At 60.9% G+C, this 55534-nt stretch carries 64 protein-coding genes (1 of these 64 cut by a window edge); 26 read left to right on the top strand and 38 right to left on the bottom strand.

The features are described 5' to 3' along the window. The 8 genes in view from M1L53_RS26940 to M1L53_RS26905 are tightly spaced (at most 59 nt apart) and all read right to left on the bottom strand, a layout consistent with a single transcriptional unit that may run on beyond the window. Window positions 1–565, bottom strand: the 5' portion of a protein-coding gene (locus tag M1L53_RS26940; RefSeq protein ID WP_046380365.1) for a hypothetical protein. It extends 44 nt beyond the left edge of the window; only the first 565 of its 609 coding nucleotides appear in the window; it begins with the start codon at window positions 563–565; its stop codon lies beyond the left edge, outside the window. A gap of 16 nt (window positions 566–581) precedes the next feature. Next, on the bottom strand, window positions 582–2225 hold the full coding sequence (locus tag M1L53_RS26935) for a M23 family metallopeptidase (protein ID WP_230793534.1): 1644 nt from the start codon (window positions 2223–2225) through the stop codon (window positions 582–584). A 6-nt stretch (window positions 2226–2231) separates the two neighbouring features. After that, window positions 2232–4475, bottom strand: coding sequence for a hypothetical protein (locus M1L53_RS26930; protein ID WP_230793532.1), 2244 nt, complete (start codon window positions 4473–4475; stop codon window positions 2232–2234). Further along, window positions 4472–7012 (bottom strand): ATP-binding protein, encoded by a 2541-nt coding sequence (locus tag M1L53_RS26925; protein WP_230793531.1) that lies wholly within the window; start codon window positions 7010–7012, stop codon window positions 4472–4474. Before M1L53_RS26925 ends, M1L53_RS26930 begins: the two co-directional genes overlap by 4 nt. Beyond that, complete coding sequence (locus M1L53_RS26920) at window positions 7012–7656, bottom strand: hypothetical protein (protein WP_230793530.1); 645 nt, start codon at window positions 7654–7656, stop codon at window positions 7012–7014. Before M1L53_RS26920 ends, M1L53_RS26925 begins: the two co-directional genes overlap by 1 nt. Before the next feature lie 59 nt (window positions 7657–7715). Further along, a complete protein-coding gene (locus tag M1L53_RS26915) occupies window positions 7716–8072 on the bottom strand; it encodes a hypothetical protein (protein ID WP_261949295.1) in 357 nt (118 codons plus the stop codon). Window positions 8073–8092: 20 nt separating this feature from the next. After that, window positions 8093–9202, bottom strand: coding sequence for a conjugal transfer protein (locus M1L53_RS26910; RefSeq protein ID WP_261949294.1), 1110 nt, complete (start codon window positions 9200–9202; stop codon window positions 8093–8095). After that, window positions 9199–9528, bottom strand: coding sequence for a hypothetical protein (locus tag M1L53_RS26905; protein ID WP_047269942.1), 330 nt, complete (start codon window positions 9526–9528; stop codon window positions 9199–9201). Before M1L53_RS26905 ends, M1L53_RS26910 begins: the two co-directional genes overlap by 4 nt. 331 nt (window positions 9529–9859) lie before the next feature. Between M1L53_RS26905 and M1L53_RS26900 the strand changes: the two genes are divergently transcribed. Both M1L53_RS26900 and M1L53_RS26895 read left to right on the top strand, forming a co-directional pair. Beyond that, window positions 9860–10711 (top strand): RNA polymerase sigma factor, encoded by an 852-nt coding sequence (locus tag M1L53_RS26900; RefSeq protein WP_230793525.1) that lies wholly within the window; start codon window positions 9860–9862, stop codon window positions 10709–10711. A 39-nt stretch (window positions 10712–10750) separates the two neighbouring features. Beyond that, window positions 10751–12181: a cutinase family protein gene (locus M1L53_RS26895; protein WP_080961110.1), complete on the top strand. Its 1431-nt coding sequence runs from the start codon at window positions 10751–10753 to the stop codon at window positions 12179–12181. Window positions 12182–12278: 97 nt separating this feature from the next. Here M1L53_RS26895 and M1L53_RS26890 read toward each other — a convergent pair whose 3' ends face one another. From M1L53_RS26890 to M1L53_RS26855, 8 genes are all read right to left on the bottom strand, one after another. Then, window positions 12279–12503 (bottom strand): hypothetical protein, encoded by a 225-nt coding sequence (locus M1L53_RS26890; RefSeq protein WP_261949293.1) that lies wholly within the window; start codon window positions 12501–12503, stop codon window positions 12279–12281. Next, window positions 12500–13456: a hypothetical protein gene (locus tag M1L53_RS26885; protein WP_261949292.1), complete on the bottom strand. Its 957-nt coding sequence runs from the start codon at window positions 13454–13456 to the stop codon at window positions 12500–12502. Before M1L53_RS26885 ends, M1L53_RS26890 begins: the two co-directional genes overlap by 4 nt. Further along, window positions 13453–13968, bottom strand: a complete 516-nt coding sequence (locus tag M1L53_RS26880; RefSeq protein WP_230793521.1) for a hypothetical protein — start codon at window positions 13966–13968, stop codon at window positions 13453–13455. The genes M1L53_RS26885 and M1L53_RS26880 overlap by 4 nt, the downstream gene beginning before the upstream one ends. Before the next feature lie 22 nt (window positions 13969–13990). Next, window positions 13991–14251 (bottom strand): hypothetical protein, encoded by a 261-nt coding sequence (locus M1L53_RS26875; protein WP_230793520.1) that lies wholly within the window; start codon window positions 14249–14251, stop codon window positions 13991–13993. Beyond that, window positions 14248–14868: a hypothetical protein gene (locus tag M1L53_RS26870; protein WP_230793519.1), complete on the bottom strand. Its 621-nt coding sequence runs from the start codon at window positions 14866–14868 to the stop codon at window positions 14248–14250. Before M1L53_RS26870 ends, M1L53_RS26875 begins: the two co-directional genes overlap by 4 nt. Then, on the bottom strand, window positions 14865–15002 hold the full coding sequence (locus M1L53_RS26865; protein ID WP_155419186.1) for a hypothetical protein: 138 nt from the start codon (window positions 15000–15002) through the stop codon (window positions 14865–14867). The genes M1L53_RS26870 and M1L53_RS26865 overlap by 4 nt, the downstream gene beginning before the upstream one ends. Window positions 15003–15445: 443 nt before the next feature. Beyond that, window positions 15446–15976 (bottom strand): hypothetical protein, encoded by a 531-nt coding sequence (locus tag M1L53_RS26860; RefSeq protein WP_230793518.1) that lies wholly within the window; start codon window positions 15974–15976, stop codon window positions 15446–15448. Between the two features lie 10 nt (window positions 15977–15986). Continuing rightward, a complete protein-coding gene (locus M1L53_RS26855; RefSeq protein ID WP_230793517.1) occupies window positions 15987–16814 on the bottom strand; it encodes a C40 family peptidase in 828 nt (275 codons plus the stop codon). 355 nt (window positions 16815–17169) lie between these two features. Between M1L53_RS26855 and M1L53_RS26850 the strand changes: the two genes are divergently transcribed. The 9 genes from M1L53_RS26850 (at window position 17170) to M1L53_RS26810 (ending at window position 21560) form a co-directional block, all read left to right on the top strand. Beyond that, on the top strand, window positions 17170–17754 hold the full coding sequence (locus M1L53_RS26850; RefSeq protein ID WP_075836554.1) for a hypothetical protein: 585 nt from the start codon (window positions 17170–17172) through the stop codon (window positions 17752–17754). 59 nt (window positions 17755–17813) lie between these two features. After that, window positions 17814–18113, top strand: a complete 300-nt coding sequence (locus M1L53_RS26845) for a hypothetical protein (protein ID WP_075836552.1) — start codon at window positions 17814–17816, stop codon at window positions 18111–18113. Window positions 18114–18496: 383 nt separating this feature from the next. Next, on the top strand, window positions 18497–18760 hold the full coding sequence (locus M1L53_RS26840) for a hypothetical protein (protein ID WP_230793516.1): 264 nt from the start codon (window positions 18497–18499) through the stop codon (window positions 18758–18760). Between the two features lie 4 nt (window positions 18761–18764). Further along, a complete protein-coding gene (locus M1L53_RS26835) occupies window positions 18765–19541 on the top strand; it encodes a hypothetical protein (RefSeq protein ID WP_230793515.1) in 777 nt (258 codons plus the stop codon). Further along, window positions 19541–19933 carry a hypothetical protein gene (locus M1L53_RS26830; protein WP_230793514.1) on the top strand — a complete coding sequence of 131 codons (393 nt, stop codon included), beginning with the start codon at window positions 19541–19543 and terminating at the stop codon, window positions 19931–19933. Before M1L53_RS26835 ends, M1L53_RS26830 begins: the two co-directional genes overlap by 1 nt. Before the next feature lie 53 nt (window positions 19934–19986). Continuing rightward, entirely contained in the window at window positions 19987–20352 is a 366-nt protein-coding gene (locus tag M1L53_RS26825) for a hypothetical protein (protein WP_230793512.1), read from the top strand. Window positions 20353–20446: 94 nt separating this feature from the next. Beyond that, window positions 20447–20944, top strand: a complete 498-nt coding sequence (locus tag M1L53_RS26820; RefSeq protein WP_230793511.1) for a hypothetical protein — start codon at window positions 20447–20449, stop codon at window positions 20942–20944. Then, a complete protein-coding gene (locus tag M1L53_RS26815) occupies window positions 20941–21171 on the top strand; it encodes a hypothetical protein (protein ID WP_230793509.1) in 231 nt (76 codons plus the stop codon). Before M1L53_RS26820 ends, M1L53_RS26815 begins: the two co-directional genes overlap by 4 nt. Beyond that, a complete protein-coding gene (locus M1L53_RS26810) occupies window positions 21168–21560 on the top strand; it encodes a hypothetical protein (RefSeq protein ID WP_230793508.1) in 393 nt (130 codons plus the stop codon). The genes M1L53_RS26815 and M1L53_RS26810 overlap by 4 nt, the downstream gene beginning before the upstream one ends. Before the next feature lie 108 nt (window positions 21561–21668). Here the strand turns inward: M1L53_RS26810 and M1L53_RS26805 are convergent, their stop codons facing one another. Then, complete coding sequence (locus M1L53_RS26805) at window positions 21669–22916, bottom strand: IS256 family transposase (protein ID WP_030538129.1); 1248 nt, start codon at window positions 22914–22916, stop codon at window positions 21669–21671. Window positions 22917–23395: 479 nt separating this feature from the next. Between M1L53_RS26805 and M1L53_RS26800 the strand changes: the two genes are divergently transcribed. The 4 genes from M1L53_RS26800 to M1L53_RS26785 all read left to right on the top strand — a co-directional run bounded on the left by M1L53_RS26800 (window position 23396) and on the right by M1L53_RS26785 (window position 26496). Beyond that, on the top strand, window positions 23396–24295 hold the full coding sequence (locus tag M1L53_RS26800) for a hypothetical protein (RefSeq protein ID WP_230793507.1): 900 nt from the start codon (window positions 23396–23398) through the stop codon (window positions 24293–24295). A 161-nt stretch (window positions 24296–24456) separates the two neighbouring features. Further along, window positions 24457–25251 (top strand): hypothetical protein, encoded by a 795-nt coding sequence (locus M1L53_RS26795; protein ID WP_230793505.1) that lies wholly within the window; start codon window positions 24457–24459, stop codon window positions 25249–25251. Between the two features lie 100 nt (window positions 25252–25351). After that, entirely contained in the window at window positions 25352–26161 is an 810-nt protein-coding gene (locus M1L53_RS26790) for a hypothetical protein (RefSeq protein WP_047269976.1), read from the top strand. Next, a complete protein-coding gene (locus M1L53_RS26785) occupies window positions 26158–26496 on the top strand; it encodes a hypothetical protein (protein WP_230793503.1) in 339 nt (112 codons plus the stop codon). The genes M1L53_RS26790 and M1L53_RS26785 overlap by 4 nt, the downstream gene beginning before the upstream one ends. 474 nt (window positions 26497–26970) lie before the next feature. Here the strand turns inward: M1L53_RS26785 and M1L53_RS26780 are convergent, their stop codons facing one another. From M1L53_RS26780 to M1L53_RS26765, 4 genes are all read right to left on the bottom strand, one after another. Then, window positions 26971–27345, bottom strand: coding sequence for a hypothetical protein (locus tag M1L53_RS26780; protein WP_230793500.1), 375 nt, complete (start codon window positions 27343–27345; stop codon window positions 26971–26973). Window positions 27346–27447: 102 nt separating this feature from the next. Next, window positions 27448–27825 carry a hypothetical protein gene (locus M1L53_RS26775; RefSeq protein ID WP_230793499.1) on the bottom strand — a complete coding sequence of 126 codons (378 nt, stop codon included), beginning with the start codon at window positions 27823–27825 and terminating at the stop codon, window positions 27448–27450. A 301-nt stretch (window positions 27826–28126) separates the two neighbouring features. Continuing rightward, on the bottom strand, window positions 28127–28960 hold the full coding sequence (locus tag M1L53_RS26770) for a DUF4145 domain-containing protein (protein WP_230793498.1): 834 nt from the start codon (window positions 28958–28960) through the stop codon (window positions 28127–28129). Between the two features lie 176 nt (window positions 28961–29136). After that, window positions 29137–29499, bottom strand: a complete 363-nt coding sequence (locus tag M1L53_RS26765; protein ID WP_230793497.1) for a hypothetical protein — start codon at window positions 29497–29499, stop codon at window positions 29137–29139. Between the two features lie 296 nt (window positions 29500–29795). On the opposite strand from M1L53_RS26765, the gene M1L53_RS26760 reads away from it, so the two are divergent. Both M1L53_RS26760 and M1L53_RS26755 read left to right on the top strand, forming a co-directional pair. Next, complete coding sequence (locus M1L53_RS26760) at window positions 29796–30293, top strand: hypothetical protein (RefSeq protein WP_230793496.1); 498 nt, start codon at window positions 29796–29798, stop codon at window positions 30291–30293. A 79-nt stretch (window positions 30294–30372) separates the two neighbouring features. Beyond that, the gene (locus M1L53_RS26755; RefSeq protein ID WP_047270456.1) at window positions 30373–31773 is read left to right on the top strand and encodes an IS1380 family transposase; all 1401 of its coding nucleotides are present in this window, start codon (window positions 30373–30375) and stop codon (window positions 31771–31773) included. A gap of 715 nt (window positions 31774–32488) precedes the next feature. Here M1L53_RS26755 and M1L53_RS26750 read toward each other — a convergent pair. Together M1L53_RS26750 and M1L53_RS26745 are read right to left on the bottom strand one after the other, a co-directional pair. Beyond that, a complete protein-coding gene (locus tag M1L53_RS26750) occupies window positions 32489–32857 on the bottom strand; it encodes a hypothetical protein (protein WP_261949291.1) in 369 nt (122 codons plus the stop codon). Between the two features lie 109 nt (window positions 32858–32966). Next, window positions 32967–33743, bottom strand: a complete 777-nt coding sequence (locus M1L53_RS26745; protein WP_230793494.1) for a DUF6884 domain-containing protein — start codon at window positions 33741–33743, stop codon at window positions 32967–32969. A gap of 184 nt (window positions 33744–33927) precedes the next feature. Between M1L53_RS26745 and M1L53_RS26740 the strand changes: the two genes are divergently transcribed. The 3 genes from M1L53_RS26740 to M1L53_RS26730 all read left to right on the top strand — a co-directional run bounded on the left by M1L53_RS26740 (window position 33928) and on the right by M1L53_RS26730 (window position 36485). Next, on the top strand, window positions 33928–34218 hold the full coding sequence (locus M1L53_RS26740; protein ID WP_230793493.1) for a transcriptional regulator: 291 nt from the start codon (window positions 33928–33930) through the stop codon (window positions 34216–34218). 663 nt (window positions 34219–34881) lie between these two features. Next, window positions 34882–35535 carry a hypothetical protein gene (locus M1L53_RS34915; protein ID WP_372464405.1) on the top strand — a complete coding sequence of 218 codons (654 nt, stop codon included), beginning with the start codon at window positions 34882–34884 and terminating at the stop codon, window positions 35533–35535. A gap of 62 nt (window positions 35536–35597) precedes the next feature. Further along, window positions 35598–36485, top strand: coding sequence for a hypothetical protein (locus tag M1L53_RS26730; RefSeq protein ID WP_230793492.1), 888 nt, complete (start codon window positions 35598–35600; stop codon window positions 36483–36485). 78 nt (window positions 36486–36563) lie between these two features. On the opposite strand, the gene M1L53_RS26725 is transcribed toward M1L53_RS26730, so the two are convergent. The 6 genes from M1L53_RS26725 to M1L53_RS26700 all read right to left on the bottom strand — a co-directional run bounded on the left by M1L53_RS26725 (window position 36564) and on the right by M1L53_RS26700 (window position 42132). Further along, window positions 36564–37226, bottom strand: a complete 663-nt coding sequence (locus M1L53_RS26725; protein ID WP_261949290.1) for a TetR/AcrR family transcriptional regulator — start codon at window positions 37224–37226, stop codon at window positions 36564–36566. A gap of 49 nt (window positions 37227–37275) precedes the next feature. Further along, entirely contained in the window at window positions 37276–38184 is a 909-nt protein-coding gene (locus tag M1L53_RS26720; RefSeq protein WP_230793490.1) for a hypothetical protein, read from the bottom strand. A 469-nt stretch (window positions 38185–38653) separates the two neighbouring features. Next, window positions 38654–39199 carry a hypothetical protein gene (locus M1L53_RS26715; protein WP_230793489.1) on the bottom strand — a complete coding sequence of 182 codons (546 nt, stop codon included), beginning with the start codon at window positions 39197–39199 and terminating at the stop codon, window positions 38654–38656. 46 nt (window positions 39200–39245) lie between these two features. Further along, window positions 39246–40526, bottom strand: a complete 1281-nt coding sequence (locus M1L53_RS26710) for a zinc-ribbon domain-containing protein (RefSeq protein ID WP_261949289.1) — start codon at window positions 40524–40526, stop codon at window positions 39246–39248. A gap of 86 nt (window positions 40527–40612) precedes the next feature. Further along, window positions 40613–41140, bottom strand: a complete 528-nt coding sequence (locus tag M1L53_RS26705) for a hypothetical protein (RefSeq protein ID WP_230793487.1) — start codon at window positions 41138–41140, stop codon at window positions 40613–40615. A gap of 692 nt (window positions 41141–41832) precedes the next feature. After that, window positions 41833–42132, bottom strand: a complete 300-nt coding sequence (locus M1L53_RS26700; RefSeq protein ID WP_230793486.1) for a hypothetical protein — start codon at window positions 42130–42132, stop codon at window positions 41833–41835. 397 nt (window positions 42133–42529) lie between these two features. Here M1L53_RS26700 and M1L53_RS26695 point away from each other — a divergent pair, with 397 nt between their 5' ends. Then, window positions 42530–43423, top strand: coding sequence for a hypothetical protein (locus M1L53_RS26695; protein ID WP_230793485.1), 894 nt, complete (start codon window positions 42530–42532; stop codon window positions 43421–43423). A 228-nt stretch (window positions 43424–43651) separates the two neighbouring features. Beyond that, entirely contained in the window at window positions 43652–44107 is a 456-nt protein-coding gene (locus M1L53_RS26690; RefSeq protein ID WP_230793484.1) for a hypothetical protein, read from the top strand. Window positions 44108–44228: 121 nt separating this feature from the next. Here M1L53_RS26690 and M1L53_RS26685 read toward each other — a convergent pair whose 3' ends face one another. The 5 genes from M1L53_RS26685 to M1L53_RS26665 form a co-directional block, all read right to left on the bottom strand. After that, window positions 44229–44588 carry a hypothetical protein gene (locus tag M1L53_RS26685; protein WP_261949288.1) on the bottom strand — a complete coding sequence of 120 codons (360 nt, stop codon included), beginning with the start codon at window positions 44586–44588 and terminating at the stop codon, window positions 44229–44231. Next, the gene (locus tag M1L53_RS26680; RefSeq protein WP_230793590.1) at window positions 44585–45247 is read right to left on the bottom strand and encodes a hypothetical protein; all 663 of its coding nucleotides are present in this window, start codon (window positions 45245–45247) and stop codon (window positions 44585–44587) included. The genes M1L53_RS26685 and M1L53_RS26680 overlap by 4 nt, the downstream gene beginning before the upstream one ends. 354 nt (window positions 45248–45601) lie before the next feature. Then, window positions 45602–45799, bottom strand: coding sequence for a hypothetical protein (locus M1L53_RS26675; protein WP_230793589.1), 198 nt, complete (start codon window positions 45797–45799; stop codon window positions 45602–45604). A gap of 62 nt (window positions 45800–45861) precedes the next feature. Further along, window positions 45862–46956, bottom strand: coding sequence for a hypothetical protein (locus M1L53_RS26670; RefSeq protein WP_230793588.1), 1095 nt, complete (start codon window positions 46954–46956; stop codon window positions 45862–45864). A gap of 264 nt (window positions 46957–47220) precedes the next feature. Further along, window positions 47221–48756, bottom strand: coding sequence for a hypothetical protein (locus M1L53_RS26665; protein WP_230358848.1), 1536 nt, complete (start codon window positions 48754–48756; stop codon window positions 47221–47223). A gap of 328 nt (window positions 48757–49084) precedes the next feature. Between M1L53_RS26665 and M1L53_RS26660 the strand changes: the two genes are divergently transcribed. Continuing rightward, the gene (locus tag M1L53_RS26660) at window positions 49085–49882 is read left to right on the top strand and encodes a hypothetical protein (protein ID WP_230793587.1); all 798 of its coding nucleotides are present in this window, start codon (window positions 49085–49087) and stop codon (window positions 49880–49882) included. Window positions 49883–50024: 142 nt separating this feature from the next. Here M1L53_RS26660 and M1L53_RS26655 read toward each other — a convergent pair whose 3' ends face one another. Further along, window positions 50025–50927 (bottom strand): nucleotidyl transferase AbiEii/AbiGii toxin family protein, encoded by a 903-nt coding sequence (locus tag M1L53_RS26655; protein WP_230793586.1) that lies wholly within the window; start codon window positions 50925–50927, stop codon window positions 50025–50027. Beyond that, a complete protein-coding gene (locus tag M1L53_RS26650) occupies window positions 50924–51925 on the bottom strand; it encodes a type IV toxin-antitoxin system AbiEi family antitoxin domain-containing protein (protein WP_230793585.1) in 1002 nt (333 codons plus the stop codon). Before M1L53_RS26650 ends, M1L53_RS26655 begins: the two co-directional genes overlap by 4 nt. 391 nt (window positions 51926–52316) lie before the next feature. Here M1L53_RS26650 and M1L53_RS26645 point away from each other — a divergent pair, with 391 nt between their 5' ends. Further along, window positions 52317–53060, top strand: a complete 744-nt coding sequence (locus tag M1L53_RS26645) for a hypothetical protein (protein WP_230793583.1) — start codon at window positions 52317–52319, stop codon at window positions 53058–53060. A 112-nt stretch (window positions 53061–53172) separates the two neighbouring features. Here the strand turns inward: M1L53_RS26645 and M1L53_RS26640 are convergent, their stop codons facing one another. Further along, window positions 53173–53337, bottom strand: coding sequence for a hypothetical protein (locus M1L53_RS26640; RefSeq protein WP_230793582.1), 165 nt, complete (start codon window positions 53335–53337; stop codon window positions 53173–53175). 510 nt (window positions 53338–53847) lie between these two features. Between M1L53_RS26640 and M1L53_RS26635 the strand changes: the two genes are divergently transcribed. After that, the gene (locus tag M1L53_RS26635) at window positions 53848–54186 is read left to right on the top strand and encodes a hypothetical protein (RefSeq protein ID WP_230793579.1); all 339 of its coding nucleotides are present in this window, start codon (window positions 53848–53850) and stop codon (window positions 54184–54186) included. A gap of 157 nt (window positions 54187–54343) precedes the next feature. Here M1L53_RS26635 and M1L53_RS26630 read toward each other — a convergent pair whose 3' ends face one another. Next, the gene (locus M1L53_RS26630) at window positions 54344–54532 is read right to left on the bottom strand and encodes a hypothetical protein (RefSeq protein WP_197940530.1); all 189 of its coding nucleotides are present in this window, start codon (window positions 54530–54532) and stop codon (window positions 54344–54346) included. 156 nt (window positions 54533–54688) lie between these two features. Between M1L53_RS26630 and M1L53_RS26625 the strand changes: the two genes are divergently transcribed. After that, window positions 54689–55360, top strand: a complete 672-nt coding sequence (locus tag M1L53_RS26625; protein WP_261949287.1) for a hypothetical protein — start codon at window positions 54689–54691, stop codon at window positions 55358–55360. Window positions 55361–55534 lie beyond the last annotated feature (174 nt).

Raw genomic sequence — 55534 nt, 5'->3', positions numbered from 1 at the left:
CTGTGGAGCTGTACTCCACTCGGATAGCCAGCTCGAGGCCGGTGTCGTAGGTGGCGATGAAGTCTGAAACAGAAGCTCCGGTGGAGTATTCGGCGAGGTCGACCAGCTGCGCCTGCTGCACCCGGCGAATATCTGTGCTCGTGTAGGCCTCCGCCAGATGTGGGGTCACCCACCTGCTCACACGTTCGAGCCAGTCGGCGCCGGGCGTGGTGAAGTCTTGTGCGAAGCCGCGGGCGACCACCCTGTACTGGCCGGCAACTCCCATCGGGGTGTTGTGGTCGGCGTCCGTGCCGTCGCCATGGTCTGCTTCCGTTTCGGTCGGCGGAGCCACTGCCACGTATGTCGTGGGGGGCGACTCCGAGGGCGGTGAGGAATTGTCCGGTCGATCGAGAACCAGCGTGTAGAGCAGGAATCCGCTGATCAGAGCTATGGCAACGACTGCGAGCTTATGTCGGCGCAGTCCGGCAATGATCGCCCGTGAGCGTGGTGGTTGCTTCTGCTCGGTGGACTCGTTTTCCTCCGAGAACTCCTGGTCATCGGGGTTGTCCTGCGGTGGCAATGACATCGCGTGCTTCTCTCTTTCAGGGGGTCAGGCCCATGTTCTGCAGATACGGCATCGGATCTGTGCTTTTGCCGTCCACCCGAACTTCGAAGTGCAAGTGGTCGCCGGTGGAGTCTCCGGTTGTCCCGACTCCACCGATTTCCGTTCCCGCGCTCACCTGATCTCCGACCTTGACTTTGATCGCGCCGTCGACTTGGTGGGCGTATCGGGTCTCAGTGTTGCCGGTGGTGATGACAACACAGTTCCCGTAGCCATCGCCGACGTTGCTCGCTTGGGTCACGGTGCCTCCTGTCACGGCGAAAATCGGGGTCCCGGAGGCTGCTCCGAAGTCGAGACCGGCATGCATCTGCCCGTCTGTTCCGGTGGGGTTGGAGCGGTAGCCGTAGCCGGAGGTGATCGTGTATTTGCCTGGGTCGACGGGTAGTCGCGCGTTTCCGTCACCGACCGCGCCGGCGCCGGGAGCTGCGATCGCGGCATTGCCGTAGACACTGACGTGGACATGGTCACGGTGGGCAACGGTGTCGGTGCTGTTTCCACCGAGGGGGTAGTCGTAGGGTCCCCAACTTCCGGGTTGTCCTACCGCATCCTGGCTTCGCGTCCAGATTTTCTCGTACCAGATGACGTACTTGACGCCCAATGCATCAGCGTTCTTGACGACGAAATCCGCGATCGCATCGCCCTTGGCTCGGCCGGCGGGGGTGCGGTAGTCGTCGTCGCCTTCGGTCATCATCGCGTCGACGGCGCGGCCTTCTTGATGATCCCGATCGACGCCCGATGGGCGATCGCCGACATTCGCCCAGGGCCGCTCTCCGAAGGTTTCGGTGATGCACCGCATCACTCGGAGGGCGTCGGGTGTGAGTCCCTTTTCGGCAGGATTGTTGGTCGGTGCACAGTCCATTGCCGCGCCGCCACCACACAGGACGTCGGCAACGTCGAGTTCGAAACTGTCGCCTACGTTGATCGGGCTGTCGCCCACGTCCTGCGGTCCGCCCGAGACGGGCTTGTCATATTGCGGGGGCAGCGCGGGCGCATCTTTGCTTGCGCCCTTGTTCTCCGCATACAAGCGGCGAGCAATGATCTCGTCGTCGGCGTAGGCGTCGGGGTACAGCGAAACCTGCACCTTCTGCGCGGCAACGGTGACCGGCAACGCTTCCCATCCGGGCACCTTTTTGAGTGCTTCGTAAAACTTGATCGCGGCGATCTGCGGGTTCATCAGCTCGTCCATCGTTCCCCACCACGGATACTGCTGTTGAAACGGATTCACGCTGCCGTGATCGTTGCCGACCGCGTCGTGCGGGTAGTTCAGGGACTTACCGACATCCATTTGATCCGCTGCCAAGATGCCGGTTCCGTCGTTCGCGTAGTTCTTGAATCCGGATTCTTGGGATGCGGTGGAGAGCGCGACGATGATGCCCTGATCGGAGAAGCCCATCTGTTCGCCGACGGCAATGATCGTGCGGACGATCTCGGTTTGTTTTCCGGCCAGAACGGAGGGGTCGGTCGGCGCCACTTCGGCGCCGGCAGGTGGCATGACTGCCGGGCCGCCGCAACTTGTCGAGGCGTCCGATCCGCTGCGGAGCAGCATCATGATCGGGATGGCAACGATCAGGACAGCGCCCATTACTGGAACGAGAGCGATCGCGATCCAGTGCTTGTAGGTCATCGACGCCTACCCGGCGGAGTGTCTGGAAGGCCGTACCAACTCGGACGGTTGCGGGCGAGCTGTCGACGGCGAAACCCGAGGCAGTGCCGAGGACTGACTGGACGACGCCGGCTTCTCCGACGTACGGCGGGCGGAAGTCTTCTTCGGTTCCGGCAACAAGATCGGCGAACCATTGCTGGTGCGGTACTCGCGGAAAGTTTCCCGTCCGACATTGGTGGTCTTCGGCGTTGCTCCACCTCTGTCTCCGTGAGCGGGCCGAGTGGCAGCCGAGACGGGTGCATTGCTGACCGGCTTCTTGATTCCAGGCTTGGCTACCTGATCGCGGCGCGGCCGCGGCGCACCAGTGGAGACTGGGACACCCGTGACTTTCGATGCCGCCGCGGCGGTTGCTGTGGACACGGCCGATTTCGCGGCGTCCTTGCCCTTCTGCCCTGCCGCGATCGCGGCGGCCGTCGCAGTTGTGTCCTTCCCCTTCGTCTCGGATTTCGCAGGCTGGTCGACGTCCTTGCCTGCTGCTCGCTTGTTCTTGACTGCTTTCACCCCTGCGACTGCTGCCTTACCCACGAAGTAGGCCGCGGCCACTCCACCCGTCGCGGCTGTACCCGTGGCGGCACCGGCGGTTTGAGCTGCAGCGCCTGTGGCTTTCGCAGCAGTCGCGCCATGCCGGGCTGCCGTGGCGCCGTGCTTGGCGAGCGTTTTTCCACCCTGGTAGACCTGGCGTCCGACTTGAGCTGCGGCTGCGGCGTTCTGCATCGGGCTAGCGACCGGAGTCGACTTACTGATCGCGGTCGGTGCTGCGCCAGGCCGGGTGGCCATCTTCTGCGCGAGAGTGTCGGAGAGTTTGCGTAGACGCTTGACCCCTCTGCGGAACATGACGAGGCCGACGAGCAGGACGATGTCGACGAAGACGAATTTCTCCATCAAACCGCCGCTCTCCGTATTGAAGAACGAACGCACGACCAGCAGATACGCCGCTACGAAGACCACGGCGAACACCATGATCACCACGGACATGATGACCGTGGAGGCGGTTTTCAGCAGGGAGCCACGGCCGGCGCCCGGCAAAATCCCGATCACGAGGGCGGGAATCGCTTTGACTGCTGACCCGAGTGCTGCCGCCGCTGCCATCAACATGGCCCCGGCGAACAGGAAGGCGAAAAGCATGATGATCGAGCTGCCGGGTACGAGTATCAGTCCGCCAATGACCTGGGAGGGTCCAGGGTTGTCGGCGTAGTCCTTCATGTCTTTCGCACCGGATCCGTCGCAATCGGCGATGTTGTCCTTGAGGGTGTCTTTGTCGTTGCCCTTCTTGTCTTCGTGCGCCGAGTCCCATGCCTCGATGCAATCGGCGCCGGCCGAGGGATCGGTGTCGATTACTGTTCCGAAGTTCAGTAGTTGGGTGGGTTGGCGAATGAAGCTGTCCGCCAGGCCTGCTCCGATGTCGTTGATCATTTCGTCGGGGCTCGAATTCATGTCACCGTCGTTGGCGAGGCCTGACGCGATCTGCAGTCCAGCGTCGCGGCCCTGCATGATCAGCCCGTCTTGGCCGGCGATCCGCTCGATCGGGTTCGAGAGGACGCCCACTGCCAGCGCCGCGATGGCGCAGGAGATCATGAGTTCGTAGATGCCAGTGGACCAGCGTCCGCGGATAATCCAGATCGCTACAACGCCGGCTGTCACGGTCAGGAAGGTGGTGGTGAGGTTGAACTGTCCGGTGATCGATGTGACCGCGTCTCCGAGGGTTCGCACGGGTGCAACGATTTTCGGAAGCCAGTCGAAGGACATGCTCCAGGTGATGAACCATATTGCCGCGCCAGATATCGCTCGATAGATCTCGAACTGGATCTGGATGATGATGGAGTACGCCATGTAGGTGGGGTGGCGGGCCGAACCTTCGTCGATCGAGAGGTAGTACCGCCATACGGAAATTCCGTGTGAGTCTTTGACCGGCATGAAGTTGAAGTAGCGGTTCTCCGGTGATCGGGATCCGTCTTCGGCATGGGCAGGCAAGGCGGCAATGACCGCGACCGTGCCGATCAAGTGCCAGCCGACGACAGTTCTGACTACTGCTCGTCGAATTCTCGTTGCCCACAACCACACTCGCATCCTCTTGGTACGGCGGTCGAGCGCTGAGCACACAGGTTGGGGAACCCATGACCAGAGAACCCACAGCAAGGCCGCCTTGACGCCGGCGCGAACAGAGAAGACGGTGCGGGACGTGTCGGCAGGCGACGTTGCTGTGGCACTCATGCGTCGATCAGCTCCTTGGGCGCCTTGTCCGGCGTCGTCTGGGTTGCGTGTGCACGGTTCGGCTCCGACGGCATGAGCACCTTGATTCGGCCGATGTTGCCGTAGGCGTCGCGCATGTAGCCCTCCCCGCGGCGATGAGGCTCGACGTATTCCGCACCGGTGTCCGGGTCTTTGCCTGAAACGGGGGACGTCTGTTCGGTGAGTTCTTTGAACATGTCGGGGTCTCTGGGATCCAGACCGACGAATGCCAGCGAGCGACGAGCGAGCGTGGCATCCGTCTGGCGCATCGCGAACCGCGTGGGGATCAAGCCTCGCAAGGTCTCGTTGCCCAAACCCTCATCCGGGTCCTGCGATCCGAGCCCGATGTACGCCTGCTCCTTGCGGCCCTCCCGGAGGAAGTCGATGACAATGTCGACGCCTTCCTCGGCCCGCGTCATGCGGTGGCACTCGTCGGCGAGGAACATCGCAGGCTCAGTCGGATTCGCAAAGCAGATCCCGCGGGCGATCAGACCGATGAGCGCATACATGGCGCGGCCCACGCGCTTCTCCAACCCGAGCTGGCGGAACAGGTGCTCCTGAACGATTTCCTGCTGGCTGGGAAGTTTGACCGTGTGGGTACGGAACACGATTGCCTGCGCTGTGATGTCGAGCGCCGGCAGTCCCTTCTCGAACAAGGCCGCTGCATAGGACTTGCGGGCATAGACGCCGAGTTTGTCGGCCAACTCGATGCGCTGAACCAGGGTGCAATCGTCGCTGCGGAGGTGATCGAGGATGTCCCCGAGGCCGCCGTCGAGCAATCCGTGCTCACCACGGTAGGCAGGCTCGAGGACAGTACCGAGAAGGACGCCCAGCGGCTCGTCGGGCTGAAGCTGCAGGAGCGGCAGCAGAACGGATGTCGCAACCTCTGCGCCCTTGTCGGGCCCGAAGATTCGCAGTGGGTCCAGGCTCCACTTAGGATGAGACAGATCCGCGATGACAGCCTCGGCGATGGTGGCGGCCCATCGGGCGTACTCCCCCACCTCGGTGTGATCGATAACGACGATCTTTCCTCCGCGATCGTGGAAGGCTCCACCGATCCCTTTGAGAAGAACCGACTTACCCGATCCCAGCGCACCGACCGCTGCGAAGGACCCCGAAATGTCTGCCGCCGACTTCTTGGCGACATCGTGATGAACCACGCCGATCCGAGCCGAGCTGATGTTCAACGCGAGCAGTGGACCCGACGAATCACCCAAGTCGTTGTGAACGCAGGGCACGTAGGCGGAGAAATCGGTGGAGGTGGTGATCTGAGCGAATTCTTTGACGATGGAGGGTGTCGATACTCCCGGGTTGAGTGCGCCCCACAGTTCCTCTTGGAATCCGAGAGGGCTGACCAGCTTGTAACTGGATAGCTCGAACAGCTTCGCGAGTTGACGCGCATCCCGGAGAGCGACCTCTTCGGTGTGCGCCCCGATCGCGAAGATAGTCGTCGACTGGACTTCGACTTCCATGTTGTCCGCATCCATTTTTGCCGCGTACTCGGCGAGGTCCTCCGCAGCGGCGTGGAGAACCCCGTGCCCATGGGACACTTCGCCCTCGCGCTGGCTGAACTGCTCGTTCAGGTTGATCAGGGCACGCTTGTTCTTCTTCGACACCTCTGCCGAGCTGCGTATGTGAAGTCTGATGCCCCAATCGACGTCGACGCCGGCAATGGCATCGGCCAGGGCGAGAAACTCGGAGCCGGGGAAGACTGTGTTGCCGGAGGGTGTGTCGGCCAACGCCAATAGGCATTGGTAGTTCGCGGGCCGCTCCTCGAGAGTCCACGGCTGATCGATTTTGAGGGCCTTCGTCAATGTCGGCGCCTTCGATTTCCAACCAGTACTGGGGCGATCGGTCTGGGCGCCTTCGTCGAACCGTGCGGCAGTAAATGCGGCCATCGGCTTCGTACCGATCGAGGAATAGGAAAGTGGAACGTCCGAATCCAAGCCGAGCCCACGCTGCAGGCTGTGTTGATGCAACCAGATCATCTGTGCGGGCGTCGCCGGTGTGGGACGGAAGTAGGCAGGAATGTCGGCGGCGATCATGTTTGCCTGCGTTGTCCGCCTGGCGACTTCTTCCGGGTCCAGTGATGTTCGCGGGAGTCCGAGATAGTCAGTCAAGGTTGTGCGTGCAGCGGACCAGGCCGCGGCCGCCTGGTTCTTCCATCCCTTGTTGGCGAGGGGAATGGACAGCCAGTAAATGCGCTTGCCAGGTTGAAACATTTCCAGTGTTTCAATGGTGGCGTCGCACTCTGCAGCCCACTGTGGGTGTGCGTCGAGATCGATTCCTTCTTCCATCCGCGCCACTACCGCCTCGGGATTGAGGCTGGCGCAGATTCCGAGCAGAAGCGCTTCTCCGTCGAGAGCACGCAGCAGCATCTTGTGCATAGACCGCGCAGTGCTCTTGTCCTCAGCGGGCCTGTAGCCGTATTCGATTCCGGTCAGGATGAAGTCTGCCCAGACAGTGCCTGAGCGCGTCCACCGAAGGTTTCCTCCGACAGCGGTGATTGGTTGAAGCATCAGGCCTTCTCTCGAGTGTTGTGCGATGCGGCGGCCATGGCGACAAGACGCTGGACGCTGGTGGATGCAGCGGGTTGGGTGGCCAGTGGAGGCCGAGGAATCGACGGTGGTGAAACTCGGCGGCGCTCGGGGGTGTGGTCTTGAACAGGTATGGACGCGGGTTCGGGCTCCATGCGGACCGGGCGAGCTTCGGTGATGTGTTCGACGAGGGGGTGCGCCGCGAGCGAGGGCACCGGCACGAGGGTCACCATGCCTGCGAGTGCGTGTACTCGGGGCCTGCGCGGTGAAGGTCCGGAAACTTTCGGTGCTTGTGCCGGCGAGCCGAGCGCTTTGCTCACGCCGGCGACCATGGAGAGTGGATTCCTGCCGCCGATGGGGAGCTTGCCGAGTCCCCACGCAGTGACCCCGACGAGTGCGAGGAAGACGAATACGTTGCGAATCAGTGAGCCTGTCGCCCAGATTCCTGGTGTCTTCCAGAGCACGAGTGCTACCAGTCCGGCGCCGACGAACTGTGTGTAGCTGTACGGACCGCCGGGGAGCTTCTTTCCATCCGGCGTCATGCCGAGCAGCTGCGGGAACTTTCGTGCGCGGGTGTAGTTCTTGACGACCTCTCGGGACGTTGACAGCGGGTCCGATTCGCTCACGGCGTTCGCACCTCCTTCGTGGTGACTCGCTGTTTGGCTGCGTTCAGGGCTGAGGTGAGTTAGATGTCGTGCGGGACTGGCAGGTTCGGAATTCCGAGAAGGTCAGCACGCGGCTCGGGTGCATCGACGACGATCGAGTGACCCATGGAATCGAGTTCGGAGCCCACCTTGTCCTTGACTTCGGTGACGTTCCAGACGATCCACACGAGGAGTCCCGCAACGAGTCCGGACAGCAGGATGGGAGCCATGGAGAAGCGGCTCTTGACTGCGGTGAAGGCGACGCCCCCGCAGGCGCCGGTGGCGGTGAGGATTCGGATCGTGTCTTGCGTTTCGGTGGCTTTGGTGTTGGTCCATTCGAGGATTCCTTCCGCCAAGAGGTGAGTGTTCGGGTCGAGGAGAAGTGCTGCTGTACTCATCGGGATGCCTTTCGTGGATGTCAGTTGACGGGGGTGGCTGAAGTGGGAGCAGTTGCGCTCGCGGGCGTCGTCGAAACGGAAGTAGAGGGCGCACCGCTGGCTGCTGCGTTCTGTTCGGGGGCAGGAAGCAGCGGGCTGGGGTCCATGGCGGAAACCTCCCATCGGCCGCCTCGTGAGGTGAGAGTGAGTGGATACTGGCCGGTTACCGACTCGGTAGCTGTCACCGAAAGTTCGGCAGTGGCGAGCACTCGGATCTTGATTCCGTCGGCCGGCGCTTTGTCAGCTGCCTCACCGGAGAAGTCGCGATCGGAAACGAGATCGACGACCTTGACGCTCTTGTACGGGGCTGGGCTGATCGCCCGAAGGGAGGTCCCTGGCGCGATGTATCGCGAAATTTCTCCCGTTCCTGCGGTCAAAGCTGCGAGGAACTGTTGGACTGCGGCGTTCGACGGATGCCCGGCGACAATGCGGTACTTGTAGCCAAGATTCACGTCGGGCCCGGTTGCAGGCGCCGGAACGGGTGACGGGATTGATGCCGCACGGGCCCGGCCGTCGTTGACGACAACGGGTACTGAATAGAAGCGTCTCTGCGCGGCTTCGGAGGGTTCGGACACCTGTCGCACGGAGGCCGAGACGATGACAGAGTAGACCTCGGACTTGTCGGTAGTTGGCGCACCAGTTCCGGATGCTGCGGCAGACTTCGCGGGTGCTTGTTGCAGTTCGACACTTGCAATTCGCGCATCGCTGGCAACGAAGAGCGCTTCCGCAGGGAGCTTGATTCCTTCCGAGCGAACGTATGGTGTGAGCGACTTTTCGGCACCACGTTTCGCTTGAAGCCACGTCACAACGAACTGTTGCGCGAGGTCTTCCGCCTGTGCCTGTGAAGCGGTGTTCACGGATGTCGTGGACTTCGGTTTCGCCACCGTTGGCGAGGACACGGTGAACCCGGACAACACGAGAACGAGTGCCAGCACTCCAGCTCCGATGGCTCCGAAAAGTCCGAACCGGACCAGTTGCGTCTTCCGATCCTGGGTGCGCGCCCACGTCGCTTGTTCGCTCTGCGATTCGCTGTCTTCGACGGCGACCTTGTCCGTGCGGGGCTTCCGTTTCATCCCCTTGAAGCGACTCATGAGGCGCTGCCTTCGCTCTCGATGAGCGGCGCGACGATCGACAGAGTCGGCGGTTGTGTTGCAGCCTTTCGGCTCGTGTTCATCCGACCGAGCGCTGCACGTGCGCCAGCGGCAGGCTCGCCCAACAGGTAGTGGACCCGCGCGCCGGCCTCTGGACTGAGGGGGTGATCTGCAAGCTCCGACAGTGCGGTCCGCAGTTGTTCCTGTACGGCGAACACCAGACCTGCATCGCGTAGCTGGCCACCGAGATCGTCTGATTCACCACTGAAACGAGTGAACGGGTCTCTCCATGGATCGGTGCTCACCTGCGGGTCCGGCTCGGCCATGTCAGGTCCTTCCTCTCGTCTGGCTCTCGGCAATTTCGAGGGCCTCTACAAGAGAGGAGGTTCGATTTTCGGATTGCTGTGACAGGTCTCGGCGAACTTTCTTCAAAAAGTTTTCGGAAGCAGTTTTCGGTGTCATTGCCAGTCGAAGAACTGCCTGCTCGGGCGACCACCTGCGCAACTCACTGTGACCGCGTTCACGGTGGATTTGAGTCGGTCGGGGTGGCCGTGGCAATAACAGAAGCCCCAATGGCAATGACATACATGCAGGTCACGGCAATAACCCGTTGATCTACTCCTATGCAGACCAATTCCTTCTGCATAGGAGATCGCCGTGGACACGTCCATCCACGCGCACACCAGCGCCGCCATTCCCGTCAACTCGACCGACTTCCTCGCGGTCCTGCATCAGCAGTGGATACGAGAGTCCGCGACGCCTTCTGCTCGTATCGAACTGTCGCAGTGGGTCAACACCCGGCCCGAACTTGTGCAGGCCGAGTCGTTCGCGGAACTGAAGGCACTCACCTTCTGTGAACCCGACGCCGTTCTGTCGGTCCTACTTCACGCACACCAAGCGGGGTCGTCACTGGCGGGCAGCACGCTCATTGAATTCATGCGTCCGAAACTGAGCGGGATGCAGAAGTACGCACGAGTCGCCAACGGCGTTTCCGTCCGGGCCGCGTACGCAGACCGGACGGCTGCGACGCTTCACGCATTCTGGGAAACCATCTCGACGTATCGCGGAACTCACCGCGGAATCGCAGGGCAACTCGCGCTCAACACCCTCCACAAAATCACCGCCACGACTGCGGTTCTCGACGTCGCTGTCGACGACGCCCACTTCCAGATTGCAGATGCCGAACGGGCAGCGGAGGAGTTTCTTCGGGACGACGATCCCACCGAGATCGATGTCATGGATGTGCTGAATTGGGCAGTAGATCAGGGCACCATTTCGGACTCCGATCGCACACTGATCACCCGCTCGTACATGAACGAAGACGGTGCCGATATCGCCGCTTTAGCGCAAGAAATGGGAATCACCCACGCCGCCGCACGGAAGCGGTTGAGTCGCTCGATCGCCCGGGTTCGTGACGCCGTGTGCGATCACCTCAACGTCCCAGAACCCAAAATCAAGCGAATCTCCATGTACCGATCAGCGAAGAACGACCTTCCCCTCGCAAGCTGAGTTTCACTCCACTCACGCCCTCAAGACAAGGACACTCCGATGAGTACATTCATCACCGCACGACGAGTCACGGTGGCCGCTGTTGCCATCGGAGTTCTGGCAGCTGTCGTTGCGGTACCCGCCGCAACAGCCAATCAAAGCGCTCCCAAGCCTGCGTGCCCAGACAACCTTCTTCTCGCTATCGGTGGCACGACCGAAACAACTGCAGATGCCGATCCAAACCAGTCGCGGGGCATGCTCAAAAACGTCACCGATCCTTTGGTGAGCGAGTTCTCTACCGCGCAACTTCAAGTCGAGTACGTGCCGTACATGGCTCTCATCGTCGACGACAAAGCGAACACCTACGGCACAAGCAAGAAACAGGCAATCGACACCGCTTCGAAGATGATTGCCGACAAGGCAGCCGAATGCACCAACACCAAGTTCGGTCTCACCGGATTCTCCCAAGGCGCTGATGCAGCCGGCGACCTGGCGGCAGATATCGGCAGCGGATCGGGACCAGTCGATCGCAATCGCATGTTCGGCGTCGCCCTCCTCGCCGACCCTGGACAATCCAAGAACGCGGGAAAGAGCATCGGCGCTCCCATCACAGGCGTCGGATTCGCCGGCGTTCGTCCGGCAGGGTTCGGCGACCTGAGTGACATCGTCGTCAGCGTCTGCGCTGCCGGAGACCTCTACTGCAACACCCCCGACGATGCTGTCGGGACACAATTCATCGGTGCTCTCGGTTCGCAGATCGATGCGCGCGATCCGGTGAAGTCCGTCGCCGGCGTCGTCACGACACTCCTCGGACTCAATGGCGCTCCGCTGACCAAAACTCTCGATGCACTCAACCAAAATGTCGCGACCGGCAACTTCCTGGCGGTACCGCAACTCGCTCTCGATCTCGCTTCACAGGTCGGCAATCTGAGCGCAGATGTCGCCGCCAAAACGGTCCCCGGCGCGGACATCGCGCCTATCACCGCCTCTGTCACTCAGCTCACCGACACGGTCGCCCGAGGCGACTTCCTCGCGGTCCCAGGACTGCTCGCGCAGCTGGCTCCTCAGGTGATCAATTTCGCTACACAGCTCTCCACCGTCATCGGGCAGGTCGTATCCAAGCTGCCGATCAACGAGTACGCAGCGATCGGCGCTACCGTCTCACGTATCTCGGCGAACGCGGCGATGCAGAACTACATTGCACTGCCACCCGATCTCGGAAAGCTCGTCGGCCAGCTCAACAATGCGGTCCGCAAGACGCTGAAGGCACTTCCTCTCGATGCCTTCCCCATGCTCAACAAGATGGCTGACGAACTCACCCCAGGCAAGGTTCTCGACGAGGTACTGAACTACGCAACATTCATCGCCAACGACGATCACAACTCCTACGCCAGTACTCCGATCAACGATTCCGGACGAACTGGAGCGGAGGAACTGACGAACACTCTTCGCACTCAGATCAACAACGGCGGGGCAGCTGTCACCGCCTAGTTGCATCAACTAGTGCTTGCGAGCATTGAGGGTCACAGAATTCGTTCTGTGGCCCTCAATGCGTCTGCGCTCACTCCACAGCGATGGAGAACGGAGACTACGGCAGCCACGTGATCCCGTCGTTGAGATGAGTCTCAGGTGCGCGGCCGCGTCCTGTGGAGGTAAGTGTCCGCAGGGCCTGGGCAGGATCCTCGTCGGCCAAGTCTGCGGGGAGCAGCCCCGCAGAGTGGAGCACACTGTGAAATTCTTGCGGCAACCATTCGGTGAAATCGGTCGGTTCGAAATCTGTGACCCAGATCTGCAGCGAACCTTGCTCGATCACCAGCGGGTAGACGGTGCCGTAGTCGTCGACGAACCCCGCCGCACCGGCGACGCTACGAGTAGAGAAGATCGTGCCACCGCGCGTACACCGCTGAACCGTGGGTGACGATCGAGTAGTCCGAACAGACGTCCCGCGACACCCGGAAGAACGAGATCGTCGACATCGAAGTACCCCGACGGCGACGAGGGTTCGAACTTCCCTGTCAGCGTGATGAGATGTCGGCGTCCGCCCTCGATTTCTTCCGGGAGGGGCAATCCCAGGTGCCGGGCTTTCGTCGTTCGGAGCTGGTCGTCGTCGAGCACGAGGTGGGTGACTGTGTGTCGAGTGATGTGGTCGATGATGCGCATTTCAACCCCGAGCGCAATGAGCACCACACGGATATTGTCGGCCGCGCTTGCACCGTCGAAACCGGATCGGCTCAGCATGAACCAGTTGTCTGGGTTGTCTCCGCATCGGACCATGAGGTGAGGCACCGAGCCGCGGGACGAGAGGTCGAATCGGTGGAGCGGCTGCCCCGACAAGTAGACGAGGTCGCTGGGGTCTGTGCTCGTAATGATCTCCGCGAGCGGACCCGCGGAGAGAGCGCAGTCGACGAATTCGTGCGCTGGCAACTGCAGGATCCATTCATCCTGCTCGTCTGTGATGGTGTAGCCGGCAGCATTGGCTTGGCGTCTGAACTCCGTGAGCGTCGTGCGTACCATTCCGAGCTGCCTCGCGATTTCCGACACTGTGAGTCCGCCATGCGTCACTGCGCGTTCCGTCCAAGCACCGAGAGCAAGCGTCGCATTCTTGGTAGCTGAAACGGAACGCGAACGTGCGCGAATTCGCGCGTCGATTCTCTCGAACATGACCGTACGGGGATCTTCGGACTTACTCGTCGACTGCAACGGCGCCGGGGATAGCCGCGAGCCGAGGTGCGGTGGACGTTCAGATTCACTGCGGCGGCGCGTCATGATTCTGCCTCGTTCACTTGGTGGTGGGTGCTGGTTCCCCAGCTCTGTTGTCGGACGAAGGAGCACGAAGGGCAGTACTTTTCACCGTGCGACTGTGTCCATCCATCTGAAGGAACCTCGCGATGCGGGGCGTCAGTGCCACACGCATCGCAGCTCGGTACGCACTGTGAGAACATTTCCCGCTGGTTCATGTCCACGCCCGGCGCAACGGCTGTTGAGGTCACGCTCTGCGAGCGGGCTTCGTTCTCGACCGGACTACTGCGGATCTCCTCCACCATGTCTGGCCACGCGTCCCAGTACCTCGAGGGCAGCCCCATCGGTACCTCTGATGCATCTGCGGACAGCAGATCGGCGGCTTTGCGTAGGCCACTGATTTCACACATCAGCCACCGCTCTTGATCAGTTGTCGAGGAGCTGTTGAAATCCGCGTCGGACTTGCCGTGGAGATATTCCTCGCGCAGTGTTGCGTATCGACGGATGATCTTCGCGCATATTGCGGTGGTGTCGGTCATGTACGGACCTTCCTATGGTTCGTCACAGTGACGTTTCATTGCTGGGGTGGCCGTCCGCTCCCCTGGACCGCTGGACGCGCTGCACGATCCACAATCCGGTCATTCCGAATACGACGACGACCAACGGAACGTCCAGGAGCCAGACCGTCCACGACGGCAGGGCGCCATCTCGTCGCCACGACTGGGCCACGTTGACGATGACGACAACGACAAAATATGCGCCGGCGAGGTGCCGACCTGCGACCCGAGAAAGGAAGCGCTCAACAGTCCCCTTCCCGATCATGACTGCGAGCGGATTATCGGGTCGGGGACCGCTGACAGCCTGACCGGATGCGGATCGCTCCCCTGCAGCACTTCGACCGCGTTGTACTGATCGAGAGTGCGAAAGCACCCTGTGGCAGCTGTGGCGGTCGTCATCGCTGACGGCTCGTCCGCGTCGAAGTCGATTCCCCACATTCGACAGCACGCCGTGAACGTCGGAATCGACGTCGCGGCCAGTCCGAATGCGCCAGCCGTCAATGCTCCGATGTCAGCCAGGCGTGGGTGCCATCGTGGCTCGATATCGAAGCTACGGAATAGTCGGGCGAGAAAATCGGCAGAGTCTTCCGGGGACGTCCCACCGAGGGTGTTGCCAGCCAAAGCCCCCGCCAGGTCAGCGATTCGAGCAGAGAGAACAGAGCGAGTGAGGTCGGCACTGTCCGCCAAACCTCGCCGGTAATAGCCATTTCGGCGCAGAACGGAGGGATCCGCATCCGCAAGCTGTTCCTGAGTGAGCGGCACCGTCAAATCCCAGCGCTTCCCACTGCCAAGGCTCACGGCCGCCACTTCCAATGCGACGTGCCTCGCCGGGTCATCGCCTGTCGCATTGACCTGTACGACAACGAGCTCACGAGTTCTCATCGATCCCCGCCGTCTGCATGTGCACCCAGCGCGAAGTCCATTCGCACGGATCCCTCCTGTTGTTCGCCTGTATCGAACTCCGAGAGCATTGCGCTCAGTCGGGATTCGATGCGACTTTCCCCCACGTTGGTCATGAAACTTTCCTTTCGTCTACAGCATCAATGTCGCCATTCCCGTTGATAGATAACCGATCTCCATTTACATGCCCGGAAAGAACCGCGGCACGCAGGAAGGTCGACACGATCTCGTCCGACCCCCGTCCGCCATGGATCCCAGATCCGGGCATCGATGCCTGCGCGGTTGACGGTTCCGGTGAGTTCATCGTCATCGAATCTCCTCGATCGTTAACGGGCCACTGTGGGCTTGTTCCCCAGCAACCTCTCGAAACGGGACGCTACATCCGGTACAGCACATCTCGAACACGTCACATTCAGGAAAGCGAGTCACGCACACGACAAAAAGGCACGTAGATGTACGTTTCATCAGCCCAACTTCGACCCGCTGATCGGAAATCCAACGAGTCGATCCCAGCCCCCTCCACCACCGACATCCAGATCTGCTCTCACAAGAAGCACCATCACCGATGTGAAACGCCGAGTTCAGCCAAATCGCGCCTCACGTAACGGACCCGAGTCCCGATACGAACAGCGATCTGATCAACCGAGAGGCCCAGCCGGTGCATACGGGCAACACGTTCCACTCGTGTTTCGGTGACGACGTCCACCAACACTCGTCGGTAACGGATGCCCCCCTGCGGGTCTTCGACTCGAATCTTCATGTACACCCGAATGCCGGCCGGCTCGGCATCCGGATCGTCGATGATGTCAGGGTCCCACCACATCGGCGACAAGTAACCGAGACCGCGGTATCGTTCGCGGGCCAGATCCGACGGGCCGAGTCGATTTTCGAGCTCTCCGTACAACTGTGTGACACTGTCTCGGATGACCGCAGATACCTTCTCGCTGCGAATGATTCGTTGACAACTGGTGTGCACGCCCAGAGCTGCAACGAGATCCTTCGCGCGGTGCCCGTTGGCGAGCAAGGCCTGCAGTCGTCGACGTGTACCCGTCGCATCGACCATCTCGTGTGCCTCGTCCTCGCTGGACATGGCTGTCGGCTCAGAAGAGCCTGACCGGCACCATGTCCGAGCGGACGGCGCTGATCTGCACGAGCTGCCCTGTTTGCGGTGCTTCGATCATGCGGCCTCCACCGAGGTAGATCGCAACATGATTCGCGCCGTCAGCCTGCCAATTCCCGAAGAGCAGGTCTCCAGGCTGTGCGCTGTCCCAGGCGATTTGAGTGCCGACAGTGAACTGGATTTGCGAAGTACGAGGCAATTCCTTTCCCGTTGCCTGAAATACCGCGAAGCGCACCAACCCGGAGCAGTCGTAACCTGCTGTCGCGCCACCTGTTCCATCGCCCATCGTCGGACCGTCGAGGGCTCCGCCGCCCCACTGGTACGGCAGCCCGAGCGCCGTCAAGGCCGCTTCGATAACTTTGCGGGCGGTCTCCACGTCGCGCGGAATGTTCGGATCGAAGACAAGTTCGGGAACGCTCGACAACCCAGGAATCAGCGAAGTCAACGGTGGGACAGCAGAGGGGGCAGAGGACCCCGGGCCGGCCAGTACGACGGGAGCAACCACGGGAGCAACTGGCGCCGGCACAGTGATGGTCGGTTCGAGACTCTCCACCGGTGCATCAGGCACTGCTGGCTCCGGCGATGTGTCCTGCTGGGGAAGCAATTGTTCTGCGTACGCGGGCATGTCCGCAGGAAGATACTCAAGGTACGGGGCTAGCTGAGCATCCCACTCAGGGGCCGACTGCTCTACTGCTGCAACCACATTCGCAGCAACATCTGCAACGGGCGGGGGCAGAGGGGAACCCTGAACGGCTGCACCCGCAGCAGCAACACCTGCGACAAGAATCGAAATCGGATCGAACGCCATGACAAACTCCTTGGTCCTTGTGCGTTGGTAGGACTCCCAACGCAAACGTCGTGGTGACAATCCGGACGCTAACCGCGGCACATGACACTACGAACATCACGCACATTCCGATCCACGCTCCTCCAGCCTCAAACTCGGGCTGCTCACGATGTAATGACCCTCAGTCACACTGGCGATATGCCCCCACCGACGAGACTCTTCGGCAGCGCCTCGGCGCCACCACGAGAACCCCGCACAGCGCCCCCGCCAAAACTTTTTTCGCAATTCATGTCACAGGAACCCCGACGTCGAACCTCCTCTCTTGTAAGAGGGGACGCACAATCGCCTGTCCTCAATCCGGGAAGGGACTGACCACATGGACGGCATCGAGCTTGAGCGATTTCATCCCCGTGAGAGCAAGAAAATGACGTCACTGCACCGAAGATGGACCTCCGGTGAGGCAGCCCCCGCAGGACTGAACGCGGTGGATTCGATCGGAATCATCGCCACGTCGAACCATCGCCCTATCGGATACGTGCTGGCATCACCACCACACGGTCTGGCACGCGCCGCCCGCAGAGCTGGCTGGTCAGAAACCGGATGCGTGTGGATATCGAGAACCGTCTGGATACTCGAAAACCTGGTGGTCAAACCGGAAACTACCGGATCGGCCGCTGTCGGAGCACAACTCGTCCGAACGCTGGTTGACGACCTTTCCGCCGCCACCGCGAAGCAAGGACACCTGTACGGATCAACCCCTGACCGCCCGGAACTGGTCCAGTTCTGGCGGGAAGCGGGATTCGACGTCGGCAGCCCGAACACACCAACATTCTGGAACTACCCCGAATGCGAAACATTGCGTCACAAGGAGCACTTCCCAGGACACCGGTCGTTCGCACACCCATTGGGCCGCGAATTCTCTCTACACCAAGCCTTCAAAAAGGGAGTCGTCGTCGACTGACGGCATTCCTCTCACCTCGATGAACAACCCTGAGAATCAACCGAAAGGAACCGCGTCTCATGACTGACAACGAAACCGACTCCCCCGCAGGGGAATCAACCACCTGGAACTACCTAGAATCCGCCCTGCGCGATGTCCCCACACCGGGCAACTACACATCCCTTACGCGCCGCGATCACGCCGCGCTCGCCGAGCGCGTGTCCATCCTTGCGTTGCAACCCGACCCGTATGACATCCGCGGATTTGCGTACCCCGAAGGCGTACGCGGCACCCTCCAACGCGCCGCGCAGATCCACGCCACCCTCGCCGCCCTTCCTCCTGAAGTCCTGCCCAGCAATCCTTCTGAGGCGCAGGCGTGAGCAACGAATCGAGTGTTGGCGATCCAATCGGGCCCTCCTCATCACCCGCGCGGTCGCTGCAACTGCGCTCGAAATTGGGCACCGCGTGCAGTTCGCGGAGTCCCGGCGATGGTGGAGGATGCGAGCAACATCCGGCGATGGCAGGTTCGCGATCCTTACCAGCCCGTTCAATGTCGTACGAGGTGGTCCACGCGCCACCGATTGCAACGGTGGCGGCATCCCTTGCGGGACCTGCGTCTCTACGACGCGTCTACGGCAGCGAGAGCGCTGGGGCGGATCCCGGTATCGATCATGTGCGGCAACGAGTTCGGCGTTCGGCAAAATCGCGACCAGCTGCTGTGAACGGGAGCATTCACCTACAACGGATCTGGTCGGAGCGTGACATGAGCGTAGACAGTGCAGCAACCGCAGTGCGGTCCATGATCGTCGACATCGACGTGGACCCGGAGAGCGAAGAATTCTTGTGCGCGATCGACCGGTTGTGGGAGCAGATGTTGAGCGAGCGAGTGGCGGAGATCGTCGGGCTTAGGCGTGAGCAGTCGTGGAGTACTGACGAGCCTGGGTGGGAAGGAAACTCGTCGCTCGACCACTACCCCCGGCGCGATGTGTGGCGCACGACAGTACACCGGTCGAGTAGCAGGCGGTGAGGAGGTGAAGATTCCGCTCGCTCTTCTCGCGCCGGTTCTGGTCGGGCTCATCCCGGTTTTTGCGGGCGTGACTGCGCCGGCGAACCCATTCGTCGCACTACTGGTCTGCTTTTGCCTGGCTGCGGGGATAGAGGCGGTGGGGTTGTGGTGGTGGACCCGCCGCGATCCGCTCCGCCTGAGTGAGGAGGACAAAACCGAGATCGGTGACGCCGTTACTGCTCTGCAGTCGTTGATCTCGGCTGGCGGGGCGCATATCGAGCTGCGGTTGGCGTTGGCGGCATCGACACTTGTCGACGAGATCCGCACGGTCCCTGCGTGGGAAAGTGAGGATCTCGACGTAGGTCACATACGCCTGAATCTCGACGAGCAACTGGCCGGAATTCTTGCGCACGCCGGTGAACTAGCAACAGTGCGAGCAACTTTGGGAACCCCGGCGGCGGGTAGCAGCCCGCAAGCCCTCGCAGCGAGGGAAGCTCACCTGGTGAGCAGCCGATGGCTCGAGCGCGTCGAGCGATCGCTGCTCACACGTGTAGCTGCGCTGTGGAGCTATCGTCGCCATCTGCTCGAACTGCAGGAATCGCTCACTGCCGGCGCATCTCTCGACAGGATTCACGATGGAGACCGGGCCATCGAGAACCTTCTGGCCAACGCGGCCGGCGATGATGTGGCGGCCTCAGCGATAGATCAGTTGGCGATCGACCTCACAGACCTCCGGCGCGCGCGAGAGTCCGCGCTGGCAGAACTACGCGGAGAGCTCTCCGAATTCGAGGAGCGCGGCTGATGAGAGAAGTCACGACAGGATCAGCCCGGACCGCGGTCGATGCAACCGCGCTCGAGATGGGGCACCGCGTCCAATTCGCGGAGTCCCGGCGATGGTGGAGAGTGCGAGCCACATCCGGCGATGGCAGGTTCGCGATCCTTACCAGCCCGTTCAACCTCCGCAGGGTCCCGTACTACACGATCCTCGACACCGAGCGCGGCGTTCGCGGCCCGGACGACAGAATCTTCTGCAGCGGTTACGAAGACGACAGCGACATCGCAGATCGGATGCGCGAGATGATCGCCGGAGACATCCAAGTGAGCCGCCGACCGTCGAAATGCGTAGAGACCCGCATCGTCGCGGTCCTCCCGCCCACCGATCGGCATACCCCGGGGGCCGATTCCGCCGGCTGACACGTACGAACGGTCCTCGAAACGCGACATGACACGACAGGAGTTTCCCGCTCATGACTCAGACATACCGTCCCGCACAAGTTTTCCCCGACTCGGCCGAACGGCGGCTCCGAGCAATGCTCGCGGCCCTCGACGATGCACTGGCCGCGATAGCTGACGCACGCGAAGAACTACGAGGGATCTACACCGGACCGAGAACGTACCCCGAAGAGCTGGAACTGTTCCTCGCTGCCGAAGCCGACAACCAGGACATCACCACCCACCTCGCCGCCGCAGCCCGCGATATCCGTGCCGCGCTCGCGATCCTTCACAACACCCCAAACGCGGCCGCGTCGAACTCCTCGGCGTCACCCCGTCCACATACCCACAAGGTGACAGCTGCCGCGGACGTGCGGCGCACGAACGAGCGATCCGCCTGATTGAGGTGCCACGTGGAGGGAAAAGTCCACTTGCTCAAAGCCCTTCGCCCCGGAAAGCATCACGAACCATCGGCGCAACTTTGGAAGGGAAATCATGAACGCAACTGCAGTACTCGATGCAATCGCCCGCAAGCACTCCGGTTGTGCGCTGGTTCGCGAAATCACTGTGACCGACCGCGATGCATTGAACCCAGTCCGGGATGCATGGAGTGCTTGGAAGCCGGGCGATCCCATGCCCGAATACGACGGGACGCCGGTCTATCGCAGGATCGACGGACTTATGTTCGACGGCGGGGCAACAAGAACCGCGATCGAAGTGAAGATCAGCCGCGCCGACTTCCTCCGCGAGAGCGAGGAAAAGCGACGGCCGTGGCGGAAGATCACCCACCGTTTCGTCTACGCCACACCAGTCGGGTTGTTAAGGCCGGAGGAGATCCCGGACGGGTGCGGACTGTGGGAAATCGACGGCAATGCAGTGCGGATCATCAAGCGCGCCCGATCGAATCCCGAACCGGAGCCCATTCCGCACCAGGTCCTCGTCGCATTCGCATACCGACTGAACCGCAAGCCTTCTGAGAGGAAACAGCGATGAGCACCAAGATGTGGAACTGGGGCGACGTCGACAACGGGCACGACCCGATTGTCGAGTGCATCGGTGAAATCCACCAGCCTGCCATCACCATCGACAACCGCTCCGGTGACGACCTCACCATCCCCTTCGGCCAACTCGACCCACTGATCGAGCACCTCAAGTCATGCAAGCAATTTCTGTACGAACGGGGCCTCGATGAACCAGCGCACAAAGGGGAGTTGAAGTGAGTGAGATCCAATCACAGGCCATACCCGAGAGCGATGAACTAGCCGAGGTGGAGCTGATCGACGCAATCAGAGCGACGCTCGAAGGTTGGCCCTTCCGCAAACAAGCAGCCGCCGCAGCAGTGGAGGTGATGAAGTCGCAGGGCTGGTCGAAACCTCGCACGGTGAACAGCGCGGCCGAGTTGATGGACCTGCCTAAATGCAGCTTGATCCGAGCGCTAGAACGCGAAGGTCAGCGGTCGGGTGAGGTGTACGAGAAGATAGGCCCCGATCACTGGCTTGCGCTTGATCCGGGAGACCGATTCGACGGAGAGGAAACAACTCCATCCCACGCAATCCTCCGCATCTACAAGGCGGGCATCCGTGTCCTGTTCACTCCGGGCGGTGCGTGATGGAGACCTGGACCGAATGGGGCGTTGAAAGAAACACCCTCGATGGCATCCGCACGGTAGCGGGTCAAGTCCCTGGGAGTGGTGTAGCCCTGCGTGACCCTGTCGGGTTCAGGCGGTGAGTGCGGGAATGTCCTCCTTGTCGATGTCGGCGTCGTTGGTTGCGACGATGGTCAGGCGGGACTTGGCGAGGATTTCGAGGCCGAGATAGCGGCGTCCTTCGGCCCATTCGTCGGTCTGCTCGGCAAGGACTGCGCCGACGAGGCGGATGATCGCGTCGCGGTTGGGGAAGATCCCGACGGAGTCTGTGCGGCGGCGGATCTCGCGATTGAGGCGCTCGTTGGGATTGTTCGACCAGATCTGCTGCCAGAGTCCCTCGGGGAAAGTCGTGAACGCGAGGATGTCGTCACGGGCGGCTGTGAGGTGCTCCGCGACGGCTGGCAGTTTGTCGTCGACGTAGTCGACGAGCCGGTCGAACTGGGCGGCCACCGCTGGTGCGTCGGGCTGGTCGTAGACGCTGTGGAGCATCGCCTTGACCGCCGGCCACATCGACTTCGGGGTCACGCTCATGAGGTTCGCCGCGTAGTGGGTGCGGCACCGTTGCCAGGCGGCGCCGGGCAGGTTTGCAGTGATCGCGTCCTTGAGTCCGGCGTGCGCGTCGCTGGTGACGAGTCGGACGCCGGCCAAACCGCGGGCCACGAGGTCGGCGAAGAACGTGTTCCACGCAGCCCCGGTCTCCGACGTGGCGACCTGCACTCCGAGGACTTCACGTCGTCCGTCGGCGTTGACACCGGTCGCGATCAGAACGACCGAGGCGACGACCCGGCCGCCTTCGCGGACCTTCATCGTGAGCGCGTCAGCAGCGACGAAGGTGAACGGGCCGGCGTCGCCGAGAGGCCGGTGACGGAACTCCGCAACCAACTGGTCGAGGTCGGTGGCCATCCGTGAGACCTGCGACTTCGACAGGCTGTTGATGCCCAATGTCTTGACGAGCTTGTCCATCCGGCGGGTGCTCACGCCGGCGAGGTAGCAATCGGCCACGACGGTGATCAGCGCGGTCTCAGCCCGTTTGCGACGCTCGAGCAGCCATTCCGGAAAGTAGGACCCCGCCCTGAGTTTGGGGACGGCGACGTCGATCGTGCCGACTCGGGTATCCAGGGGTCGATGCCGGTATCCGTTGCGCTGGGCCGTCCGATCAGGTGACGGGCGGCCGTACTCGGCACCGACAACAGCATCGGCATCAGCCGACAGAAGCGCGTTGATCATCGTCTGCAACAGGCTGCGCATCAGATCTGGCGAGGCATCGGCCAGAGCGTCGCCAAGCAGAGCTGCAGGGTCGACAATGTGTGGAGCGGTCATCGTTGTGTCCTCTTCAAGGTGGTTGTGAGAGATCTCTTGAAGAATCACGCGGTGGCCGCGTCCACGTCCAGCATCGGGACGATCTCGGCGACCGCGCTACACCACTATCCGGGACTCAACTCGGTAGCGCCGTTGCAAAGCCAAAATGAGGCAGAACATGTCGCCTCAATGTGGGACACATCCACTGGGATTGGACCGCTCAAACCCATTGCCGTATCCCGCACGGTGACAGCAAGCACGTGGGCGCCACTCACTCCGGCGGTGGCGGAATGAGCGACACTCGAAACCCAACTCCGCAACGCACTGCACACCGGCACATTCTCCGGCCCCCCCTTTTTGAAGTTCTTAGCGACAACGCTACTAGTGCGCAAGTCCTGCACGATGGCCCTTTCACCCTGAAAAAGCAGCCACTCATTCCTGAACCACACACCGGGACAAGGCGTTTGAATTCCGCCCGATATCGAACGGAGACACCACAGATGAATACCACCACCGGCGACACCGCCCACCAGCACGGCAACGAATTCCCCACCCCCGCAGCGGAACCGGCAACAGGTTTCGACGCCGATAACCTCACAGCCGCAGACGAACTTGCGATCGACATCGGAAGAGTCGCGATCGAAGCCAGTGAAGGTGTCCCCTACGGCTCAGAGCCCGACGAGTTCTTCCTGGCAGCAGGGAAAGCTGTCTTCTACTGGCTACAACTCAACGGTCACCGGCGCATCACCACTGAAGAGGCGGACGAGATACGACAGGTGTCGAATTGCGCGCTTCAGTACGGCAACATCGCCAGCCGAGAAGCCGCCCGCCGTCTCCTCGCACGGTTCCTGGCAACCGAACCAGCGGAGGCGCGTCTCGATATCAGTACTGCAGCCGAGAATATCGGCGGTTCGGATGGTTCCATCCCTTCCACCCTCTCAGTCGAGGAGACGAAAGCGGTAACACGGTGCCCGATCTGCACCGGGCGAAATGGAACGCACTTTCAGCTTCACGAGCGCTACCCCGCCGGCGGCGGCGGGACCAACAAACCCTGCCCGAACTCCCCGTCTGTTACGACGGAGAAGGCGCCGACACACTGCCGGTGCGTCACGCCGGACTGGTACCACGATGGTCTGGATTCAGAGTTCGACGGACGCCTGTGCCGCCAGTGCCGCCTGCGGCAGGACATCCCGTACCGAGACCTTATCGACTCGCCGAAAGCCCCGGCCACGATCGGTGCCTCCGTGATCGGTGTCGCTGCAGCTGCACTACGAAGCGCCATGAACGTACTGGACCCCCACGAAGGTGGCGATTGGGAGGACGCGTGGCACACAATCGCCGATCTCGAAGACTGCGCAAGCCGCGCCGAAACCATTGCTCAGCAGGAAAACCCGACATGACGATGACACCCTTCGAAACGCCGAAGTCTAGTGCCTGCATTCCGGACGCTTCGTAGTAATCCACCTGTCATCCAAGAATGAATGATGCTGGCCGACAGAGCAATTAGAGATCACGGATCGGCCGCGCCGCATCCTCCCCTTCGCATCGAAAGTAAGCACATATGAGCACTATCGCCTCCACCCGATCGCTGCTGGCGGACCGGATCAACTCTCTCGCCGCGATCTTCACCAGCGACACAGCCACCAAGGTGAAACTCGTCCTTCGCCAGGCATGGTGGCTGCTGCGCCCTGCCGTCCGTTTCGCTCTGCGCGTTGCCGCCTTCATGGTCCCGCTGGGATTCTCCCGATGGGTAGATCTCGACAGCATTCGCGCCGACTTCGTCGCCGCCGCCGGCACCTCACATCCGACACCAGTGGCCGCCTTCGACGCCTCCGATGCCGTGCTGCGGGCAGCGGAAGCGATCGGCTCCAGCGCCGCCGCTGCCACCTACGTGTGGTGGCTGGCCTGGCTCGCTGCCACCTGCGCGATCCTCCTGTCCGCAGTGTCGATCCTGGCATCGCCGCAGTCGAACCCTTCACCGCTGCTGACACGTTCACTGGCCCGGCTACCGCGCTACCTCGTACAGGACATCGCCGCGTTGCTGATCGCATGCGCGATCCTCGCCCACCTCGCCGGGGAAAGCACATACCTCTCCCGTGCGGACATGTGGCTCAACGCGGCACTTCTGGCTGCAGTGTTGTGGGCGACGATCGGCGCAGAAAAACGGTGGATGCGCACATCCCCCTCGTTCCCGCTCCTCCCGGCTTCCCTCGGACGAGCGCAATTCACAGACCGCTCCGACCTCACACGCGACATCCCAGCGGACGAAGCGACAGACAGTCCTGGCGTCCGCACCAAACACATCGAGGGTGCGCCCCGTCCTCGTCGCGACGCAGATGCCTCCCTCGAGAACTAGACGCCGCGCTTACTCGGCCCAGACCTGTTCTTATCGAACTTGTGTTCGAGTATCCTGGGTGTGCGAGAAATACGCGCGAATCCAGGAAAGCGGGGCGACGGTGAGCCAACAGCCCCACTCATCAGCAACAACGGTGCTGACCAAGGCGGAAAAGCTCGAACAGCTACGCCGCAAGATGGCCTCGATCCCCGCCCGCTCGGACGGCACCGAACCAGCGACACCCTCGGTGATGCTCCGCCCAGTCGACGAGCGCGAGCCGACTCCGATCGTGGCCACGGCGCAATCAACCCTCCGAATGCTTCCGGTGCCGCCGCCGATCGGCGAACTACTTCCACGCGGAGGACTCGCACGAGGCACCGTCGTCAGCGTCTCCGGAACGAACTCCGTCCTCATCGGCCTGCTCGCGTCCGTCACCGCAAACGGCGGCCATGCAGCAGTGATCGGCATGCCCACTCTGGGACTACTCGCAGCCACGGAACAAGGTGCAGATTTGTCACGGATTGCACTGATCCCGGAGCCTCGGGACAGTGCAGTCGAGGTGGCAGCCATCCTGCTTGACGGCATTGACCTGGTGATACTCGGACTTTCCGGCGCGGCCGTCACACCGTCGAGGGCGCGAGCAGTCGTCGCCAGAGCGAGGTCCAAAGGCAATGTTCTCGTGGTCACTCACGGGCAATGGGACGGCCCGGATCTGCGCATCGAGTCGAGAGTCGCCGGGTACAGCGGCCTGACTGCGGGGCGCGGGCGGGTGACTTCCGTGCAGCTCGACGTCGCGGCCGTGGGCAAGGGGTTCCAACGGCGCACAGGACGGATGGAGATCCGCGAAGAGGCAGGGGTGTCAGTGTGGCGAGCGATCGCCCCCGCCGTCGACGCAGCACACAAGCCTGCCCCCCTGAAGAAGGCACTGTGATCAACACCGATCATTGGAACGAACGTTGGCCGGACCACCCTGTGATCAGGACATTCGACGAGCCGAGGGCAGTGAAAATCGACATCGGTCGGGCGCTGCCACTCGGACGCGGAGGAGCATCACGCGCCGATCATGTGAGTATGCGGGTGAAAACGTCCGCGCTGTACATGTCCGGATACCTGGACGGGGTTTTGAAATTCTGGGCGAAAATGCATGACGGACAGTGGCTCGGCGGAGTAACAGTGCACGTCACCGACGCCGGCGGAACCAACAGCGTCGAGATCGACATGCTCGTCACTGCCGACGCCATCACCGAAGTGCCATCGGTGAGCTGACCGGAAGGTTCAAGCGTCCAATCCTGCAGAAGCTGAGAATCTTTGCACCAGGCAGGGCCGGCAGATCGGCGGTAGCGTTCACCGTGTGATGGCGATCTACACAACCTTGGCTTTGGTTATCGGTGTTGCTGTGCTGGCACCCCGCCCTGTGGGCGGCAGAAAGAACCTGACCGCGGTGTTCGGCGGGACCGAGAATGAAGCAGTGCGGTCCGGAACACGTTGGGCGGTAGACATATTGGCTGCGGAGGGGATTTCTCCCTCGAAACAACCTCTAGTCGCCATACGCGAGTTACGTCGAGCGAATCGAGGATTGTCGCTCGCCGGGGCCAAGATTCTTCACGACCAGATGAAGCTCGCGCACTAGCTCAGACAGCACCGACGCGCCAGCCACCTAAACGAGGTAGCTGTCCGGCACACGAAAAGGGCCGGTGAACACAACGCTCACCGGCCCTGCACGTACAAACTCGACCTACGTCACCACTGCTGGATGATCGAGATGTTCTTGGACCAGATCGCCGGATCGTTGATCGTGAAGCTGATCATCCCGCCGCGAGCTGCCGCTTCGTCGACCAACTGGTCGATAGTCGCGGACGTGACGTATTCCTCGTTCTCAAAGACAGACCCCTCTTCGAGGGACACGCTCCAGAACTCGTTGGGGATCAGATCGAGCAGTTCGCCGGCATTGGCAGCGGAGATGAAACGAGTCTCGTTCTCATCGAAGCGGACCGCGACATAGCCCTCGCCGGAATACGGTTCGACGGCCGAAGCTGCACCGGCTCCGAGGACTGCGACAGCACCAGCAGCGACCGGAATCATCAACGCGGCGACGGCCATACGTGAACGGGACATGAAACCTCCAAATGGGAGGAGGCTGCATCGTGCGCAGCCCCATACGGATCGGACAGGTGAAAAGGTCACCGCCCGCGCGAGAAGAACCTCGGCGAAGCTAGATCACCACTGCTGAAAACCGGTGAGCACGACGCCATTCCAAATCGCCGGATCGCTGATCGTCAAGGCGACGCGGCCACCGTGTGACGCCGACTCGTCGACCAACTGATCGACGGTCGCGTAAACAACGTTGTCGGACCCCTTGTAAATCGAACCGGGGCCGAGATTGATGTGCAAAGTGTTGTCCGGGATGCCGCGGAGGAGTTCGCCGGCATTGGTATCGGCGATGAACCGAGTCTCGTTCTGATCGAACGTGACACCGACATAACCGTTTCCGGAATATGGCGTGGCGGCCGAGGCGGCACCTGCACCGACAAGAGCAACGGCCCCAGCGGCGACCGGAAGCAACAAAGCAGCTACAGCCATACGTGAACGGGACATGGAAAACCTCCTGCGACGCGCAGGCTGTATCGGGCGCAGCCCCACTTGGATGTGACTGACAGTATCGCATATTTTGGTAACCAAAGATTTGCGTACCGCAGTGCCTTCGGTCACGTTGGAAGATAAGCAGTACTATCCGAAACGCCTAACTAGCGGCAAATGAACCAGTCCGACATGCACTTTCGTCGGGAATACTGCCCGGATACCTGCATGCCAGTTCGAGCACGCTCTGATCTAGTGAATCGTCAGCACCCAACCCGTCCGGTCGGATCGTCGCGGTGCTGGAAACGCCGATCGACTCTTACTTCTCCGGCACGTCGGGACCGAACCGAAGCACCAACACCCCAACCAACCGCACCATCAGCTCAGCGTCCCCCTGATCAGGTGATTGCGTGTCATGAGCATCAGAACGCTGATTACGCACAGACACAATCCACTTCACGAGATCCTCGAGCGCATTCGCCAACGGTGTGTCGACGCCGGCAAGCCATCCCTGCTTCTTCGCGGCTTTGAGTTGGTCGCCCAGCGAGCCGCCCGAATAGCCCAACGCATCGAGCAGCATCTCCAACGCCGTACCAGCGTCCGTGATCGCGTCCGCCGGTTTCCCTGCCGACAACTCGGCAACAGCCTCCCTGTACTTGAGATCAATCTTCTCCAGCGCCGGAACCCCAGCGGACAACAGTCGCAGTGGCTCGTCCACGAGCACCGCCGATGCCAGGTCGGTGCGCAACACCAACTCCCGGCCGCGCACACCGTATTCAGTGGAGGCCAACACATCTTCGACATCCGCCAGGAACGCTTCTTCCGCATCTTTCATCCACGGCACTCCAGGAACCCGCGCATGCGCGTCCGCGTATGCCCCTACCGCATCGAGGACAACTGACACCTCTTCGTTCATGATGAGACCGGCAAAATGCCGAAACAGTGCGTTAGAGGTCGGGGCGGGCCCACCCAAGCGCATATTGCCCTGTACAAACACCAATCGCTCAATCGCAATAGAGACCATCTGGAGCGTCATCGACGGGAACCGAGGATCCCCGGCAGCCTGTGGCTGCTGATGTTTGGACAGCACCATCACCAGCCGCGTGCGAACTGTCTCGTTCACGCCGCCGTACGGGTTCGCAGCGTGGAGCATGCTCAAAACTGTGCCCTCCACGGGCGATGGGCGCCGCGGCTTCTTCTTCATGTACTCGCTGAACAACACCGCTGGTGGCGGCGGAACTATCACCGGGGTTCTTACCGAAGCAGACGGGGCATTGCGCCGAGGCCATCTCATGCCCCAGATCCTGACAGACCGCGGCTCATTGTTTCCTACTGGAACTTGTCTGCGTGATCGTTGAGCAGCCGAGCAATAGCCCGAACCGTTTCCGGGTCGCTCATATCGCCGCCGCGTGCACAACCGAGCCGAGCGCCGGACGCCGCCTCCGCAGCCTGCAACTCCTGGTACGCCGCAACAAGTTCCGCACTGGGATTCGCAATCCGATCCGCCTTCTCCTTTCGTGCCACAGCTGCTGAATCGTGTACCCGCTTCACTTGCTGTTCACGACGCCAGATGGCGAACCGGTTACGTTTCCACGGCGCACGAACCGTCGCCCCGTCCATCCACGCCGCGAACTCCGCCTTGTCCCGCGCCCACTTGTGCGGCTGAAAATCCGGACTCCAGTCACCCGACAACGTACTTCCCCCATCTCGTGACGCCCTCCAGAACAACAAACTAACAGAGAGCGATAAATCCGAAACTCCGAGATGCAGGGCAATCAACGCTCCGAAATCCTTCGCTGGGCGAGCCTTGCCCGGACAGCGCAGGCGCCCCCGGACAACACCTCGCTGCGTTATCCACAACCCTGTCAGCTCGAAGAGACCAGTACGGCGCCCGTACCTCGCGCCACGCGCCGTAGCAGCCGGCGAACGAACCCCAGAAACCGAACTCCTCAATGACTATTCCATCGTCACAACACAATCCACCATTCATGGACTCGCCGACGACGTCCAAAACGCCACTGGCCAGCAGGGAGCGACAACAGTATGCAGTCATCGTCATTCATGCAGAGAAGGTGGCAATCTGGGATCGGGGGCCAGACGAGGAGACAATCGGACACCTGACAACCAGTGGAACAATGATGGGCATGCTCCCGGACACGTACCTCAAAGATTTTCTGCACGGGCTGGAAGCACTGAGCAGTCTGTACGCCGAGCAAGCGAAAGTGATCGCTTCGCACGGCGTCGTTGCCGCGCTCGACGACGACGAGGCATTCGAAGTTCTGCTCCGGCTGGTCGGACCCGACGCGCCTACATTCGCCGACGAATTATGGCAGCTGATCAGCACGTTCCTCAACAGCCGACGCGCAGAGGAGTTGTTCGGTGGTCCTGAGGGCATCGGGCGGACACATCTCAATACGGTGCGAAGACCGCGTTACATTCCGCCTAGCCCGGGTGATTCATGGGAATCTGCGGATCGCTGGGCGTAATAGACCGAAGTGCTTCCTGAGCAGGGGAAACTGGGACTTGTCTAAGGTTCCATGTTCTCCAGCAGAAAGCACTCGGTAGGTGAAGCGTACTTCGTGGTCGGCTGGTCTGTCCGTTACTGCTGATGGTGTCGGGGTGATCTCGCATGCCGGGGCTATCGTGCCTCGACTTCTGGCTGATCAGGTCGGTCTGACCGCCGAGCTGTCAGGGGCCATGGCTCGCCGCCGGTTCATCCCGATCCACGACCGCGGCCGTGTGTTGATCGACGTCGCGGTGATGCTCGCCGATGGCGGCGAGTCCATCTCCGACATCGGCGTCCTGCGCCACCAGTCCGGGGCCCTGGGCCCAGTGGCGTCGGCGCCGACGGTGTGGCGCACGCTCGATGAGGTCACTGCCGGCAAGCGCAAGAAGATCCAGGTGGCGCGGGCTCGGGCACGGCGGCACGTGTGGTCCCAACTGCCCGGCGGAGTACCCGCATCGGCGTGTGCGGGGCGGGATCTGGGATCGACGGTCGTGCTCGATGTGGACGCCACCATCGTGGTCACCCACAGCGAGAAGGAGAACGCCGCGCCGACGTACAAGCGCACTTTCGGCTACCACCCGATCGGCGTGTGGTGCGACAACACAGAAGAGTTCCTCGCCGCGAGCCTGCGCCCGGGCAACGCCGGGTCCAACACCGCCGCCGACCACATCGACGTTCTGGGCCAAGCCATCGCGCAGATCCCCGCCGCCCGCCGGCGTGACCTGCTGATCCGCTCCGACGGTGCCGGCGCCTCCCACGACTTGCTGGATTGGATCACCGAGCAGAACCGCGTTCGTGGTCGACGGGTGGAGTACTCGGTCGGCTTCGCTATCACTGCCCCGATTCGCCGGGCCATCGCGACCTGCCCCGAGGCCGCGTGGGGACCAGCGCTCAACCCCAACGGGGACATTCGTGACGGGGCCGACATCGCGGAGCTGACCGGATTCCTCGCTCCCGGGATGCTCGCAAAGTGGCCAGACGGGATGCGGGTGATCGTGCGCCGCGAGCGGCCCCACCCCGGCGCCCAGTTGTCGATGTTCGAGGAGATCGATGGATGGCGCTACCAGGCTTTTGTCACCAACACCAGCGCCGGGCAGCTGCAGTTTCTTGAAGCCAGGCATCGGGCTCACGCCCGGGTCGAGGACCGGATCCGTCACGCAAAAGACACCGGGCTCGGACGTCTGCCCTCACGCGAGTTCGCGCTCAATCAGGCTTGGCTGGTGGCGGTGATGATCGCCGCAGATCTGGTGGCGTGGACGCGGATGCTGGCCTGCATCGGCGAGGCCGCAGTTCTCGCCTTGTGCGAGCCCAAGGCGCTGCGATACCGCTTCCTTCACGTGGCAGCCCGGCTGACTCGCAGCAGCCGCAGGCGACGCGTGAAGATCCCAGAGACGTGGCCCTGGGCCGTCGCGATCGTCGCCGTGTTCAACAAGATCGCCGCGATCCCCAAACCCGCCTGACCCCACCTGCCCGCCCGACAGCACCACCCGGAGACCCGCCCACCGGCAGCGCCAGCCGGCACCCCCGCACGCCCACACGCGAAAACAAGCCCGCCGTCACCCGATATCAGCAGTTACACCGGCCCGTGAATCAGCGGGGCTAGTACCCGGCCGGTGATCCCTCAGTGATCTATGGGCAGTCAGCCGAGAAGCACGATCACACGAGGTGACCCTGCCTGCGTGACGTCGTATTCCTTGGTCAGGACGCCGCCATCGATGCTCACGCGCGGGGTTCGATGGTAGAATTACTAGGTGAATGGGCAATCCGGCCGCATGAACTACATTCAAGCGAGAATTCGCCCAATTTGTTATAATAGAGCGAAGAGTTTGATTAGTTTTCGGGAACGAGCGGCATTGTTTTCATCGTCTTCTAATCGGTTTCTATTTGCATTATTCAGTTATCAATGATATACTTAATACATCGCGAAAAGCATTAGCTAATCGCAGTCTACGAAAGGAGAAACAAATGGATGGAAGCTTTAATATGTATATTACTAGTCATTCAGATCATTAGCAGAGTAGTATTTACTTTACGTCAAATAGTATTTTTGATCAATAGTTCGCTAGATTTGATTGACAGATTGAAATAAGAGAAGACACCAACCTGTAAGGATGAGCATCTTCAACTGACCTGGTGCTTGTGTGGCTCCCACTTCACAATGGGAGCCACACAAGCTCAGAATGTGGCGATCCAGAAGTCGACCGCTTCGCGCGCGGCTTGATGAGTATTGCGAATGTCTATCACAACCTGCGCGTGATCGTAGGGCACTTCGTCGAACCCACCGTCGTCGCGCTCCACGTAATCCGTGGACCGAAGGTGGGCGATCGTCAAACCTCCAACCTCGGATTCAAGCTGCAAGTACGGGTAGAAACCCGGGCATTTATTGGCCAGGTACAACCTCCTCCCGTCCTCGGACACCTCGAATTCCAGATCTCCAATGACATCATCTCCAAGTTCGACGTCGTTGATGTCGTTGGCGAACGAGATGAATGATTCGACGAACAGTGCTGGAATATCGATCAGGCCGGTTTCCTGTGCACTCATCTGAGGTCACCTCTCCGAAAAAGGGGTTCTGGGTTCTAATGGGGGTTCGGGGTGTCAAACGCCGACCGGTGCGGCGCCGGCCGCGATTTTGAGAAGCCGGTGTTGTTGTTCACCGATCCCGCGGGTTCCCGAAAGCGGGGCACTGGCCTGAGGCCAGACTGCGCGCGATACGCGTGTAGTCGCGGCCAGCCAGAATCACCACCTCACGATGACCGAGCAGGCCCTGTTGCTCCGCTTGAGCAACAAGATCTTCGGCGGTGATCGATCCAGGTTGACCCAGCCGGAGGTCGTACGGTTCCACCACCGTGTCCAGGGCGAGCAAGCCGTGCTTCGCAGAAAGAATGCGGATGAAATCAGGACTGGTCAGAGCCTTCGCGGCACGCAGACAGAGCCGGTGATAGCTTCCGCGATAGAGCTCACCTGCCGGTGCCGCACAAGGCGCTTTGGCCGCGCCACAGGGAACCACTACCAGTGGCGGCTCCCCAACGTAAACCGTTGTTACATCGTGAAAGTGGACTCGATTCGTCGCTTCGACATCAAGGTCATACGCAACGTGCTCGGCGATGGTCCAGTTCAACCAACCCCACCCGGGCCGTGCAGCAAGCAACCCCACATGGCCTTCCCGAAAAGCAGCCGACTCGAAAGGCGCGATCCACATCCGCAACTGGGTGTTCGGCAGGGTCATTTCGACGTCGTCGTGGGGGCGATAGAGGCGAGTATGTATCGGTCCGACGTTGACGGGGACGCCCATGTATCGACCGCCTGTCTTGGGTCCGACACCGGGTACGGAAACGACGAGGCCGACCTCCTTGACCAGCGCCACCCCTGGAGCAGGTGCAGTGAGTATGGAGCCGGCGTAGCGGTAGGTCGGCTTGTAACTCGCCATCGGATGCGCTCCTGATCAGTTCGTTTCACACGGTCTCTGTGCGGCCTCAACCACCCGTCAAAGATTACATACTGAGTATGTATTCTCAAGTCGGCCGGACCTGTCCGCGAAGAACCTGCTGTTCAGAGCTTAAAACCGTCACGCCAACGCCGGCAGAGTTCACAAACTGAGGATGTAATCTTTGATGACGGCTTCGGGCCCGACGACAGACGTGCACACATTCGACGGAGGGACAGCCATGGAAGACCCGATCCTGCTCAGCGCTGAAGAATGCATCACCCTGATCGAGAAGGAATCCGGGACCGTCATCGCGTTGAGGACCTTCCACGCCTACGCACACCGCGGCCAAGCACCGAAACCGGTCGACAAGAAAGGCCGCACTCCCCTGTGGGACAAAGCCGAAATGGTGAACTGGATCCACAACCGGCCCGGGCGTGGAAACCGATCCCGAGCATGGAAGATCGAGAAGCAATAGCCCGCATACAATGACGTAGATCTTCGTCTCCGCACGTACATCACCGTTCTGACGCCCCATACCGTTGCCGCCGCACTACCCCACTCGCCGCACAGGGCAAGAACATCCGTGACTGAGGGCATTTCACACGGTCACCGATCCCGAACTCCACCCGCTCTGCCCTCGTCGAGCGACGCGAAGCCCGGCCCAGCGATCAGTCAGAGTGCACGAACACATCCCCCTCCCGCCAACGCGAGCAATGCTCCCGAACCCCTTCGCGTTGATGTACTTCACAACGCCGTGCATACGTTGCCCCTGAAGTACCCCGGCTTCCCACCCTGATGGCGTTCGCTACGGAATTCCTCCGAAACCCCCATCCCGTCTCCCAGATACGTCCAGCAATCTGCGGCGATGCGGTGAGAGCCGTTCCGGCAAGGCGGCTTCTGTGTGCCGTTCCCGCACAAGGCAATACATGCGCTTCGCCCGCTTGGTGTCGCTCGGTCGTGTTAGTCTGCTTGCCAGAGCCGACGTTGTACGGCTGACCCCGAGGTCTTCCAGATGCCCGCGTCATCGCAGCGGAGACGGTCGAGGGCAAGGTCCACCGGATCAATCAACGAATGCTCGTCACGACTTGTGGCGGTGCACGCGGGACATCGCCCATCCATCGTGATTGGAGCTCGACCGATGACAAAGAACTCCGGCCGGAAAAAAGCCGCACGCAAGTACCAGCAAGAACATCCCGGGACCACGTTCCCCGAAGCCATGCGGGCCGTGGCCAGGCCAACCACCGAACCAGTCTCCCCGCCCGACGGCTACGTTCTGCTCGACCGACTCGACCAAGACGGGGCACCGGTCCACGGCCGCCTCGTCAACACCTCTCCCGAGGCCTTCTTCTTCGGCAGCGCCGGACGGCCCGACTACGCGGAAGCCAAGGCCGGCATCACCGCTCTGACACCCAGCGTTCTGACACCGTCGGACAAAGAAGCGGTGAGTCGGAGCGCAACAATGATCGCGAGCTTGATCGAGAGGCTCGACGCACAAGACCGCGGAATGCTGCAGCGGGCGACCAGCGCTGTACGCGCAAAAGGCCCGCAAGGCAGTGAATACCGTTGGGGGAAGTCTACTCTGAACCTTGACTACCGCGCACCCCTCTTCCGCGACATCAACGACAATGGCCCAGTCAGCTTGCCGGGCGGCACGACGGTGCCAGAAAACATGAAAGGGTCGCCCGCCGTCGCCGCGGCCGCCCTCGAACCGACTCCCGGCGAGGACAGGACAGAGGCACCGAATCTGGAAGAGCCGGCACGGCAATCCAAATCAACGTCCACTCCCGAATGAGGCGAAGGCGAGCCACAAAAACACAGGCGACGACGACGCCGTGATTCGTGCATGATCAGTTGATGCGTTTCTCCCGGCTGTTGCCCGTCTTCGTCGCATCTTCCATCGTTCTTGCAGGTTGCGCCAACGAACCGCCGCCAACTCCAGCACCGGCGATCATCTCTTTTGACGACGGCTGGGGCCAGATATTCGTGGCGAACATCGACGGCAGCGGTGTGCGACAGATCTCCCCAACGGTCGGTGACGACAGCACAGACAGCCGATACGGCAATTTCGCCGCACTATCACCAGACGGAACCCAGCTGGCCTACACCCGCGGAGGAAGAAACATCGAACTCGTGGACCTCGATTCCGGTGAATCGCGCACTATTCGCGAAGGTGGCCACCAACCTGCCTTCTCCCCCGACGGGTCCCACATCGCGTTCAGCACCGGCAGCGGCATCAGCATCATGAACACCGACGGCTCCGACGTGCGCGTTGTCGCCGAGGAAGAGGGCGGATCCGATGCCACGTTCTCACCGGACGGCTCGCGGGTGGTCTTCAGAGTCGGCGGCTACATAGTCGAGACACCGGTGACGGGTGGAGAAACAAAGGTTGTTCTGCGGGACCAATTTTGGAACGCGGACCCCGCCTACTCGCCCGACGGTTCCACTCTGGTCTTCTCGAGCAATCGCGGCGGAAACAACGGATCGGAGATCTACTCGATGCCTGCCGGTGGTGGAGAGATCACGCCACTGACCGACACGTACGCCGTGCATCCGAAGTTCACACCGGACGGTTCACGCATCCTCTACAACAGAGCAACGACGCTGTCGGGGGATGTGGTTGTCGATATTTCCACGGCTGAACGCACCGAGCTTGCATCCATGAACCCTGACGGCACCGACCAGAAGCGGCTGACGCCCCGTTCGATCACAGCCCAGATACCGAGCAGCGGCGGCGGACAGTGACATCACCAAGCGAACAATTTTCGATGGATGATTCCGGCATACGCGTCTGGGTGCGGCCCTAGATTCGTTCGGCCGTGTTCACAGGATCGCTCCTGCGAACATCCGGACGGCCGCCGGATCGGTTCCGCGCCACATCATCAGCAGATCATCGACACGCCTGATGATGGTGCCGTTCTCACCCAAACTCGCCGCAACTTTCACCGCGCCGACAAAACCGGCGCAGAGCGTGTCTGCGAGCCTGGACATGCTTTCGGCGCAGTCGAGGGAGCCTGAACGGATCGCGTCGATGACGATCGGCGTCAGGACTTCTGTCCATGCTTCGTAGGTGGCATACGCGTCGTTGAGTGACTGGTCGACGCTCAGGACGAGGCCGGCGCGGATGATCGCCTCGTTTTGGGTGCGGCGGGCGAGTTCGCGGTAAATCAGCAGTACTTGCCGGTCTGCGGGTTGACCGGTTGCGATCGCTTTCCCGACCGTCTCGGTGACTGCGTCAGACCAACGGCGGAACATCTCTCTTGCGATGGATTCCTTCTTCGAAAAGTGGAAGTACATCGCGCCTTTGGTGACCGGGGCGAGTGTGACGATGTCGTCGATGGAGGTCCCCGCGTACCCCGTTTTGCCGAACAGGGTTGCGGACGCTTCGAGGATCGCTTCGCGGGTGGCTTTCGCGCGCGGTTGCATCGGTGGACGACCAGTTTTGCCGTGGTCGATCTCCGAATCAGACTCGTTATGATCGCGCATGGTCACAGTCGCTTTCTGTCGCATTTGCCATCTCCAATGCCTCTGCCTTTCATATCTTTTCGATCTTCGGTAGCTCTCCGTACGCGTCAAGTTGCCCGGCGGCAATGTCGACAACATTGTCGAGGACCGGTTCGATGTTCTCGACTGCGGTCCGTGCGGCGGAGAGTTTCGCGACCTGCTCACGGGTACGGCGCGTACGGCGTTCGCGTTCCTTCGTCAGCTCGGCTCGACGTGCGGGTTCGGCAAGCTCGCGGTCGAAACTGTCGACGCGGTCAGCGATGTCGACCAGTCGTTGCGTTCCGGCCTTCACACGTTCGGTGCACGAGAGAAGAGCAGCTTCGGCCGCGTCGATCTGCTCCCGGAAGTCGGGTACCGACGCCCCGGCCACCTGCTCGTACACGGCGCGCAGTTCTCCATCGAGGTGCACTCCGGCTTTGAACTGCTGCGCGAGGTTCCACAGGGCCGCGTCGACGTCGATACCGGTGAGCCACCCTTCCCGGACTGCAGCAGAGCGCCTGATCGTCTCCGCGGCGTCGAGTGCCCGCACCAGGGGCCTCGCCAGCCGTGTGGGAGCGTTGACGATCTCGCCGGCGGTCACGATGTCGGGGCCTGCAGTCTTCACCTTGGCCGCGCCGCCGAGTCCGTAACCAGCGAGCGAAAGGCCGAGCCCCCCGAACACCGCCCACCCACCTGCCTGCACCAGCAAGTTGGTGGGTTCGTTGTTCGCCTCCTCCACCGCCGGGAAGAGAAGTTCGAACGGGTTCGTGCCCGCTGCCAGAAAACCGAGAGGGAGCGCCAGAATTCCGAGCGCCACCAGGACCGTCCCGATGACGAGGGCGATAGTCCCGAGGGCAGTGGCCACGTAAATCCATCGGTACCAACTGCCCGGACGAGCTAGCACGACCTGCCCAGCCGGTCGCGCCTTCAGCTCCTCGAGCCTTTTCTCCGGTGATGCCATGACCCCTCCTGTGCGCTCATCCAGCCGATGGCACTACCCACCCGCCGGCCTATGTCGATAACATCGCAATTGCCCGCCGACCCTCATCGGCGAGCCTCGGGCCGCCGGATCGACACTGACCTCTCGATTCGGTGGCCTGAACCATTGAGCAGAATGATCAACATTCCGGCACAACAGCTTTCGTACTTACTGAACTCTCAGCGCCACAAAGCTGCGACTGCCGCCCACGGCGGCTGAGGCACAGTCACCTTGACCTGCTGCTGAATATCAGCGCACTCCACAGAATCCATAGGTCCGTTCTACCCCGCACCCATTACATCTCCGCACACCCAAACCCCCGCGGGCCGCGGCACCCCGACACAATCGGGCCCCAAAACGGAAAAGATGCGCCCCTCGACGGCATAGACGCAGAACGGAGCATGAATGTGGCGAAATACCGTGGTTCAGCCGTCGCCCGCCGCTTCGTGTGTCAGAGCAGAAACCCACGTTCTGCATCCGCAGCAACTCTCGCCACTACACGCGGCGCCCATCGATCATGGCCGAGCAGACTCCAGGTGGGGTCACCGTTGTCGAGCGGCGTCGCAGCCAACTGCACACGACGCAAAAACCCGCCAATAGCCGGACATGACAACGCAATCCATCTCCACGAGCCATCGTCGGAGTCGATACCGAGACGGCCCATGACGCCACTCGAGATCACCGACACGTCACCGTTCACTCCCGCGAGAGCCTCCGCACCCACGTTGAGAACAGCCGTCCACGACTGCACCGGAGACTTCGGTCCACGCGGTGACGACTTCAGGCCGGATCTCGCGCGCTGCGGTTTCTCCATCACCGCTGCCACCGACTGCGCCCACACCGCCCCGCCGGTACCGGCCACCGGCAACGGATCCGATCGCACATGCCGGCGCATCTCCCGGCAACCGTCAACGACCTGCACCTCACCGACAGGCTGGGTCGCGAGCAGAAACTGCAACATCGACCCCACATCGCTGGTCTTACGTGCCTCCGACATCACAGCGCCGACCCGACCTCGTACAGATGACGCGGAGTATCGCTCCTCATCGCGCTACCTCCCCTTGATCGAAAGATCCGTGGGCCAACGGATTCGGCGTATGCAACGGATCGGGTCGGCCAATCAACGGGTGACCAACCAGCGGTGTTCCGACAATCGCCAGCCCGTCACGATGAACGGACAGACCCGAGATCGACGCGACCAACACCACCCGCCGGTCGAAAACAACCAGGACAATCGACGACGCCACAACGTGATCAGCACGCACCTTCCACACCCCACGCGCCCGCTCCCACAACTCCTCCGGCGCCAGGTCCGGCGCATACCCGACATGTACTCGCCCGAGCGGGTCGTCGATGTCCGCAGACGCCGATTCCGCGAGCGTCACCCGCACAGCCGTAATACGTTGCGGAAACTCCATCGGCCGAAAATTGTGCAGCACCGCTGCAGATGCCTTCTCACGATCGAACGACGCAGCATCGAACGCCGGATAATGCCGATCCGAGTAATCCACCGGCGACTGCTCCCCCGTCGACGAAAAACGTTGCTGCTCGAGAAAAAGCACACGCAGATCAACATCGACGTCCAACGCCTCGTCGCGGATATCGAACCCCGCATTCTTCAACGCCCACCCGAGTTCGAAACGCTGGTGCACTTCAGGCAGGGTCGTACGACCCGCACGCCCGAAATGCCCCGATTCCGCTGGCACGACCGACTGCATTTCGGTCTGACAACTCGTCGGCAACACCTCCAGAATGCGAAGCATGCACCCGCCAAGCACAGCGGGCTGCGGCCAACTCAAGGCACGACGACCCTGCACCGAATCCACAGCGATGTACAAGCTGACCATCCGAACGAAATAGGCTTCGAACAGCGGAAACAACTGCTCCCACCACTGCACCACCTCTGATCCCCGACTGCAGAACAACGCATACAACGGACTGTCCTCGAGAACTCTCACCGCGGCAGGCCCAGCCTCAGCCTGCGCATCGAGAATCAGACGTGCGTGCTCGGTGATCTCACACTTCTCACAAGGATGCGCAAGCACACGGAAGATCGCGTTCTTACCACCCCGAAACTTCCGATGACCACAACTGTTCACCACACACCCAGGAGCAACGCAATACAGACAGGCATAGCGGTCACCGTTCTTCCACCCCATGTGCGAGGTCCGCTGAAACGCTGACTCCAACCATTCATGGCCGGCCGGGCACAACCACCACAACATCCGGTGCGACGAATTCGTCACCGATCCAGGATCAAGCCCCACGTTCCGTGTCGGATGCAACTGCCGAAACAGCTCCGGATGATCATCTTTGATGCGCATACTCCCCCTTCGACGCCTTTCTCTCTGCCATCGTGTGTCAACGCACCCGCGCACGCATACCGACTACGCGATTCGCCTGAACTGACTCACGGACCTTCCCACTGGATTCGCACCAGCACTGGAAAGTCTGGGTCACTCTTCTGAACCATCGACCGTAGGTAGCTCAGGCGGTGGCGACCGTCCTGGATCGTAAGGTGCCCGTCCTTGAAAAACAGCCTTGGGGGGTGCCGAGCCCACTTGTGTTCTTGCCACTCAGACTTGTTGCTGGAGTAACCAGGTTGGGGCGGCAGGTTCGCCGCGAAAATCCCAATATGTGTCTCGCCGCCTGGTATTGCCACACCGAATGCCGGGTTGGCCTCTGCAATTTCCAGTCCTCGGCGTGCGATGTCCACGAGGTCTCCGTCTTTGGCAAAGTACGGAGCGAGGTGCTCCGCTACGGCAGCCTGATACGGCCCGGCCCAGAAGTGAGCCTCGTGAACCTCGGGATCTAGTGCGTCTGCCCCCAAAAGGTTCTTCACCGCAGCCTGGATCCCCTTGTGCTCCTCCTTTCCCAACCCCTCGGGATATGGCAGATCCTCCACTCGAAGACTCGCGTACTTGGTGTATATCTGCATTCAGTTGCCCCCTCATCCTGGTACGAAATCTGTCCGCACTCATCGGTTTTCGCATCAACACACGCCATTCGGTGACTATCGCCGGATCTCTACGCGCCCCATGGTGCTGTGTCAGCTCAGATCATCACATGTCGCGGGCCGCCGTGGTCAGACCCTTGTTGTTCAATGGGGAAAGCGAGGCGCCGACCCCACTACAGCGTCGACTATCGGAATGAGGGCTGCCATGGCTGGGACGATCTTCTTCCCGTCGGGAGCACGTTGGACCGCCCGTTCGTCAGTCTGTGCCCTCGCTTTGGAGGCGCTGATTCCGATGATCTCGGACCTCGAAACTCACGAGCTTGTCGTTACTCTCAACGAGGGCAACGTCGGCATGCTCGACGTCGAGGATATGCCGCCCCGAGGAAGAACCGAAGAACCGAGGTGTTGCAGATTCTTGCGGACGGGAGGCATTGGGAATCCGCGCAGACGATGATCACCGGTGGCCAAGAGTGGATTGATGCCCTCGAGAAACCGATGGCGAACCTGTCAGCCCTCGCAGCCGCAGCTATCGCGATGCAAGAGGCGAGTGACAGCTCACCGGATAACGAAATTCGCCCCTACGATCGCTGACGAAGGTCAAGACCGGAAGACCCGTGCGGGTTGTCGGGTCTGCGTTGTTCAATAGAGGCTGTAGTCGAACGACGACGAACGCCTCAGCTACCCGCTCCGCCCAGTTCGCCGCCCGCATTGGACAAACGCGAGTCGCGGCGACCGCGCACGTACCTCGCAAGAAACCACACCCCACCCAGAACAAGGGACACGAAAACAGCCGTGGAAACAAAAATGCCGAATGCGGCTGCAAACGAGGTGGTCTCGTCGATCCAGAGTGTCGGCACCGCAGCCAGCAGAATCACCACGACGGTGGCAACTGTTTGAGTTCGGGGAACACCGGCGAAGTGGCCGAACACCACGAAGAAACCCGCCACAACGACTGCAGTCACCATAATGGACATCGGACCGTCACTTTCCTGTACCTACTCAACACACTCGGCCAGCAAGTTTGTCGCAGGGAAGATGCAGACCTGCGGAATGAGAGCAAGACGTCGACGGTGGACCGACAGGATTGTTCTACGCCCACCCCACAGGCTGCGAGCGGAACCATACCCGGTGCGCGCTCGTTCCAATCCTGGCCACGACGGCTAATCTTCGTCGGCACTGCCGATCTGACGATTCCTCAACAGTCCCGCCGCTCGAACCGTGATCTCTTTCCACCGCGGTATCGGGCGGTGACCATTGCCTGGCCTGCGGGGTCAAGTTGCCGCGATATACAGCGTCCCACTTGACGTCCCACCCGGACGCTGTAAAGTTCATCTCTTCGCCTCTGGACGGAGTCATCAGGAGCGTACGCACATGCGTGAGCCCGAACCAGTGCCCCTCGGCGCCGACGGCATCGACATCCAAGCAATTCTGCGCGGAAGCAGAATCCCCCAGCCCGGGTATCGGGCAGAAATCGGCGGCACCCCGGTCCGGATCACCGTCAACCGACACTGCGTCGACGATGACGGAACATTCATCCCTGACACCGGAAACAAAATGCTCAGCTTCGCCGTCACGGATTCCGTTCTGCAACCCTCGACCGCTATCGACGTCGTGCGGCACGCCGCACCGATAAACCTGGGACCTGTCTACATCTACGTACCGGATCTCGAAAAGACATCGTCGAGATACCGTGTCGCCGCATTCTTCTCAGGTTCTGGAACGATGACCGAAGCCCCACCGGATTTCGATTGGCGCAAGTACTCCAACATGTTTCGGGACTTCACTGCGTACCGTGCGGATAAGATTCTCGGCCCTCTGACACCGGTGTATCACTCCCTGAACCGCGATTTCTATCAGCCGTACATGGACCGGCGAGGAAGATACTGGACTCTTCGTGTCACCGCGCCACCCGAAAGTTCGGGTCTCGGCGAGGCATTCGCTGCCACCCTCGGTGCCTTGTCTCGCAGGTCCGCGATCAGAAGCGACATTCGGCCCCTCGCCCTCGAATGGCTCCGCGGCGGAATCGTCCGGTTCACCTTTCAGCGGATCCTCAAAAAGCGATGCTTCCAACTGGAGTTCGAGATCCCCAGCCTCAATCAGATGACGTTCGGCCGCTTCCTTCCACCCGGCTGTAGTCCGATTATTCGCAAACCCGCCCAGTTTGCTGCGGGATTCGTCTATCGGCTCTACGAAGCATCAGCCGCATCGTATTCACTGTTCGGGACGGAAGTTGTATGCGACGAGAGAGGAAACCCGCCGCGTTGACAGGTGTCGAAACCGCTCGGCCCAAGGCTAGGAAGCGAATCACACCCAAACGCGCTCAGCGCCTTCCTGCGGGTTTGGGTGTGCGTTTTGACCATCGAACGAAACGGACAATTTTTTTCCGTGTCCGCCGGCGCTCAACAGCGCATGCGCGATAGCTAGGCTTTGGCCGCGGGAGAATGTGGTCACTCACAGGCGAAATAGGAACGGCTGTCGAATAGCATTCGGAGAATGTATGTGTTCGGTTCCGACTTCGGTGCCAGGTGGGATGTCAGATTCACATTCGAGCCGTCACCGGAACTCCAAGAGGTACTCCTGACCGTGATCGCCCGGATCTCGCGCGACACCCTCCGCTTCGATGGAATGCGGGAGTTCGATCCGGGGGTGTGGCGCGTCGACATTCGACGAGACGTGTTCCCAGTTCCTGGGCTCGTTCTCAGTTTGGGAGTGAACAATCAGGACGGTAGCGGGTTCGGGATCTCCAGTGGCCTCGATACTTTGGCCGCAACCATCGAGATCGCGCACAACTTCCAGGACTACAATGAATGGCTGCAATGGCCGACTCTGCCCAGCGGCGGACACCTGGATCCCGGAATAGTCAACGGTGAGGCAACGTGGATGCTGCACGGCGAGGTTGTCGCCCCGATCGGAAAGCTCACCGAGTATCTCGAACTGCTGGACCATTGAGCCACACACTCAAATTGGTCTCGTACCAACTTAGGAAGTAGGTGAGAACACTCAAACCAATCAACAGTGTCGTAAAGAGTCCGGCGCACAACACGAAGCGTTCAAAATCCATCACTGCACCTCAACTGTCTCCAAGCTGGATCACGCTAGACGGATCCGATACAGTCTCGGCTCGTGCGAACAACGTCGCCAACGAAATCACCGCAGCCGTCCATGCTTGTTCCGGCGGATCGGGCGTGGTATTTGCCGACGTCCATTGACTCCACCATTCGGCGCTCATCTGTTCGTTCAGCGTGATCACGCTGTCGCAGAGCCTGTCGATTTGATCTCCGTTCGCCCGCCTCCACTCGCCGTTACCTTGTGAAGTGTCGAAGCTGGAAAGTGCTGCAATCAAAGCGAATCCCGGTTCGCGGGAGATCGACTCCCTCTCCCCGAATGTGCGATTGTTGAATCTTGCCTTCCGGTCGAACGCTGCTCTCACGCGTGGGACCCACGCATCCTTGCCTGGATGATCACGGAGCCAATCCTCGAACCCGGCCGCCTTCTCCCAGTGATAGTCGGGCGCCGGAACGCCCCACAGAATCTCCACATCGTCGACGTACCGTGCCCATTTCCAATCAGGAAATCCTGCATCGCGCCGCAGATCAGAATAGCGCCCCAGAGAATGCCATCGTTGCCGACCGAGTCTGCATTGCACCGTATCTGCGCCTGCCGAATCAACGCGACACCGGCCGCGAACAGGTTCGCTTCATCACCAGAAAGCCCGGCAGCCTCCAATTGCCCAGCTGGCACAAAATCCTGGATCCATGTCACAGCCAGCCCAGATTCCCGCTCAAGTCTGAACCTTTGCATAGCAACAACATCGTCGAAAAGTCCAAGCCACGCACGGTCTTCCGAACACCTCGGCTCCCTATCACCAGCCAGGTACCGCCGCCCTGGTTTCGTCCCCACGTCGGCGGCGTCCGCTGCCACCAAAATAGCTCCCGCCAACCAGGATCCGTGAAACTCTGGAGTCACCAGCTGCGCACGCAATTGGTCGGCGTCGTTCTTCCACCACAGGACACCGTGATGTTGCTCGACTGCGATGCGCGCCAGCTCGAAAGTTGGGTCGTAGTAGCCGAAGCGTTCTTGCAGCAACATGATTCGTCGTCCTTGATCCGACGCCGGGTACTTGGACCAACTTCGCCTGAGCAACTTGCCCCAATTCGATGGCTTCCTCGGCATCGGACATGCCCGATCCACCGACCATGAAAGCTGCTGTCGCCAGTCCTCCCTGAGAGGAGGAAGTGACGACGAGGTGAACGCCAACCGCTCGCAGATAATTTGTGACGCTATATCCAGAGTTTCCGTCATTGCACCCGATCCCCGTGTGTTGATTGAACTAGCTCTCCCAAGTCGACGACATATCCCATACATAGTCTCACCGGCACATGACATCCCTGACTCGAAGAAAACCACTCACCCGCCTCAACACGACACCAGCACCCCGCCCGGTCATTTGTCTTGCCGCCGCGGTGTTCGGTCGACGAACTCCCAGAACCCAGTTATCGCGAACGCTGCCGCGACACCCCCTCCGACGATGATCGGAACACTCATCCACCAAGACAGCTCAAAGAAGCCTGAGAGGACGGTCAACCCGCCGATCACCAACGCAATGAACCCTGCACTCAACACAACGCGTTCGAAAACCATCACAAACACCTCCTGTTTCCACCCGGCCGGATCAAGGCGACGGCGGCAGCAGCATCCCCCGCTCAAAGCAGAGTCACCTTGTCCGACGTTTTGATCGGCGCACCGTCCGGCCCCGCGATGTACGTCGAAATCCAAATCGGGTGATGCCGCTGCTCACTCGGATACCACTGCCGCTTCCAATGACCTCGAACCGTCCACCTGTGCGAGTACACCCGCGACGGAGACCCGTCCTCGCCCACTGCCGGACGAGATCCACCACGAGAACGGTACGACAAATACGTCACCACCCCCGGCTTGCGACGTCTCCCACTCAACGACGACTTCGCAGTCCGAATTGTCGACGACTCCACCAACGCGCTCTGCCGAAGCATGTGCGTGAACGAAAGGAAAACCGCCAAGATCTGCTCGGACGTCCACCCCTGATAAATACCCTTGCGGGACCAATCCGGCGCATCGTCAGGCATCCCCGGGGTGTACCCGCCGACATTCTGAAGTGTTGGCGGGGAATCACTCTCCGGCGCACTCAATTCCGCCTCGGCAAACGGCATCGGCAAGTACTTGTGCTCGCCAAACCTGTACCCCCACCCAACCTTCTTCTCCCCCTGGTTGACGATGAAATCCCGAGCGCCCGTGGTCGGCACCAATTGAACCGAAAGCAGATCATCGATGGTGTTCCACAGCAACACCAACCCGCCCTCATCTTGCGTCAGATAGGCGACGCCAGATGGCGAGGGCAGATCAGCGAGTGTCACACCGACATCCGCCGAACCTTCGCTTCCCGCCAAAATCAGTGCCGTCATTTCCTCGGACGCGAAATAGGCGTGCCGATCCAAGGTCGCTCGGCTGGTGCACCGATATCCGCAGTACATGACAAGCATGTCTTCCTCATCGGCCGCTCCGTAGTACGACTTCTGAGTTCCACCCAACATGAAGTACCGCTCGGGATCCGCGGCCAACACCGCGGCTGGTTGACCGTGTAGATCGGTCCACCACTTCAACGTCGGCCCGACAACTCCCGATGCGTGGAAACTCCGCAACTCCCACACCACGAGACCCCACGGCTCCAGATACTGCACGACAGGTGTCGAAGCCTCGTCGAACGCATCCAACAACAACGGCATCTGCGACGGCTTCAACTCACCAGTCGACAACGCCATATCCGCTCGCTGCCGAACTGCAAGTCCATGCCGGAGATCATCGCCAGGCGAATGCCTCGCAGGGGCCTGCCGCACAACAGCTTTCCGTTTGCTCTTCGCCTTACCCATCACAACCCCCGTCGTTGATTCTTCCCGAAAATCCAGATCCGCCCACGCCGCCAGAAGAATCAAACGCCGCGAACCAGCCTTTCCTGCCCCAAAGACCTCCCCCACATCATGCCCGCACTACACAGATGGTGAGAGACCACGGCGCCATGAGCACGGTCACTCGTCAGACGTCGCGCTTTCCCGGTTCTTCCACAACCGCCTACCGGCACTCGCTTCCTGTAAGTCGTTGTCGGTCATCCCCTCCGGACGATCACCGACCACTCCCTCGATCACCGACCACCCAACCTCGAGATGATCCGCAGTCTCCAGCGCCCACACCAGCCGCTCCAATTCGACAGGCGCCCCACGCAACTTCGGTGAGTTCCCCAAATGCACAGGCTCTTCAATCGACAGTGCCAGCGCTGCAAGGCATTGCGCAGCTCGATCCAAACCCGTCTGAGCCACCGGCAACGGCAGCACCATCCCTCGACGGTCGATGCCGAACGCCACAACCAATCGGCTCAGCTCACCACCCGCAATCAGATGAACCGTGTCGGGAACAAACCCTGCGGGCATCCTTCGCGGGATATGGAATCGAACCCAGTCGCCATCGACGACAACCGGACGGCGACGATGATCCCCATCAGCGATCCACCCGACATCCTGCGCTGCCCCGGAGGGTTCGAGCGCACGACGCATCCAGGTGTCCGCCGGGTCCTCAATCGGACGCAGGCTCGATTCGATCGCTGACCGCAACCGCACCGGAACCTCCGTAAGCTTCACCTCCGCTACATCGATGGACTCCGGATACCCGTAGAAATCGGTCAACCACCGTGACAGCTCCGGGTCGATGTCAGGCTGCGCGACCAACCATGCCAGCCCCTCGAAAATATCCGTCGCCGGCGGCACCGCAGGCAAAACCGGATCAGCCTCCTCCGTCGACAACAACGCTCGACGCGACGCATCCACCCACGGATACTCTGCACGTTCGCGATAACGCGAAATCACCTGATCCCAAGCGGTATTGCCCAAACCCGCCAACTGCTCGACGACCCCGGGCGGTGCTGCACGAACACCACTGACAATCTCGTCGACCACCAACCGCAACCGCTGCCGGATCCTCGCCCTACTGGCCGCGACTGGCGGAATGCCGGCGAACACCGGAGTCGGCGCGGTCGCCGGCTCCGGAACCCACATCGCCACCGCAGCAGTGCTCGCATACCCTGGCCACCACAGAGGGAGGGGATGTCCGAGAATGCCGGCGAGATCGCGGGGATTCACATAGGGCATCCTGACGAACGATTCATCGAACGACGCTGGCACTTCGCACCCCTGTAGGTATGGTTCGTACCCGTACTGCTCCGATGCCATCCACACGATCGCACCCGCGTAACCGCCTGGGCCGTACCCGAGCGCAGCAGCAGTCTCGGCCGTCAACCTCGAGCCGGTGAACGCCCAATTGAAGCGCTCGCTTGCGTCAGGCTCGTCGATGACAAACGCCACGGTCAGCATCCGGGGCTCGCCGATATCGCCCAACCTCGCGTACCTCATCAACGCATATTGCTCCTTGTACGAAGGCTGCGACGAAAACTCCACCTGGGTATCGATGGTGACGAATTCCGTACGCAGATATCGCCATCGAACGGGCTGGCCCTCGACAGGCGGATCCAAATCCGGCAGAACCGTGACCGGCGCCCTTCCTTCGCTGACCATCCATCGCACGAAGTCGGGTTTCGTCCACCGTGGTGATCGGATCCGGGAATGCCGTGGATCGGGTGCCGGGAAATTCGGGTCTCGACGCCGCGCGTTCGCCAACTCTGAGGAGGACAATCCCAGGATTTTCCGCACGTCCGAAGACGTCAGCAGCTCAGGAAACTCATCTAGTCTCATAGATGTCATCTAACACTATTAAGTGTCATCGGAGGGATTTAAATGTCGGAACCTGGCTGAAACCAGACGTAACCAAAGAAAAAAGTTGGTATTTTCAAGATGAGACGCGTAATACACACAAATGTTGAGAATAAACGACTACATTGAGTGCATGACTTTCCTCGACAAGCTTCGACCACGCCAGGCTCGATCGAAAGCAACCATCCAAGGCACCCCCGCACACCAATCCATCGAAGGACTGAAAAACCTTGCCAACGAACGAAAGACACTGAACACAAACGAAATCCGACTGATCGAAACAGCCCGCAACCACGGAGAAACTTGGGAAACACTCGCCACAGCACTCGGAAAAACCTCCGCACAAGCCCTGCAGCAGCATTACCGCCGCCTCGGCGGCCGCCAATCCTGGCCAACCCGCCCCACCCCCCGAAACGAAACCACCACACCCACCGCCGTCGACGCCGCCGGCCGCACATGGCCAGTCTGCACAGTCGCCGACCTGCAACCCGGCGACCAAATGCCCCGCACCCTCGGCGACCTCCACAGAACCGACGGAATGTGGGTAACAATCACCCACATCAACCCAGGCGCAGACCCCCACACACTCCAAATCGGCTTCGACATGCCAGACAACCAACACGGCATATGGCCCAACGCCGACCCCGCGTGGACAACACCTTTCCGCCGAACATCAGAAATCACCGCACTGAAAACCAGCGCACAAGCACTCCTGTGGTGGGAAGCCCACGACCCACACCTCAACGAAGAACTCACCGAACAACTACACGCATTCGGGATAACACCCTCAAACATCGACGACGGCGACGCCATCGTCGCAGCACTCCACACCGCCACCCGAGACCCCGCAACCTGCTGGCAGATCAACAGCTGGAACGAACGCGCACAACAACACCTCCGACCCGACCTCGGAGACAACCAACACGCATAAAGCCCCACAAGCAGCACTCATCGAACGGACCAGCACCCCGAACAAGCGGGATCCGAGAGCGTGACCGCAGGTTAGGTACAGACACCGGGTCTTACGTAGTTGATCGCAACGCATTCGAAGCGCAGTGACCTTGTCCGCCTCATCATCCACCCCACACAGCGGCATCCGGGTCCCAAAACCCGAGGACAACCTGATTCGACAAAATCGGATCAAGACAGCGCCCTGCCACCACCAACGCCGAATCCAGCGTCAACACCCCACCAGGCAACCCCGAGACCGTCCGAGCAATCGCTTCGTAACCGGCAAACCACCCCACCGAAGGCACCGACATAGCGGCCGGCAACACCAACCCCCGACGTGCAGACTCCTGAGAGAGACCACGCGCCAACACATCAGCCGCGAAACGCCACGCAGAAATGATCAATACCAGATCAACCAAATCGTGATACCGCGACGACGGACCGCCATCCTGCCCGTACCGCCCATACATTGCACACACCTTGTCAGCGATCTGCGCCGGCAACGGATACAACGCAAACTCCGGCATCGCAGCCAAACCCTCCATCGCCACAATCGGTCTCGGGGACTGATAATCGACGTCACCGACCGCAACAAGCTCAGTGGAAAGGTCTATCGGAAAACTGAAGAGATACAGCGCGTCGTAATAGACCTCAACCTTCAGTTTCGCGCCATCGACACCACCAGTCATCGCGACAGGCTCATCGCGAATCAGAAAGCGAAGTGGATCAAGTTCACTCAGATCTGCCGCCGCCCGCAGATCTTCGACTGCCTCCTCGAGGCCCGCCGCAGTATGCAGGAGGTCGATATCCTGGCTGTACCGCGCATCTGGGAGCCGCACCAACAGCGACGCCCCACCTTTGAGCAACCACCGCCCCTCCGGTTGCGAGAAGATCCGCGCCAAGAAGCGCTGCAGATAGAACTCCCGCCGCAAATGCTCGAACGGGCGCCCTCGAAGTGTGGACTCCTTCTTCAGCCGGTCCGTCAGCGACCGCTTGAACGCCGCAGCTCCTCGACTTCGCGTCACTGCGCGCGTCGCTGGCGGTCGGCGATCTTCCGAGCAGCCTCGACCACGGGCATATCCACAGCAGCTGCCGCGTCCCGAAGACTCTGCATCGCAGGAGAATTGAGCTGCACCATCGACTCCTGAAAGCCATGCATCGTCGGAGAATTGAGCATCGCCAGCGAATCACGAACACTCTGCATGGTCGGAGAATTGAGTAGCGCTGCCGCATCCCGAAAGCTTTGCATCGCAGGAGAATTGACCAGCGCCATCGTATCTCGAAGACTTTGCATCGCCGGAATATCCATGAACGCGGAGTTCGGGAGATCAAGCACCCCTTGGCCAGCCAGACGCTGCCCCAGCGCACGCGTGGACTGAGGAATCCCAGCTTCCTCCAGGAAGCGACTCAGAAGAGCTTCGCCATCCCCCAGACGAACCCCGTACATATGCGCAAACGGCCGCAGCGCCTCACTCACACTCTCCGAATCCACACGATTGGTGACAACAGCGTCACGAACAATGCCCGCCAGATGCCCCCCATCAAGGAGCCCAGAGGCGAGATCGACGATCGTCATCAGCACCGTTGTAACCGGCAGCCCATCCTCGAGTGTCCACTCATCCGGCTCATAGGACGCAACGCGATACCGAACATCGCAAAGACGAGACTGCCGCCGCTTCGACGTCGCGAACTCCATCACATCCGCATCGACATCACCAAGCCCGTGAAGCCACGCAGCAGACCTGTGCGTCACCACCGCCGGAGACCCCTCACGCAGCCTCTCACCAGTAGTGGCACCGGGCTCGATCATCATCCACGCAGCCCGCAGCCGCTCGGACGGAACACTTGGCGCCCCACCGATCCGATAGACACCATGGCGGATCCGCTCCACCGTTCCAGCCTTAGCCATGCGCGCGACCTGCTGCGCAGAGAACCCCAGCTCCTTTGCTTGAGCCATGGTGAACAGACCCCACTGCTCCGACGACAGGTCAGCAAGGTCGAGAATGCGAGTATCGCTGGACATATGCACCACTATATCAGCGTAAATATCCACCAATCTGCAAAAGTTACAATCTCATTTGTAACTTTTGCAGCAGGCTGTGGAGAATAGTCGCATCACCAGAACCCGTACCGAACCGCACAACTAGCGCGAACCATTTCCGAGTCGGGTGGAAGACTTACATCAGTCCGGGATCGATCTCGATGAGAGCAAACTGCCCGCCGCCGCACTGGAGGAACTACCAACCGGAACACTCATTCGGTTGAGCGAACATCCTTTGGAAGTCAGCTTCGACGACGTCCTGACGGGGCGGACAGCGCTGCGTTACCCCGTATAACGCCAGAGCCTGTCCCGATTGGTCGATCGTCTTCGAACGGGAGTAACCGTGCCTGCCTCATCTTTACGCCGCAATCCGATGTCTGGATTGACTGTGAACGTCATAGGGCGGAAGCGCCCGCCCGAAGCCGAATCGGTCACTGCAGCGCTGGCAGCGCGGTCGCTACAGTTCCTTCGAGAGCTGGATCCGGTCTTCGACGTCGACTTTTACCAAACCGTCGGGGATCCGCTTCCCGACGGCGCCGGGGTCGAGCAGGCCTTGGGGTCGAATATCCGTCAGATCCTCGTACCTCCGACGGAAGAATCGATCGAAGCTGCATTGGTCGAGCGCAGGCACTCCCCCCACGCCACCGACGGTGTGTACCCGCTCTCGCTTCCGCGGCAGATGACCCTGTATTCAGATGCCGGCGACGTCAGAGTCGCTATCGGTTTCGGGGGCACCTCGGGGGCAGGCAAGTTCGTATGTGCCTTTGCCGACGAATCACTGATTTCGCTGTCGTTGAAGCTGGTCCAAGGGCTGACCGACATCTGGGACTCTCGCGTCACCGTGCTCTACCGCCGAACCGAATCATCGCCTCAGCGCAACGTACCGGGTGATGCGATCGTCGGTAGCTGCACGTACTTCGGCCCCGAGTTGCCGATCGAGGAAACACAGCTTCCGCCCAGCGTGGAGGTTCTGCCGCACAGGGACGGAACGATCGTCATCCAGAAGGATCCGTCCACACCGTTAATCGTCGACGACATCCGAAGCATCCGCGCAGCAGCAGGACTGCCAACCGAACGACCGGACATCCAACTCCCCAAAGGTTTTCGCCGACTGTAACCACCGCAGTGGTCACAGCCGGCCGTACAAAAAAAGAAGAACCCGCATCAGCCATGGAGAAAGATGCGGATTCGTGGTCGATTGCGTCGCCGGAGACTGGCGGCTTCCGCCTCTACCACCCTGCCGCGATGGCGCGGACACGCTGCTTACGGCGCGTGCCCTTGCGAGGGGCGGGTACATGCTTGGACGCGGCCGACGACCGACGCAACTCGAGGCGGGCCCGCAACTGCTCCGGGGAGGCCGGCATGGTCGCATCAGTCCTCTTCTTGGTGGCCATGGCCGGCTCCCTTCTGGTTATGCGGGCAGGTGGTCTATTCATACGAAACGAACAACGTCATGTCGTCCATTGGTCTGTCGGTAGTGAGCTGCCCGAGGGTTACGAGCATCTCGGAGACGTCTGTGTGCAGGTCAGGGAGCTCGCGGGCGACTGGTCGGTGGCCAACCCCGAACTCGTGGGAGCGAAGACCGCCGCCAGCGGGATCGGGAACCTCGACGAGGGTGTGGTCAGACCTGGGATCAAGCGCAGGCCACGGTCAATGTGGGCAACGATACTGATAACCGCAGAAGATGCCATCTTATTTCTCTTGGTGACCCAGCTTCACTAACCCCGCACCAACACCCGACACGCCCGACCGCGTGCGAAACGTCCTTGCCGCCCCCACAACACCCGCATTAACTATCCCCACACCAACACCCGACACGCCCGACCGCGTGCGGGGGTCTGCGACAAAACCCCACCAACCCCGCTTAACTACCCCACACCCACACACCGGAAAGGCACGCAACCATGACACGACGAATCGAACACATCGTCACCCTCGACCCCGACGACCTCGAAGCCCTACACACCATCTACACCAACAAAGGCAACGCCGACCCCATCGTCAACGCCTACCGACAAACACTCCGCGCAACCACACCAACCTGGCTCCCCACCACCAGCACCGCACTCACCCGCAACCACCTCACAGAACTCATCACCTCGATCAACACCCGACGCAACCTCATCACCACACTCGACGACAGCGACACCAAGACAACAGCACTCAACGAACACGACGCACTACACGAAATGCTCACCACCATGCTCACCCACCTCGACCGAACCACCATGCAGCCGAAATGACCCGTTACTCCCCATCCACCTCACGCGCAATCCGCCTCAGATACTCACGCGAATAACCAGTCCGCCTCACCAAATCCGAGTGCCGCACACCACTATCCAACGCAGCACGTATCGCCACATGTAAAGCAGAACGCCGGAACCGGCAGCTCTGAGCCGTTCACTTGCCGGCTGCGCGAGCCAACCTGCGGATTGTTTCGCGCGTGTAGCCAGTTCGGCGGACGATCTCGGCCTGAATTACGCCCTCGTTCAAGGCATTAAGGATCGCGGCGTGCAATTCGGCCCGCGCTTCTTCCGCTCGTGCCATCGCGGAATCGAAGTCGGAGACAGCGCGATCCAAACGATCCATGTCGCAATAGTAGCCGACGATGGACACTCGGTTGGCCAACCAAGGTTGCTTGCAACCGTGCAACTATGCCATGCCCCTAGGCCACATTTGTTGTCATGCCACATCGATAGGCGTACCGTCGAAACTCAAATCCCTACACAGACAAGGCCAACAATGATGTCGCTCACCTCGCCCAGCCTGATCCATGTTGGTCAACACGGAACATCTGCCAGCGGATTCGCCACAATCGCGTGGCTGGAAACCACTCCCGACGACTGGCCCCATGTCACACAAGACTGGGACGAAACTCGCGCACACGTCACCCACCGCCATCGAATTCCGGTCGACACCGAAATCCTTCGATCTGTGGAACCAGAAAGCTCAATCGTCAAACATCGCCGCCAACGTGCACTCTCAAACGCACTCCACACCATCAGTAACCAGAACATCCGCATCGGCAGCGTCTACACCCGCACCACCCCCGACACCCACAGGACCGAGCAGGACGCACTCCACACCGCACTCCTCCGACAAATCAACACTCGACTCGCAGACGATTGCAAGTTCGGAATCCTCTTCACCACAACAGAACTCCCCCCACCCCCAAAATTGGGCCTTAACCGAATCCTCGAGACCGCCACACCCGCACACACCTCCGCCGGCACGCAAATGGCCAACATCATCGCCTGGGCGGCGCACCAACACCTCACCCACCACGACCAACCGAACTTCTGCTGGGACCTCTACCAAGACCTCCGCCACATCGACATCTACGGCGAACCGCTTGCGATCGACACCGAAACAGACTGGCTGGAGCCGGATTTGGCCATCTCCAACTGCAAGAGATAAGCAGCACCCGCCCTGACTGAAGCCAAATTCTGTCGTACCTCTACGCAAGGATCCGCACATGACAGTTCGCGTAGTTCCCGGACAAACCGATCTCGCGACACTCCGACCGGAGATCGCCGGGGACTGTCTGAATAACGGTGGATCCGGTCCTTGATTCAACACGCCGAGCTGAGC

Source organism: Rhodococcus sp. T9N (genome assembly GCF_024436645.1).
Classification (GTDB): Bacteria; Actinomycetota; Actinomycetes; order Mycobacteriales; family Mycobacteriaceae; genus Rhodococcus_F; species Rhodococcus_F qingshengii.
This window is presented reverse-complemented; position numbering and strand designations above follow the sequence as displayed.

Coding starts and splice junctions, on each gene's coding strand:
- M1L53_RS34915 (WP_372464405.1), top strand. CDS start 34,882: ATGACAAAGAACTCCGGCCGGAAAAAAGCCGCACGCAAGTACCAGCAA.
- M1L53_RS26710 (WP_261949289.1), bottom strand. CDS start 40,526: ATGCGCATCAAAGATGATCATCCGGAGCTGTTTCGGCAGTTGCATCCG.
- M1L53_RS26865 (WP_155419186.1), bottom strand. CDS start 15,002: ATGACCAACGTGGGGGAAAGTCGCATCGAATCCCGACTGAGCGCAATG.
- M1L53_RS26915 (WP_261949295.1), bottom strand. CDS start 8,072: ATGAGTACAGCAGCACTTCTCCTCGACCCGAACACTCACCTCTTGGCG.
- M1L53_RS26650 (WP_230793585.1), bottom strand. CDS start 51,925: ATGTCCAGCGATACTCGCATTCTCGACCTTGCTGACCTGTCGTCGGAG.
- M1L53_RS26745 (WP_230793494.1), bottom strand. CDS start 33,743: ATGGCGAGTTACAAGCCGACCTACCGCTACGCCGGCTCCATACTCACT.
- M1L53_RS26670 (WP_230793588.1), bottom strand. CDS start 46,956: ATGGCGTTGTCGACTGGTGAGTTGAAGCCGTCGCAGATGCCGTTGTTG.
- M1L53_RS26625 (WP_261949287.1), top strand. CDS start 54,689: ATGTCGCTCACCTCGCCCAGCCTGATCCATGTTGGTCAACACGGAACA.
- M1L53_RS26845 (WP_075836552.1), top strand. CDS start 17,814: ATGACTGACAACGAAACCGACTCCCCCGCAGGGGAATCAACCACCTGG.
- M1L53_RS26700 (WP_230793486.1), bottom strand. CDS start 42,132: ATGTCCATTATGGTGACTGCAGTCGTTGTGGCGGGTTTCTTCGTGGTG.
- M1L53_RS26930 (WP_230793532.1), bottom strand. CDS start 4,475: ATGAGTGCCACAGCAACGTCGCCTGCCGACACGTCCCGCACCGTCTTC.
- M1L53_RS26850 (WP_075836554.1), top strand. CDS start 17,170: ATGGACGGCATCGAGCTTGAGCGATTTCATCCCCGTGAGAGCAAGAAA.
- M1L53_RS26675 (WP_230793589.1), bottom strand. CDS start 45,799: ATGGTTTTCGAACGCGTTGTGTTGAGTGCAGGGTTCATTGCGTTGGTG.
- M1L53_RS26875 (WP_230793520.1), bottom strand. CDS start 14,251: ATGATCGGGAAGGGGACTGTTGAGCGCTTCCTTTCTCGGGTCGCAGGT.
- M1L53_RS26830 (WP_230793514.1), top strand. CDS start 19,541: ATGAGAGAAGTCACGACAGGATCAGCCCGGACCGCGGTCGATGCAACC.
- M1L53_RS26740 (WP_230793493.1), top strand. CDS start 33,928: ATGACGGCTTCGGGCCCGACGACAGACGTGCACACATTCGACGGAGGG.
- M1L53_RS26795 (WP_230793505.1), top strand. CDS start 24,457: ATGAGCACTATCGCCTCCACCCGATCGCTGCTGGCGGACCGGATCAAC.
- M1L53_RS26880 (WP_230793521.1), bottom strand. CDS start 13,968: ATGACCGACACCACCGCAATATGCGCGAAGATCATCCGTCGATACGCA.
- M1L53_RS26750 (WP_261949291.1), bottom strand. CDS start 32,857: ATGAGTGCACAGGAAACCGGCCTGATCGATATTCCAGCACTGTTCGTC.
- M1L53_RS26815 (WP_230793509.1), top strand. CDS start 20,941: ATGAGCACCAAGATGTGGAACTGGGGCGACGTCGACAACGGGCACGAC.
- M1L53_RS26820 (WP_230793511.1), top strand. CDS start 20,447: ATGAACGCAACTGCAGTACTCGATGCAATCGCCCGCAAGCACTCCGGT.
- M1L53_RS26935 (WP_230793534.1), bottom strand. CDS start 2,225: ATGACCTACAAGCACTGGATCGCGATCGCTCTCGTTCCAGTAATGGGC.
- M1L53_RS26635 (WP_230793579.1), top strand. CDS start 53,848: ATGACACGACGAATCGAACACATCGTCACCCTCGACCCCGACGACCTC.
- M1L53_RS26720 (WP_230793490.1), bottom strand. CDS start 38,184: ATGGCATCACCGGAGAAAAGGCTCGAGGAGCTGAAGGCGCGACCGGCT.
- M1L53_RS26630 (WP_197940530.1), bottom strand. CDS start 54,532: ATGGATCGTTTGGATCGCGCTGTCTCCGACTTCGATTCCGCGATGGCA.
- M1L53_RS26800 (WP_230793507.1), top strand. CDS start 23,396: ATGAATACCACCACCGGCGACACCGCCCACCAGCACGGCAACGAATTC.
- M1L53_RS26645 (WP_230793583.1), top strand. CDS start 52,317: ATGTCTGGATTGACTGTGAACGTCATAGGGCGGAAGCGCCCGCCCGAA.
- M1L53_RS26925 (WP_230793531.1), bottom strand. CDS start 7,012: ATGCTTCAACCAATCACCGCTGTCGGAGGAAACCTTCGGTGGACGCGC.
- M1L53_RS26770 (WP_230793498.1), bottom strand. CDS start 28,960: ATGCTCCACGCTGCGAACCCGTACGGCGGCGTGAACGAGACAGTTCGC.
- M1L53_RS26680 (WP_230793590.1), bottom strand. CDS start 45,247: ATGTTGCTGCAAGAACGCTTCGGCTACTACGACCCAACTTTCGAGCTG.
- M1L53_RS26885 (WP_261949292.1), bottom strand. CDS start 13,456: ATGACGCGCCGCCGCAGTGAATCTGAACGTCCACCGCACCTCGGCTCG.
- M1L53_RS26895 (WP_080961110.1), top strand. CDS start 10,751: ATGAGTACATTCATCACCGCACGACGAGTCACGGTGGCCGCTGTTGCC.
- M1L53_RS26730 (WP_230793492.1), top strand. CDS start 35,598: ATGCGTTTCTCCCGGCTGTTGCCCGTCTTCGTCGCATCTTCCATCGTT.
- M1L53_RS26760 (WP_230793496.1), top strand. CDS start 29,796: ATGGACTCGCCGACGACGTCCAAAACGCCACTGGCCAGCAGGGAGCGA.
- M1L53_RS26805 (WP_030538129.1), bottom strand. CDS start 22,916: ATGACCGCTCCACACATTGTCGACCCTGCAGCTCTGCTTGGCGACGCT.
- M1L53_RS26840 (WP_230793516.1), top strand. CDS start 18,497: ATGAGCGTAGACAGTGCAGCAACCGCAGTGCGGTCCATGATCGTCGAC.
- M1L53_RS26640 (WP_230793582.1), bottom strand. CDS start 53,337: ATGGCCACCAAGAAGAGGACTGATGCGACCATGCCGGCCTCCCCGGAG.
- M1L53_RS26905 (WP_047269942.1), bottom strand. CDS start 9,528: ATGGCCGAGCCGGACCCGCAGGTGAGCACCGATCCATGGAGAGACCCG.
- M1L53_RS26690 (WP_230793484.1), top strand. CDS start 43,652: ATGTATGTGTTCGGTTCCGACTTCGGTGCCAGGTGGGATGTCAGATTC.
- M1L53_RS26870 (WP_230793519.1), bottom strand. CDS start 14,868: ATGAGAACTCGTGAGCTCGTTGTCGTACAGGTCAATGCGACAGGCGAT.
- M1L53_RS26705 (WP_230793487.1), bottom strand. CDS start 41,140: ATGCAGATATACACCAAGTACGCGAGTCTTCGAGTGGAGGATCTGCCA.
- M1L53_RS26860 (WP_230793518.1), bottom strand. CDS start 15,976: ATGTCCAGCGAGGACGAGGCACACGAGATGGTCGATGCGACGGGTACA.
- M1L53_RS26775 (WP_230793499.1), bottom strand. CDS start 27,825: ATGTCCCGTTCACGTATGGCTGTAGCTGCTTTGTTGCTTCCGGTCGCC.
- M1L53_RS26660 (WP_230793587.1), top strand. CDS start 49,085: ATGACTTTCCTCGACAAGCTTCGACCACGCCAGGCTCGATCGAAAGCA.
- M1L53_RS26910 (WP_261949294.1), bottom strand. CDS start 9,202: ATGAGTCGCTTCAAGGGGATGAAACGGAAGCCCCGCACGGACAAGGTC.
- M1L53_RS26825 (WP_230793512.1), top strand. CDS start 19,987: ATGACTCAGACATACCGTCCCGCACAAGTTTTCCCCGACTCGGCCGAA.
- M1L53_RS26715 (WP_230793489.1), bottom strand. CDS start 39,199: ATGTCGGAGGCACGTAAGACCAGCGATGTGGGGTCGATGTTGCAGTTT.
- M1L53_RS26855 (WP_230793517.1), bottom strand. CDS start 16,814: ATGGCGTTCGATCCGATTTCGATTCTTGTCGCAGGTGTTGCTGCTGCG.
- M1L53_RS26725 (WP_261949290.1), bottom strand. CDS start 37,226: ATGCGCGATCATAACGAGTCTGATTCGGAGATCGACCACGGCAAAACT.
- M1L53_RS26695 (WP_230793485.1), top strand. CDS start 42,530: ATGCGTGAGCCCGAACCAGTGCCCCTCGGCGCCGACGGCATCGACATC.
- M1L53_RS26780 (WP_230793500.1), bottom strand. CDS start 27,345: ATGTCCCGTTCACGTATGGCCGTCGCCGCGTTGATGATTCCGGTCGCT.
- M1L53_RS26665 (WP_230358848.1), bottom strand. CDS start 48,756: ATGGTCAGCGAAGGAAGGGCGCCGGTCACGGTTCTGCCGGATTTGGAT.